Genomic DNA, 56,421 nt, shown 5'->3' with positions numbered 1-56,421 from the left:
TGGTAGAAACGGTTATCGCGCTCGTTGTAGCCGTGAGCGTAGGACGGATGCGCGCCGCCAGGGACGTGGCAGACCGCGCTCAACGCCCAGGTCGGCAGAACGCAGGCGTTCATCGGTGCATTAAGGTCGTCGACGATTTCTTCGACGGTAACGATGCAGCGCTTGGCGGCCAGTGCGGCTTCTTTCTGCACACCGAGAATGCCCCACAGCAGCACGTTGCCTTTGCGGTCGGCTTTCTGTGCGTGAATCACGGTGATGTCCGGGCGCACCGAAGGCACGGCCGCCAATACTTCACCGGTGAATGGGCAGGTGACGGTTTTGATCAGCGGGTTGACCTTTGGCAGGTCGGAACCGGCGTAGGCACGCAGCACCGCGAACGGTAGGCCGGAAGCGCCAGCGACGTAGGCGTTTGCCAGGTCAGCATGGCTGTGCTCTTCGATTTCCAGCGCGTGCGGCCACTGTTTCTCGACGGCGTCACGCAGTCGATGCAGCGAACCGACGCCCGGGTTGCCCCCCCAGGAGAAAATCAGCTTGCGAGCACAACCGGCGCCGATCAACTGGTCGTAGATCAGGTCAGGCGTCATCCGCACCAGGGTCAGGTCTTTCTTGCCCTGGCGAATGATTTCGTGACCCGCCGCTGTAGGGATCAGGTGAGTGAAGCCTTCGAGCGCGACGGTATCGCCGTCGTTGACGAATTGCTTCACCGCGTCGTGCAGCGAAAGGATTTCAGCCATGGGGCAGGCTCCCGTTTTGTTATGAACCGACAGTGGAAGAAAAAGGGCGCGATGCGCAGCGCCGGAGTGACTGAAGAGTAAGCCCCTGAAAAACGCCAAACAATCCGATAATCGACTGAGTGTTCGTTTATCGAACACATTGTTGTCTACCTACCGATCCTTAAAAGCATCGCTAGCAGGCTCACTCCCACAGTTGACCGCGTTCCCCTGTAGGAGCGAGCCTGCTCGCGATGAGGGCCGCAAGCTCAACGAAAAATCAGAAGCCTGCCCTCACGTCGCATCCGCATGGCTGACCATGCCCTTGATCACCACCGCCGTGGTCGCCAATGCCGCTGGAATCACCAGCGCTGTCAGTACCTGTTCGAAATTCCAGCCCAGGCCCAGCAGCGTTGCGCCCATCCACGCACCGAGAATCGCGCCGAAGCGGCCAATCCCGAGCATCCACGACACCCCGGTCGCCCGCCCCTGCGTCGGATAAAACCGCGCCGCCAGTGAAGGCATCGCCGATTGCGCGCCGTTGACGCACATCCCGGCCACGAGCACCAACGTCGCCAACAGCGTGATGTTGCCCAGGCTCTGCCCTACCGCGTAGGCAAACACCCCGGCGAACAGGTAGAAAATGCCGATAACCTTGTGCGGATTGAACCGATCCATCGCCCAGCCAACGCCCACCGCGCTCAATACCCCGCCAAACTGGAACAACGCGCCGATGAATGCCGACTGCTCCATGCTCGCGCCACTGTCACGCATCAGCGTCGGCAGCCAACTGGTCAGCAGATAAACAATCACCAGCCCCATGAAGTAGGTCAGCCACAGCAACAAGGTGCCCGTGCTGTAGGTGCCGGAGAAGATCACCGCGAACACGTTGCGAGCCTTCACGGTCTTCTGTTCCGGCACGCTGAAGCTGGAAGCCTGGGCGACGACGATTGGATCGATGGGCGCCAGGGTCTTGCGCACTTTGTCAGTGCCGCGATTGCGGACGACGAGGTAGCGCGCCGATTCCGGCAGCCAGAACAGCAATACGACGGCGAGGATCAGCGGCAAGATCCCGCCGATCAACAGCAGGCTGTGCCAGCCAAAGGCCGGAATCAGTTTCGCGGAAATGAAACCGCCGCCCGCCATGCCGAGGTTGAAGCCGCAGAACATGCTGGTCACCAGCAGGGATTTCTTGCGCTCCGGGGTGTATTCGGACAGCAGCGTCGTGGCGTTCGGCATGCCGGCACCCAGGCCCAGGCCGGTGAGGAATCGCAGCACCAGCAACTGATCGACGTTGGTGCTGTAAGCCGAAGCCAGGCTGAATGCGCCGAACAACAGCACCGCGCCCACCAGTACGATTTTTCGCCCGAAACGGTCAGCCAATGGGCCAGAACCCAGTGCGCCGAAGACCATGCCGATCAGCGCCGCGCTCATCACCGGGCCGAGACTGGCGCGGTCGATGCCCCAATCCTGAGACAGGGCTGGGGCGATGAAACCCATGGCCGCCGTGTCGAGGCCATCGAGGAAAACAATCAGGAAACACAGGATCACCACTCGCCATTGGTAGCGCGAAATGGGTTGAGCATTGATGAAGGACTGCACGTCGAGGCAGTTTCCTACAGCAGACTGGGGCTGGTTCATTATTTTTATTCCACGCAAAGAACGCAGTCGGATAGGAGCCAGCCAAGGCTGGCGCTGCCGCGACATTAGTGATCTTGGGGAAACAGCGTCAATTCGATAAACGCGACTCTGTGCGTTTATCGAACAGCTTAGGCAAATGGCTTACGCAAAGAGTTGCGCGCTGAGGTCGCGGCTCGCGCTCAGAAGGCCGGGCAGGAAACGTTGTTCCAGCTCATTGCGGCTGACTCGGCCGGCGTGAGTACTGACATTGAGCGCCGCGACCACTTGGCCGGAAGCGTCGTACACCGGAACGGCAATCGAGCGCAAACCTTGTTCCAGTTCCTGATCGACGATGCACCAACCTTGCTGCCGCACCTCTTGCAGGCATTCGAGCAACGCCTCGGGGGTGTGCAAGGTTCGGCTGGTCTTGGCTTGCAGCTCGGCATGGTCGAGGTACTCGCCCAGTGATGTATCGTCCAGCGCCGCGAGTAGAATCCGCCCCATCGAAGTGCAATAGGCGGGCAGACGTCCACCGACCGACAGATCGACGGAAATCAGTCGCTGGGTGGTGGCCGAACGAGCAATGTACAAGATGTCATCGCCTTCCAGAGTGGCCATGTTGCAGGCTTCATGAAGTTGCTCGCTCATGCGATCCAGGTAGGGCTGTGCGGAAACCGCCAGGGGCGTCGAGGACACGTAGGCATGGCCAAGGGTCAGCACTTTAGGCAGCAGCGAATAGGTTCGACCGTCGGTGGTGGCGTAGCCGAGTTTGATCAGCGTGTGCAGGCAACGTCGCACAGCGGCGCGGGGAATTTCCGTACGGTGGCTGATCTGGGCGATGGTGAGGTGACGTTTACGCTCCTGGAACGCTTGCACCACGGCCAGGCCTCGAGCCAGGGATGTCATGAAATCCGGGTCGCCGGTCATTGCCTGGATCCGCTTGGCGGGCGAGGCAACGATCGGCGGCGCCACTGAAGCGAAGGAATTGCGCATTTGATCGTTCATATAAGGTCCTTTTCCCACACGGTTCAGCGGCTATTACAAGCGGCAGCCGGTCCCTCACACAACCCCGAACAGGCAAGACTGTTCGATTATCGAACCGTCGACCGATAATCGCAATCGGATCAGCCCGAATAGTGAACGGGCTTGCACCTGTTTTTACACTGGCTGTGACGCTGACTAGAAGGCTCGATGTAATTGTCCTAACTTGTTCGACTTCATGGCGCCAGAAAAGACATCACTGTAACGCCGGGCGGCAGAGCCACCTAGTTAGCCGTATAAAGTTGTGAGTAACAAAACAATCACACATCAAGACCTACTTTTAACTCCTTGGCGATAGTGTTCTTCAGATCGACCGCTATAATGAAATTCAGTGGTAACCGGTTTTTACTTGCCGATTCCGCCACCCGGTAGCGCGATGTTCCATCGCCGTTGCCCTCAGCAACCACCTGATACTCATTTCAAATGCGTCGCCAGGTGTTCGCTGAAACAGGAAACTGATGCTACGTCAGCTGTTTATCTCTGGTGCCGTGGCCGCCTGCAACATGGAAGTAATTGATCGCAACGCCGTAAAAAAATGATGCCTTCACGGGCCTTGTTCCATTCGACGAGCGTGGTCAACTACATTTGATGCAGTCGTTTCACCAGAATTTATCTCAACTCAATCAGGTAGCACTGTGACGAAAGACGAACTGCGCGCGGAACTTGAGCGCCAGGAACAACGTTACAAGGAAGTTTACGGCGGGGAAGTCACCACCTACGCCGCTCAGCCCGAACCGGAACGCAAACCCTGGCGTAAACGCGCCACCGTTCAGGATCAGGCTTTCACTCAAGAATTGCAGAAAATGGAAAAGGAACTCAAAGCCGAGGAGCCATGAGCCCTCGGCCTGAATCCTTTCAAGGGTCTGCATCTGCACCCGTTAAAAGCGGGATGTATCGATGACGCCTTTCGCGCCCGCTACCAGCGGGCAGCGGCCACCTCACCCATCGGATGAGGTAAATGGCGCATGTCTGGCCCTCTTTTCAGAAATTTCACACAAGCGTTAAAACCTCGTGCTCTTACGAGAGAACGCCGTGTGGCTGCGGTCTTTTCAAAGAAATTCAATGACTTGCAAAACCCAGTAAAAACCTGGGGCTTGGGCTGTTGCCGCAAATTAATTCGTTGAAGAATGTTACCGATGAGCACCTAGTGCATCGATTAGCAGTCTTTTCTGGCATAATCGCGCCCCCTTACGACCGGGTCAGAAAACCTTCATGATCGATTTATTCAGCGGACTAGATGCTTGGGTGCTTGTGAGCCTCTTGCTCGCCCTGGCCTTTGTCCTCGCCTTCGAGTTCATCAACGGCTTTCATGACACCGCTAACGCGGTGGCCACTGTTATCTACACCAAAGCCATGCCGCCCCATCTGGCGGTGTTCTTTTCCGGTGTGTTCAACTTTCTCGGCGTGCTGCTGGGCGGTGTCGGCGTGGCGTATGCCATCGTCCACCTGCTGCCGGTAGAACTGCTGATCAATGTGAACACCGGTCACGGGCTGGCCATGGTGTTCTCGCTGCTCGCCGCCGCTATCACCTGGAACCTGGGCACCTGGTACTTCGGTATCCCGGCTTCCAGCTCCCATACGCTGATCGGGTCGATCCTCGGTGTCGGCCTTGCCAACGCCTTGATCAACGAGATTCCGTTGGCTGATGGCGTGAACTGGCAGAAGGCAATTGATATCGGAGCGTCCCTGGTATTCTCGCCAATGGCGGGCTTCCTGGTCGCAGCTCTGATATTGATCGGCCTTAAATGGTGGCGTCCGCTGTCGAAGATGCACAAGACACCGGAGCAGCGCCGCAAGATCGATGACAAGAAGCACCCGCCGTTCTGGAACCGCCTGGTACTGGTTATCTCGGCCATGGCCGTGAGCTTCGTGCACGGTTCCAATGATGGCCAGAAAGGTATCGGCCTGATCATGCTGGTGCTGATCGGTATCGTTCCGGCACAGTTCGTACTCGACCTGGGCAGCACGACTTACCAGATCGAACGGACTCGCGACGCGACCCTGCACCTGAGCCAGTTCTACAAGCGCAATGCCGATACGCTGGGTGAGTTCCTGGCCCTGGGCAAAAGCGTGGAAGGCGATCTGCCGGAGAAATTCCGTTGCAACCCGCAACAGACCGAACCGACCATCACCGCCCTGCTCGGCACCCTTAAAGGTGTAGCGGACTACCACTCGCTGCCGTCGGAAAGCCGCATCGAAGTGCGTCGCTACCTGCTCTGCCTGGACGACACAGCGAAGAAAGTCAGCAAGCTGCCTGGTCTCGCTGCCCGTGAAAAGGCCGACCTGGACAAGCTGCGCAAAGACCTGACCACTACCACCGAATACGCCCCGTTCTGGGTGATCCTGGCGGTCGCCCTGGCCCTCGGCCTGGGTACCATGGTGGGCTGGAAGCGCGTGGTTCTGACCATCGGCGAGAAGATCGGCAAGCAGGGCATGACTTACTCCCAAGGCATGTCGGCACAGATCACTACGGCGAGCCTGATCGGCATGGCGAACATCTTCAGCCTGCCGGTTTCCACCACCCACGTGCTGTCCTCGGGCGTGGCCGGCACCATGGTCGCCAATAAAAGCGGCCTGCAAGGTGGCACCGTCAAAACCATCCTGCTGGCCTGGGTCCTGACCCTGCCAGCCACAGTGGCGCTGTCGGCCGGCCTGTTCTGGATGGCGTCGAAGGCACTGGGCAGCTGATACATCGCGGCAACGAAAAAGGCGCGTTCCGTGAGGTTCGCGCCTTTTTATTGCCCGCCGAAAACTCAAAACACCACATAGATCGTTCCCACGCTCTGCGTGGGAATGCCTCAAGGGACGCTCCGCGTTCCAGCTCTCGAAAGGGACGCGGAGCGTCCCGGGCTGCATTCCCACGCAGAGCATGGGAACGATCAATAAATCGCAGACAAAAAAAAGGGCAACCGAAGTTGCCCAAAATGCCTTGCGTGCTCATTGCTTCCAGAAAGATCTACGGCTTGCGCTTATGCGAATCCTTCCAGATAAAAAATCCAAACCCTGCAAAAAACAGAACCATGAGGCCGACTGTCAGCACTCCGGCGATCACCACGTTGTCGAAAAACATGACTGGCCTCCTGCAATTGCCTTGTTGCGATGGGGCTAAGTTAACCAATCAGGCAGGAGAAGAAATTGACCGGGATCAATGTCGCCCGAGACTGGGCGTAAAGGAGGGGAAATAACTGACCTGCATCAATCAATGCAGGGTGTTTCAACGCTTTTTCGGTTTGTTCTTCGGCTTTTTCTTCGCTTTACCCAACGGCATGGCGTGCTCGAAGGCCTGGCGTACTTCGTTCAGGCGCTTTTCATTAAGGTCATGAACCCGCTTGGCGCGTTCGGCGTTGAGGTCGATCAGCTTGTCGTCTTGGCTCATGGTGTTCAGTGCATCGCTTGGAATGAAATTCAGTTGCCGTATGCGCAGGCAGGGATGTGCCAATAATGCGGCCTGATGGCAGCGCTGACCAGCCGTGAGCTCAAATCTGGATATCGACCCACAACCCCTGCCGTGGCTGATCTTCCATCAATGGCGCCACCGGCACGGTGTTGTCGGCGTTGAGTTCATCACCGGGAATCGCCAGGTGTTCTTCAGGATCTTCATCGGCTTCACGGCGACGCCTTTGTTGTTCCTGCTTGCGGCGCTGTTCCTCGCGCAGCTGAAACGCCGCCTCCTGCGGATCGCGCTGTTGCAGGTCGATGGTGCTTTCGTTGGAGCTTTCCTGCACCGGCACCACGGGTGGAATATCCGGCCGCTGGCGAATCGGATCCTGCTGTGAGGTGATTGGCACGGCACTCAAGGGGAGTATCGGTGGCAGCATAATTATTAGTCTCCTGTCAGCAGGCTGTCGGCTGCGGGGATGGCGACTTGAGCCATCGGTCGCAAACTGTGACCCGTTTGGCACGAATAGGTGCCCCGACCTGCAAGCGTTGCATCGTTGGACTAACGTAAGACTGCGAGTTTTTATGAGAGTCCTTTGGCCCTGAAGCCCTCATTCCGTTAAGATAGCCCGCTTTTTCAAGGTGGGAGTCAGGCAGCATGGCGCAGCAGTATCAACCGGGGCAACGCTGGATCAGTGACAGCGAAGCCGAGCTGGGTTTAGGCACCGTTCTGGCACAGGACGGCCGCTTGTTGACCGTGCTCTACCCGGCCACTGGCGAGACTCGCCAGTACGCGCTACGGAATGCGCCCCTCACCCGCGTGCGGTTTTCGCCGGGTGACTCGATCACTCACTTCGAAGGCTGGAAACTGACCGTACAAGAAGTCGACGACGTCGACGGCCTGCTGGTTTACCACGGCCTCAACGGGCACAACGAAGTGGTTACCCTGCCGGAAACCCAACTGTCGAACTTCATTCAGTTCCGTCTGGCCAGCGATCGTTTGTTCGCCGGGCAGATCGACCCGCTGGCCTGGTTTTCCCTGCGATACAACACCCTGGAACACACCAGCCGCCAATTGCAATCCGCACTTTGGGGCCTCGGTGGCGTGCGTGCGCAACCGATCGCGCACCAGCTGCACATCGCCCGTGAAGTCGCCGACCGCATTGCACCGCGGGTTTTGCTGGCAGACGAAGTGGGCCTGGGTAAAACCATCGAAGCCGGTCTGGTGATCCATCGCCAACTGCTCTCGGGCCGCGCCAACCGCGTGCTGATCCTGGTTCCGGAGAACTTGCAGCACCAGTGGCTGGTCGAGATGCGCCGCCGCTTCAACCTGCAAGTTGCGCTGTTCGACGAAGAACGCTTTATCGAAAGCGATGCCGCCAACCCGTTCGAAGACACCCAGCTCGCGCTGGTTGCACTCGAATGGCTGGTGGAAGACGAGAAGGCCCAGGACGCGCTGTTCGCCGCCGGTTGGGACCTGATGGTCGTCGACGAAGCGCACCACCTGGTATGGCATGAAGACAAGGCCAGCCCTGAATACTCGCTGGTCGAGCAATTGGCCGAAGTCATTCCCGGCGTCCTGCTGTTGACTGCGACCCCGGAACAACTGGGTCAGGACAGCCACTTCGCGCGTCTGCGCCTGCTCGATCCGAACCGTTTCCATGACTTGCACGCCTTCCGCGCCGAGAGCGAAAACTATCGCCCGGTGGCCGAAGCCGTCCAGGAGCTGCTGGACAAGGGCCGCCTGTCGCCTGAAGCGCACAAGACCATTCACGGTTTCCTCGGCAACGAAGGCGAAGCGCTGCTGACCGCCGTCAACGATGGCGACATCGAAGCCAGCGCCCGCCTGGTCCGCGAACTGCTCGATCGCCACGGCACTGGCCGCGTGCTGTTCCGCAACACCCGCGCCGCCGTGCAGGGATTCCCGGAGCGCAAGCTGCATCCGTATCCGCTGCCTTGCCCTGACGAATACCTCGAACTGCCGCTGGGCGATCACGCCGAGCTGTACCCGGAAGTCAGTTTCCAGGCCCAGCCGGACGCCAATGAAGAAGAACGCTGGTGGAAATTCGACCCGCGCGTCGAATGGCTGATCGACACACTGAAGATGCTCAAGCGCACCAAAGTGCTGGTGATCTGCGCCCACGCCGAAACCGCCATGGACCTGGAAGACGCCCTGCGCGTGCGCTCCGGCATCCCGGCCACGGTCTTCCACGAAGGCATGAACATCCTCGAGCGTGACCGCGCCGCCGCCTACTTCGCCGACGAAGAATTTGGCGCGCAAGTGCTGATCTGCTCGGAAATCGGCAGTGAAGGTCGTAACTTCCAGTTCTCGCACCACTTGGTGCTGTTCGACCTGCCGTCGCACCCGGACCTGCTGGAGCAGCGTATCGGTCGTCTGGACCGGATCGGCCAGAAGCACATCATCGAACTGCACGTGCCGTACCTGGAAACCAGCCCGCAAGAGCGCCTGTTCCAGTGGTACCACGAAGCGCTGAACGCGTTCCTCAACACCTGCCCGACCGGCAACGCCCTGCAGCATCAGTTCGGCCCGCGCCTGCTGCCGCTGCTGGAAAATGCCGACGACGGCGAGTGGCAAGCGCTGATCGACGAAGCCCGCGCCGAGCGCGAACGCCTGGAAGCCGAGCTGCACACCGGCCGTGACCGCTTGCTGGAACTCAATTCCGGCGGTGCTGGCGAAGGTGATGCACTGGTCGAGGACATCCTTGAGCAAGACGACCAGTTCGCCCTGCCGATCTACATGGAAACCCTGTTCGACGCCTTTGGCATCGACAGCGAAGACCATTCGGAAAACGCGCTGATCCTCAAGCCGAGCGAAAAAATGCTCGACGCCAGCTTCCCGCTGGGTGACGACGAAGGCGTGACCATCACGTACGACCGCAACCAGGCGCTGTCTCGCGAAGACATGCAGTTCATTACCTGGGAACACCCGATGGTTCAGGGCGGCATGGACCTGGTCTTGTCCGGCTCCATGGGTAACACCGCCGTGGCGCTGATCAAGAACAAGGCGCTGAAGCCTGGCACCGTATTGCTCGAACTGCTCTACGTCAGCGAAGTGGTTGCCCCGCGCTCGCTGCAACTGGGCCGTTACCTGCCGCCGGCCGCCCTGCGTTGCCTGCTCGATGCCAATGGCAACGACCTGTCGGCCCGGGTGTCGTTCGAAACCCTAAACGATCAGCTGGAAAGCGTGCCGCGCGCCAGTGCCAACAAGTTCATCCAGGCCCAGCGCGATCAGCTGACGCCACGGATCAACGCCGGCGAAGAGAAGATCTTCCCGCGTCACGCCGAGCGCGTGGCTGAGGCACAGCGTCGCCTGGCCGCCGACACCGACGAAGAACTGGCGCGCCTGACCGCGTTGCAAGCGGTCAACCCGACGGTGCGCGACAGCGAACTGGTCGCCTTGCGCAAGCAACGCGAGCAAGGCCTGGCCATGCTCGACAAGGCTGCGCTGCGACTGGAAGCGATTCGGGTGTTGGTGGCGGGCTAAGTCCCCTGCTCAGCCCCGCTAAAACAAAGAAGGCCCGCAGCGATGCGGGCCTTCTTTTGGTTCTTCTGATCGTTCCCACGCTCTGCGTGGGAATGCAGCCCGGGACGCTCTGCGTCCCTTTCGAGAGCTGGAACGCGGAGCGTCCCTTGAGGCATTCCCACGCGGAGCGTGGGAACGATCATTACGCCGTGACCGCAGACCCCGCTGGCTCAACCACCGCCACCAATCCTTCCTTCATCCGCTTGGCATCGCGCACAAAACACCGCGAAGCCAGGAACAGAAACACCATGGTGAAAAACAGTGCTACCGGGATCAAATACATCGCGTCATGCAAGCCGACAGCCTTGAACGCCTCGGTCATCTGCTCAGCACCGGCCGAGAGCATCGCCGTCTGCGCAAAGTGGTCGGACAATGCGCCCACCACCACCGGCCCCAAACCACCACCCAGCAAATACAACCCGGCAAAGAACAGCGCCATGGCCGTAGCCCGCAAGCGCGGCTCGACGACGTCCTGAATGGCGGTGTAAACGCAGGTGTAGAAGTTGTAGGCAAACAACCAGCCCACACTGAACACCGCCACAAACACGCCGATCTCGATTCGCCCGGAATGCAGTGCCCAAGCCGTGCACACCGTCGAGATGATCAAGCTGAACGCGGCAAACAGCAGTCGCCCATTGGCCACCCGCTGGTGAATCTTGTCCGCCACCCAACCACCCAGTGTCAGGCCGAACAACCCGGTCACGCCGACGATCACCCCGGTCGCCACCGCCGCTTCCTGTAACGGCATCAGGAAATAGCGCTGCAGCATCGGCACCAGAAACGAGTTGCAGGCATACGTGGCGAAGTTGAAGCACAGCCCCGCCATTACCAGCCACAGGAAAGTCGGCACCGCCAGCACCCGACGGATCGGCCGGTCTACGCGCTCCTGCGAGACTTTCACACTCTCTGCGGCGCCACGTTTCGGTTCTTTGATGTAGAACATGAAGATCGCCAGGATCAACCCCGGCACTGCCGCAATAAAGAACGGCGCGCGCCAGCTGTCGAAGGCCTTGACCATCGCGCCGATGGTGAAGAACGCCAGCAGCAACCCCAGCGGCAAGCCGAGCATGAAAATGCCCATCGCCCGTGCCCGACGGTGGGCCGGGAACAGGTCGCCGATCAAGGAATTGGCGGCCGGTGCATAACTGGCTTCGCCGATGCCGACGCCCATCCGCACGATCAGGAAAGCCCAGAAACTCCCCACCAGTCCGTTGACCGCCGTCAGCCCGCTCCACGCCGCCAGGCCCCAGCCCATCAATTTGCTGCGTGAACCGGTATCGGCCATCCGTCCCAGAGGCAGGCCGGCAATCGCATACACGAGAGTGAATGCCGTGCCGATGATCCCCAGCTGAAAGTCGCTGAGATGCCATTCCATACGGATCGGTTCGATGATGATGGCCGGAATGGTGCGATCGAAGAAGTTGAACAGGTTGGCCAGGAACAGCAGGAACAGAATGCGCCAGGCATTCGCCGCTTGGGTCGAGTTCTGCATGGGTCCGTCTCTTTATTGTTATTGGGGCTTCTGTCAGCGCATCCGAGCCCGGAACCTGCAATCTAGTCAGGCCCGCGAGAGCTGTCTGTCATTATTTGTAAAGCTGATATCCGCCCATGGAAGATGTCGCAGCTGATCCACCATTTATGTCCAAACGCTCTAACGCTCATTCCAAAATGGTTAGGGCCAATTTGCCACTATCGTTTGCACTCTAAACATGCCTTCTATACTCCAAAGCATTCGCCAGCGTTCATGGCGTAAGCCAGGATGACAACGACGGGGCATGCTATGGAGTGGCTTGGCTTGCATTTCATCACCGAGCTGACGGCGAGCGGCCAGGTAATACTCAACGGCACACTTGACCCTATTCTGGTACTGCTGGCCTATCTGGTCGCCTGTGTCGGCAGTTTTGCCACATTAAACATGGCCGAACGGGTCGGTCACGCGGAAAAACCCGCCTCGCAGCGGCTCTGGCGCTGGGTCGGCGCCGGTTGCCTGGCGGGCGGGACCTGGGCCATGCACTTTATCGGCATGCTGGCGTTTCAGGCGCCAATCGACATTCAATATGAATTACCCATCACTCTCCTTTCCCTGTTGATCGCCCTGCTCACCTCGTGGCTGGCGATACTCGCTTTCAGTCACCCGCGCCTGAGTTTTTGGCAATATCTCCAGGCTTCGATCTGCATTGGCCTGGGCATCGCCACCATGCATTACGTGGGCATGACTGCCATGCATTCGAGTGCGATGGCCTATTACCAACCCACGCTGTTCGCCCTCTCCATTGTGTTCGCCATCGGTGCCAGCCTTGCAGCCCTGCTGATATCAAGTCATCTGCGCGACAGCACCGGACTGTTCCATCAACTGCTCAAATACAGCGCCAGCCTGGTGCTCGGCGCAGGCATCATCAGCATGCACGTCACCGCCATGGCCGCCTTCAATCTGGTGCTGCCCGCCGACAGCCTCCAGCCGCTGCCCGGCGCAAACAATCATCTGCAACTGGGTCTGACGGTGGCGGTCATGACGCTGCTGATCATCGGCAGCAGCATCAGCGCGGCACTGGCGGACAAGAAGCTGCAAAACAAGGAGCGCGATCTGCAACGGGTCAACGCCCTGCTCAGTCAACTGGACCAGGCGCGGATGTCGTTACAACAGGTGGCGCACTATGACGCCCTGACCAACCTGATCAACCGCCGTGGTTTCAACCAGATCTTCGCCGAGAAGCTCATGGAGAAAACCAATGAAGGCGGCATGCTGGCGGTCATGTTTCTGGACATCGACCATTTCAAGCGAATCAATGACAGCCTGGGCCATGACGCCGGGGACGAATTGCTCAAAGTCCTGGCGAACCACATAAAGGTTTCAGTGCGCAGCCACGATGATGTAGTCGCGCGCTTCGGAGGCGACGAGTTTTGCATCCTCATCGGCCTGCATGATCGTGAAGAAGCACGGCACATGGCCCAGCGCATCATGGCGAAAATGAAGGAACCCATCGAGCTGTCCGGACGGCGCATGGTCATGACCACCAGTATCGGCATCAGCGTGTTTCCGGAAGATGGCAAGACTTGCGAAGAGTTGCTGAAAAACGCGGACCTGGCGCTGTATCAGTCCAAGGACAGCGGGCGCAATGGCCTGAATTTCTTCAGCGAAAACCTGAAGACCCGCGCGACGCTGGAACTGCAACTGGAAGAAGAGCTGCGCCACGCCCTGCGCGAAAACACCGGCCTGATGCTCTATTACCAACCGATCTACGACCTGAAAAATGCTCAGGTCAGCAAGCTTGAAGCGCTGATCCGCTGGCAACATCCGGTTCACGGACTGCTGACGCCGGACCGGTTCATTGCCATCGCCGAGGCCAACGGCCTGATCGCCGAACTGGACAACTGGGTCCTGCGCAAGGCCTGTGAGGATCTGGGCGAGTTGTCGCTTCAGGGCTGCGAAGCACTCCACATCGCCGTGAATTGCTCGCCCCTGAACCTGGCGCGCGAAGAATTGGCCAATGAAATCGAGCACGCGCTGCGGGTCTCCGGAGTGGCGCCGCAGCGGCTGGAACTGGAAGTGACGGAAAATGCGCTGATGGGCAACATCGCCAATACGCTCGTATTGCTACGCCAGATTCGTGCCCTCGGCGTGTCGCTGTCGATTGATGACTTCGGCACCGGTTATTCATCACTGGCCTATCTCAAACGGCTGCCACTCAATACGCTGAAGATCGACCGCTCGTTCATCCAGGACATTCCCAAGGCCACCCAGGACATGGAAATCGTGCAAGCGATCCTCGTCATGGCCCACACGCTGCATTTGCAGGTGGTGACCGAAGGCGTCGAAACCCTTGAGCAATACGAGTTCCTGGAACGTAACGGCTGCGATTTCGTGCAGGGCTACCTGCTCAGCCGCCCGGTACCGCTGGCGCAGTTGCGTCCCGTACTGAGCGAAATCAACCAGCGCAAGCACTCGCACACGGTCAGCCCTTTGAGTCTGGCTCGCGGTACAACTGCACAAGCGTCGACGGATCTTTTTCCAGGAATCCCTGGCCCCCATGCAGTCGCATCAATTGTGCGGCCAATCCACTGATCGGCGTGGCCGAGCCTTGCTCCCGGGAAAACTTCACCGCGGTATCGAGGTCCTTGAGCAGCGTGCGCACATGCCACTTCACCGGTTCGAAACGGCTTTCGGCCATTTGCGGACCGAGGATCTGCAAGGGCTTTGAATCGGCAAATCCGCCTGCCAGAGCTTCGGCGATCAGACCGGCCCGAACCCCGGAACGTTCGGCCAACGCCACGACTTCAGCAATCACCAGCGCGTTGCAGGCGACGATCATCTGATTGCACGCCTTGGTCACCTGCCCCGCTCCGACGGCGCCCATGTGGGTCACGCGCTGGCCAAGGCTCGACAGCACAGGCCTGACGCGCTCAAGGTCCGCCGTTTCACCGCCCACCATGATCGCCAGGCTGCCGGCCTCGGCACCGACCACTCCGCCGGACACGGGTGCATCCAGCCAGCTCATGCCGGTTTGGCCGACCAGCGCTGTCGCCATTTCCCGCGTCGCGGCAGGTTCCAGGCTGGAAAAATCCACCAGCAATTGACCGCTTTTCGCACCTTGCGCAATCCCTGCCGCGCCAAACACCACCTCACGAACCACCGACGTGTCCGCCAGGCACAACATCACCACGTCGGCGTGCTGACACAGTTCTGCCGGCGTGGCGACCTGTCGTGCACCGGCCTCGACCAGTGGCGCGCACTTGGCTGGATTGCGATTCCACACGGTCAATGGATAACCCGCTGCCAGAAGGCGCTGACACATCGGCAACCCCATCAAGCCGATCCCGGCAAACCCGAGCGAAGGTAACGTTGCCATCATTTGGCCTCCTTTTGATTAAAGATCATCGAATATTGGCCGATTCATCATGACTTAGGAAAGGATTCCCCCGAGCGATGCTCAGGCCAAGGCCCTGATGCTTGGGCCAAATACGCGCTGAAAAAAACGCGAGACCCCATCCGTGATGGTTCGACGACAGCTTGTCGCCCAACCAACCAGTCCAGGCACATGGCGCACAATGACTTCTAAAAACAATCCGGCCGCTGCGATATCCGATCTGACGCTGAGCCCGGCGGCAAACAGCCCCGCACCGTCAAAGCCATTGACGCCATCGCGCCCGTTGGCGACTCAGCAATACCTGTACTTCACCGAAACCAATACCGACCGCATCCTCGATAATCTCGATGGTCTGCGCGACATGGTGTTCCCGCGCCCGCCGCATCTGGAAGGCGACAGCGAACATCACAGCGATCAGGAATTCCCGTCGGTGTGCCTGATCGGCCTCGGTCGCTGTGGTTCGAACATCGCGCTGGACGTGGCGGAACTGGTGTACAACGCCCGCAAGTTCTACCTCAACGAATTCAACAACGAAGATCGCCTGTCCCCGGACAAACGCTTCGCCGAAAAAGGCTACAGCCCGGCGCAGTGGATTCGTAACAACCTGCGCCTGGGATCGAACAAGGCCAGCAAACCGGTGTTCCTGGTCGAACCGTTGGTGATGCTCGGCGATTTGGACAAGGACATCGCCGGCCGCATCCGTTTCTCGCGCAAGGGCGAAAAAAGCGGTTTCCTGCGCGACTACAGCAAAATGAAGATCATGGACTTGTCGGAAGTCCACGCCGGTGGCGCCGGTAACGCGCCGATCCTCGGTCAGTACCTGGCCAAGATCATCCTGAACAAGGACACCCAGCGTTTCTCCAGCCCTGACTGGAAGATGATCCACTCGTACCTGATCGACAGCTGCGGGATCAAGGCCAACCAGTCGCGCCTGTACTTCTCGATCTTCAGTGCCGGTGGCGGTACCGGTTCGGGCATGGCCTCGGAGTTCGGCCTGGCCCAGCAGCACTCGTACATGAACAAGACGTTCGACACCAAGCCGATGGACGAGCACGACAGCAAGAGCGGCCACTCCTTCGTCTTCGAGCCGATCTTCACCAGCGGCATTTGCGTACTGCCCAATATTTCCGATCACCGCAGCGAAATGTCCGAGGCGCTGCACATCAACGCCGGTCGCCTGCTGTGCAAATACCTGTCGGAAGAATGGGACTTCTCCTACAACTTCGCCAACGAAGACAGCAGCGAAGCCAGTGTCATGGGCCGTATCCGCCCATGGAACGCGATGATGTTGATCTCCAACGACATCATGCGTTATGCCGAAGAAAGCGATGACGGCAACATTCAGAACATCGACGTCAACGCGATGGAAAAACACGCAAATCAATACATCTCACAGCAGATCTTCAACATTCTGACGGCGCAGGCGGTTACTACCGACTACGACCAGAACTATTTCCGTCGGGCCGGCATCGACATTGGCGAAACCATTCGCCTCGACGCCAACGACCTGTTCATGAGCCTGGCCGGCCCTGTAGCCATTGCCTACGCCGAGTCCGTGGTGCCGGAAACTCCGCCGCCGAGCAACGACAAGTTCAAGGTGTTCGAGAAAGAACCGCAGCGCCTGAACATCGACGACCTGTTCTTCCGCTCCATCGACTTGCCGCACTTCAACAAAGTGACCCAGGCGATCGAAGGCATCAGCTTGTTGCCAATCGAATCCAAGCGCTATCGCGCCTCGCTGGAGCAGTACAAGAATTCGGGCTATGACGCGGCCGCGTTGCACGACCTGCACTTCTTCAAGAACTGCTCTTCGGTGGTCTCGATTGTTTCGCTGCCAAAAGACTACAAGCTGTCCTACATGGACCTGAACCGGTTGAAGACCCACCTCAACAGCCTGTTCCCGAACACCACGCTCAAGCGCTATGCATTGGTCATCGGCGCCTCGGCCAACCTGTCGCTGACCACGTTGATCGCCAAGAGCCCGTGCCTGTCGGACGACTTCCTGACGCTGATCGTGGCCTTCATCAAACGTTGCTTCGCGAAAAACCCGTACCGCTTTGACGAGACGCTGGATAACTCGATCCTCGACTTCATCATTAATGAAGAGTTCGACGAAGACCGGATCGATGAGCTGCTTAATGAGTTCGAGAACCCGGCGAAGATTCTCGACACCAACTGGTACGCGATCAAACCGATGTACGAGAAGAAGTACCGCGAGCTGATCAACGACAAAGACAAGTTCGTCTCGATCAATGACATTCGTCTGTCCCGGGACTGCGTGAAGAAGTCGATCAAGTACTTGCGCGAAATTTATCGTCACCGGATTGGCAAGACCAAGGTTATTTCGCTGAATAACCATACTGGCAAGACGGCTTAACTCACCTACTGTCGATCGTTCCCACGCTCTGCGTGGGAATGCCTCAATGGACACTCTGCGTCCGCTTTGGAACGCAGAGCGTCCCGGGCTACATTCCCACGCAGAGCGTGGGAACGATCACATCCAGAAACAATTAAGCAACCAATCGGCTGCTCGATAAACTGTTCCCGTTACGTTTACGTCACCGTGATGCTGGCCCGCCTGTGGCCTTTCTCTACGGCAACATGCCATCACGCTACTCGGCTACACACTTTTGCCCGACAAAGTCGCGCACCAATGAAGTGCGAATTCTCAGCTCGTCGCCCTTTCCTGGATCAGGATCCACGGCGAAACGACCACTGCCCACAGCTCCGGATCGCGTTCAAAAAGATCCAGCGCCCGCGTTTCAGACAGCTTGGCGACCTTGTCGGCGGCCAGCCAGGCAGCCACTTTCTGGCCTTCGTCGGTCGCGACTGCCTCCGCTGCAGCAATCAAATCCAGACCGGGATCGACCCACAATAGGGCACCCCTGGCGAAGAACGGCTCCAGCTCCTTCCAGGTAATAGATGCGGTTTCACCAAGCAGCTTGGCATAGAGGGTGCTAGGTTCTTGAGTCATGGGTCCTGTCCGGAAAAGAAATCGACGTAATCATAACGTTGGTGCTCTGGCAGAAAAACCCGGCTGCAATTGAGTTACCGATTGAAAACAGCAGGAAAGCCAAGGATTGCTGATATTTCAGCTATAACCCCCGCCGCCATTCTGTCTTTTTCTTTCAATAAAGCGACACCCTCTGGTTTTGCCCCCTGGCGCCAGCTTCCCAGGCTAACAATTGGCGCTCTACACTGTACCGGTACAGTTGCCGGGGGCATTTTCCGGAGGATATCGAAGATATCTGACCCGGTTCTGCTGCTACGGCGCCAGGACTATAAAAACTACAACAGTAAGAGTGGAGCACTATGACTAAGGCTACTAAGCAGATTTCCAAACTGTTTGCCGCTATGGTTCTGGCCGGGGTTGCCAGCCATTCGTTCGCAGCTGACACCATCAAGATCGGCATCGCCGGCCCTAAAACCGGCCCTGTAGCCCAATACGGCGACATGCAGTTCAGTGGCGCCAAAATGGCCATCGAACAGATCAACGCCAAAGGCGGCGTAGACGGCAAGAAACTCGAAGCCGTGGAATACGATGACGCCTGTGATCCAAAACAAGCGGTAGCGGTCGCGAACAAAGTCGTCAACGACGGCGTCAAGTTCGTGGTCGGTCACCTGTGCTCCAGCTCCACTCAACCGGCTTCGGACATTTACGAAGACGAAGGCGTGATCATGATTACCCCGGCTGCCACCAGCCCGGACATCACTTCCCGTGGTTACAAAATGGTGTTCCGCACCATCGGTCTGGACAGCGCCCAGGGCCCTGCCGCCGGTAACTACATTGCCGACTTCGTAAAACCGAAAATCGTTGCTGTCCTGCACGACAAACAGCAATACGGTGAAGGCATCGCCACCGCCGTGAAGAAAACCCTGGAAGGCAAAAACGTCAAGGTTGCCGTGTTCGAAGGCATCAACGCCGGCGACAAAGACTTCTCCTCGATGATCTCCAAGCTCAAGCAGGCCAACGTCGACTTCGTCTACTACGGCGGCTACCACCCGGAGCTGGGCCTGATCCTGCGTCAAGCCCAGGAAAAAGGCCTGAAAGCCAAGTTCATGGGTCCGGAAGGCGTGGGTAACGACTCCATTTCGCAGATCGCCAAAGACGCTTCCGAAGGTTTGCTGGTGACCCTGCCGAAATCCTTCGACCAGGATCCGGCCAACATCGCCCTGGCTGACGCGTTCAAAGCCAAGAAAGAAGACCCGAGCGGTCCGTTCGTGTTCCCGTCCTACTCGGCGGTGACCGTGATTGCCGACGGTATCAAGGCAGCCAAGAGCGAAGACACTGCCAAAGTGGCTGAAGCCATCCATGCAGGCACCTTCAAGACGCCGACTGGCGACCTGAGCTTCGACGATAAGGGCGACCTGAAAGACTTCAAATTTGTGGTTTACGAGTGGCACTTCGGCAAACCTAAAACTGAAGCCAAGCCTCAGTAAGGCGTTGCCTGACTGACTGCCAACAAAGCCCACGGCGTGCCGTGGGCTTTGTTTTACGAACGTATTGGGCCGCGCTGGCGTGATCCGCCAGTCTCCCCACCTGAAAATCTCAAAACCGTCATCAGCGGTTCGCTGGCAAACCTCGCGTTCGAAGTGGATGCAGATCCACGGGGCTCGAGCGGGAAAATGACTCCACCAGTGAAATGCGTATCAGGTTTTTAGGAGCGCTGTAATGCCTGACATCTATCACTTCTTCCAACAGCTGGTTAATGGTCTGACCATTGGCAGCACGTATGCCCTGATCGCCATCGGCTATACGATGGTTTACGGCATCATTGGAATGATCAACTTCGCCCACGGCGAGGTGTACATGATCGGCTCCTACGTGGCGTTTATCGCCATCGCCGGGCTGGCCATGCTGGGACTCGACAGTGTTCCACTGTTGATGACCGCCGCTTTCCTCGCGACCATTGTCGTGACCAGTGCCTACGGTTACAGCATCGAACGGATCGCCTACCGCCCCCTGCGCGGCAGCAACCGTCTGATCCCGCTGATTTCCGCCATCGGCATGTCGATCTTCCTGCAGAACACGGTTCTGCTGGCGCAAGACTCCAAGGACAAATCCATCCCCAACCTGATCCCCGGCAACTTCTCCATCGGGCCAGGTGGCGCACATGAAGTGCTGATTTCCTACATGCAAATCGTGGTGTTCGTGGTGACCCTGGTCGCCATGCTCGGCCTGACGCTGTTCATCTCCCGCTCTCGCCTGGGTCGCGCCTGCCGCGCCTGTGCCGAAGACATCAAGATGGCCAACCTCTTGGGTATCAACACCAACAACATCATCGCCCTGACCTTCGTCATCGGTGCCGCACTGGCCGCCATCGCGGCGGTGTTGCTGAGCATGCAATATGGCGTGATCAACCCGAACGCCGGTTTCCTCGTCGGCCTCAAGGCCTTCACCGCAGCGGTACTGGGCGGTATCGGCAGCATCCCCGGCGCCATGCTCGGCGGGATCGTGCTGGGGGTGGCGGAAGCCTTTGGTGCCGATATCTTCGGCGACCAGTACAAGGACGTCGTGGCGTTCGGTCTATTGGTTCTGGTGTTGTTGTTCCGGCCAACCGGCCTGTTGGGCCGTCCGGAGGTTGAGAAAGTATGACTAGGAATCTTAAACAGGCGTTGTTCAGCGCCTTGCTGGTGTGGGCGGTTGCCTACCCGGTACTCGGTCTGAAACTGACCATCGTCGGCATCAACCTCGAAGTCCATGGCACCAGCGATGCAATCCTGATCACCATCGCCGTGTGCTCGGTGCTGATGTTCCTGCGGGTGCTCTTCGACCAACAGATCAGCTCGGCCTGGCGGTCTTCGCCAAGCATGCCGCTGATTCCGGCCAAGGCCAGCAACTTCCTGACCCTGCCGACCACCCAGCGCTGGATCATCATTGCGTTGATCGCCGGCGCACTGGTGTGGCCGTTCTTCGGCTCTCGCGGGGCGGTGGATATCGCCACCCTGGTGCTGATCTACGTGATGCTGGGCCTGGGCCTGAACATCGTGGTCGGCCTGGCCGGTCTGCTTGACCTCGGGTATGTCGGCTTCTATGCCGTCGGTGCCTACAGTTATGCGTTGCTGTCGCATTACTACGGCTTGAGCTTCTGGATCTGCCTGCCGATCGCCGGCCTGATGGCGGCCACCTTCGGCTTCCTGCTGGGTTTCCCGGTCCTGCGTTTGCGTGGTGACTACCTGGCGATCGTGACCCTGGGCTTCGGTGAAATCATCCGACTGTTCCTGCGTAACCTGACGGGCCTCACCGGTGGCCCGAACGGCATCAGCAACATCGAGAAACCGACGTTCTTCGGCCTGACCTTCGAACGTAAAGCGGCAGAAGGCATGCAGACCTTCCACGAATACTTCGGCCTGGCCTACAACTCGATCAACAAGGTGATTTTCCTTTACCTGGTTGCATTGTTCCTGGCACTGGCTGCGCTGTTCGTCATCAACCGTTTGCTGCGCATGCCGCTGGGCCGCGCGTGGGAAGCGCTGCGTGAAGACGAAATTGCCTGCCGTGCGCTGGGTCTCAATCCTACAGTCATCAAGCTGTCGGCCTTCACCCTGGGCGCCAGCTTCGCCGGTTTTGCCGGCAGCTTCTTCGCTGCGCGTCAGGGCCTGGTGACGCCGGAGTCTTTCACCTTCATCGAGTCGGCGATCATTCTCGCCATCGTGGTACTGGGTGGCATGGGCTCGCAACTGGGCGTGATCCTGGCTGCCGTGGTGATGATCCTGTTGCCTGAAATGATGCGTGAGTTCAGTGAGTACCGCATGTTGATGTTCGGCGCCTTGATGGTGCTGATGATGATCTGGCGTCCTCAAGGCCTGCTGCCCATGCAACGTCCTCACATGGAGCTGCGCAAATGAGCCGCGAGATCCTTAAAGTCGAAAATCTGAGCATGCGCTTCGGCGGCTTGCTGGCGGTCAACGGCGTAGCCTTGAGCGTGAAGGAAAAACAGGTGGTGGCACTGATCGGCCCTAACGGCGCCGGCAAGACCACCGTGTTCAACTGCCTGACCGGTTTCTACCAGCCAAGTGGCGGCAGCATCTTGCTGGACGGCGAGCCGATCCAGGGCCTGCCCGGCCACAAGATCGCCCTCAAAGGCGTGGTGCGGACTTTCCAGAACGTGCGGTTGTTCAAGGACATGACCGCGGTCGAGAACCTCTTGATCGCCCAGCACCGTCACCTGAACACCAACTTCCTGGCCGGTCTGTTCAAGACCCCGGCGTTCCGCAAGAGCGAACGCGAGGCCATGGAGTTCGCCGAGTTCTGGCTGGACAAGGTCAACCTCAAGGCATTCGCCAACCGTCCGGCCGGCACCCTGGCCTACGGTCAGCAACGGCGTCTGGAAATCGCTCGCTGCATGATGACCCGCCCGCGGATCCTCATGCTCGACGAACCGGCCGCTGGCCTGAACCCGAAGGAAACCGAAGACCTGAAGGCACTGATCAGCATGTTGCGTGAAGAGCACAACGTCACCGTGCTGCTGATCGAACACGACATGAAACTGGTCATGAGCATTTCCGACCACATCGTCGTGATCAACCAGGGCACGCCTCTGGCCGACGGCACGCCGGAACAGATCCGCGACAATCCCGAAGTGATCAAAGCCTACCTGGGGGAAGCGTAAATGCTGCAATTCGAAAACGTTTCCACCTTCTACGGCAAGATCCAGGCCCTGCACAGCGTCAACGTCGAAGTCCGCCAGGGCGAGATCGTGACCCTGATCGGCGCCAACGGTGCCGGCAAATCGACCCTGCTGATGACGCTCTGCGGTTCGCCGCAAGCCCACAGCGGCAGCATCCGCTACATGGGTGAGGAATTGGTCGGTCAGAGTTCCTCGCAGATCATGCGCAAGAGCATCGCTGTCGTGCCGGAAGGTCGCCGGGTGTTTGCCCGTCTGACCGTGGAAGAAAACCTCGCCATGGGCGGGTTCTTCACCGACAAAGGCGATTATCAGGAACAGATGGACAAAGTCCTCGAACTTTTCCCACGCCTGAAAGAACGCTTCGCCCAACGCGGCGGCACCATGTCCGGCGGCGAGCAGCAAATGCTCGCCATCGGCCGTGCGCTGATGAGCAAACCCAAGCTGTTGCTGCTCGACGAACCTTCGTTGGGCCTGGCGCCGATCATCATCCAGCAGATCTTCGACATCATCGAACAGCTGCGCAAGGATGGCGTGACGGTGTTTCTGGTGGAGCAGAACGCCAACCAGGCGCTGAAAATCGCCGACCGTGCGTACGTTCTGGAGAACGGCCGGGTGGTGATGACAGGCACTGGGGAAGCACTACTGACTGATCCGAAAGTGCGCGAAGCGTACCTGGGTGGTTGAGTCTTTGCGGTAAACAAAAAACGGCCTTCGGGCCGTTTTTCGTTTTTACATTCAACGACGATGACCGATCGTTCCCACGCTCTGCGTGGGAACGATCATCGACTAGCGCAGTCGATCCAGCGCTTCGCCGCTGCGCTTGAACCAGCCAATCAAATAGTCCGCCAACACCTGCGTACGCTTTGGCAAACCGCCCTGATACGGATGCACCAGGTACATCGGCATACGGCGGGTCTGATAGTCACGAAGGAGCCAGCGCAAACGGCCGTCAGCCAATTCCGCTTGCAGCAGGTAGGACGGCAACCGCGCAATGCCGGCGCCGGCCAGTGCGGCTTTTTTCAGCAGGCTGTAATGGTTGCTGGCGAACGGTCCCGACACGCGCACCCGCAACAATTCATGTTGCTGGTGATAGAGCCACTCTTCGCGACCGCTGTAGTGACTGTTGAGCAGACAGCGATGGTCAGCGAGTGCCTGCGGTGTCATCGGTTCGCCGTATTGTTCAAGATAAGCCGGGCTGGCGCAGGTCATTTCGTGCCAGGCCAATAGTGGTCGGGCCACCAGGCGCTCGTCATTACCCACCTCGGAACGAACCGCCAGATCAAACCCGTCGCGAGTCAAATCGCGGTAGTTGTTGCTCAGGTCCAGCTCGATCTGCACCTCGGGGTACTTGCCAGAAAACTCCAGTAACAAGCCATCGAAGAAGGTTTCCCCCAGCGATACCGGAACCGTCATACGTACCGGCCCGGCCATGTCGTCCTTCAGCCGCGCCAATGCCTGACGCGCCCTCTCGACCTGGACGACGAGCGCCTGGGCTTGCGGCAACAGCGCCGCCCCGGCAGCGGTCAGGCTCAAACGGCGGGTGGTGCGTTGCAGCAGCACCACTGAAAACCGCGATTCCAGTTGGCTGATGCGCTTGGACAACTGACCTTTGCTGCACCCCAACTGCTGCGCCGCCAAGGTGAAACTCCCTGCTTCAATCAATATCGCGAACGCCGCCAGATCATCCATTTCGCTCATGGATTGTTTCCATTTGAAAACCAAAGGTTGCCTATTAGCGCGCTTATCGATGGAAAAAACCACTCTAGACTGAAGCCTCTTTCAATCCACTCAGGAACAGCAGCATGAAAATTCTTTTGATAGGCGCAGGCGGCACCATCGGTTCGGCGGTCGACAAGGAGCTGTCCGAGCGTCACAAGATCATCCGCATCGGCCGCAACAGCGGTGATTTCCATGTGGATATCAGCGACAGCGCTTCGATTCGCAAACTGTTCGAGCAAACCGGCAAATTCGATGCTCTGATCTGCGCCGCCGGCAACGTGACCTTCGCCCCCCTCGGTGAAATGACCGAAGAAAGCTTCGCGCTGGGCCTGAAAGACAAGTTGATGGGCCAGGTCAATCTGCTGTTGATTGGCCGCGAGTACGCCAATGACGGTGCCTCGTTCACCTTCACCACCGGCGTGCTCAGCCACGACCCGATTCGCAGCGGCGCCTCGGCAGCGCTGGTCAATGGCGCCCTGGACAGCTTCGTCCGCGCCGCTGCGATCGAACTGCCTCGCGGCCTGCGCGTCAATTCGGTGAGCCCGAACGTACTGGTCGAAGCCATGGGCAAATACGCGCCGTATTTCCGTGGTTACAAACCGGTTCTGGCGGCCGATGTGGCATTGGCCTACGCCAAAAGTGTGGAAGGCCTGCAAACAGGCCAGACCTTTCACGTGGGCTAAACCGCCACAACCGTGCTCCTACAAGTGATGAGCGAATCGAATTCAAAAGTAGCGGGGTTGTGATGAACGGTCAGGCTGAGTAACGTGGCGACACTTGTCTGGAGACTCAAAGATGCGCGTTGCCCGTTCCTTAGTCCTTGTTGCCCTGCTTCCGTTGTTCGCCGCTTGCCAGTTGCTCGACGGCCCGCGTGAGAGTGCCTCCCACGTGGGCCAGACCCGCATGCAGGGCCAGTTGCTGGCGGCCGACGGCAAGCTGCTGTTCCAGCCGTGCAACGAACAGCGCAGTTATGTGGTCAACGACACCGGCGGCACCAGCGTCCTGCAAGAGGCCGCGACACTGGCCGATGACCAGGGCAAGCTGTTTGCTGACGTACGCGGACAGGTCGTCCATAGTCGCCTCGATCTTGCGCAGCTGTACCGCGTCGAGCGCTCGGGCACCGCGTGCAACGATCCGAATTTCAAATTGCTTATCCTGCGCGCCGCCGGCCATGGGCCTGAGTGGAACGTGAAAGTCAGCGGCAAAGGCATGGTCATCGAGCGCGCCGGTCAGCCGCCATTGGCCGTGCCCTACGTTGAAGAACAATTGGGCGATGGCCGCTTCAACCTCAGTACCGAAGCCAATAACCAGCACATCGAATTGTGGGTCGCGCCGCAACGTTGCGTCGACAGCACCACCGGCAGCGTCCAGCACATGAGCGCCGAACTGCGCGTCGACGGCCAGGTTCAGCGTGGTTGCGGGTATTTCGGCGGATCGCGTAACGACTGATCGTTTTAGCCTCACGGGAATCATTCTTTGAGGCTTATAATCGCGGGCTTCAAACGCCTTGGCGCAGTTGTGCGCCCCGCGAACCGGATCCTGTCATGTTACGAATCACCGAACTCAAGCTGCCGATCGACCATCCCGAAGAAGACCTGCGCCCTGCCATCGTGCAGCGCCTGGGCATCACCAGTGATGACCTGCTCGATTTCACCTTGTTCAAGCGCAGCTACGATGCGCGCAAAAAGTCCTCCGAACTGTGCTTCATCTACACCATCGACCTCAACGTTCGCGATGAGGCAACGGTGCTGCACACGTTCGCCGATGACCGTAACGTCAACGTGGCGCCGGATGTCAGCTACAAAGTGGTCGGCCAGGCGCCGGCTGATCTTGAGCAACGTCCCGTCGTCGTGGGCTTCGGTCCGTGCGGGATTTTCGCCGGGCTGCTGCTGGCGCAAATGGGCTTCAAGCCGATCATCCTCGAGCGCGGCACCGAAGTGCGTCAGCGCACCAAGGACACTTGGGGTCTGTGGCGTAAAAGCGTGCTTAACCCGGAATCCAACGTGCAATTCGGCGAAGGTGGTGCGGGGACGTTCTCTGACGGCAAGCTTTACAGCCAGATCAAGGACCCGAAATTCATCGGTCGCAAGGTCCTGCACGAGTTCGTAAAAGCAGGCGCGCCGGAAGAAATCCTCTACGTCAGCAAACCGCACATTGGTACGTTCCGTCTGACCGGTGTTGTGGAAAACATGCGTGAGCAAATTCGCGCGTTGGGCGGCGAAGTGCGCTTCCAGCAGCGCGTTACCGACGTCTTGATCGAGGACGGCCAACTGGTCGGCGTCGAGCTCAATGGCGGCGAGCAGATCCACTCGAAACACGTGATCCTGGCCCTCGGCCACAGTGCCCGCGATACCTTCCGCATGCTGCATGGCCGTGGCGTGTTCATGGAAGCCAAGCCGTTTTCGGTAGGTTTCCGCATCGAGCATCCGCAATCGCTGATCGACCGCGCCCGCTTGGGTAAATACGCCGGGCACCCGAAACTCGGCGCTGCGGACTACAAACTGGTGCACCACGCCAGCAACGGCCGTTCGGTCTACAGCTTCTGCATGTGCCCGGGCGGCACCGTGGTGGCGGCGACGTCCGAGCCGGGCCGCGTGGTCACCAACGGCATGAGCCAATACTCGCGTAACGAGCGCAACGCCAACTCCGGGATCGTCGTCGGGATCACCCCGGAAGTCGATTACCCGGGCGGCCCGCTGGCGGGTATCGAGTTGCAGGAACGCCTGGAATCCCACGCCTTTGTGCTGGGCGGCAGCAACTACGAAGCGCCGGCGCAACTGGTCGGCGACTTCATTGCCGGCAAGCCGTCCACCGAACTGGGCAGCGTTGAACCGTCCTACAAACCAGGCGTTGCCTTGGGTGATCTGGCGTTGGCCTTGCCGGCGTTCGCCATCGAAGCCATTCGCGAAGCATTGCCGGCGTTCGAGAAGCAGATTCGCGGTTACTCGCTGCACGACGCGGTGTTGACCGGGATCGAGACCCGTACGTCGTCGCCGCTGCGGATTACCCGTGACGAGTCGATGCAGAGCCTGAACGTGAAAGGCTTGTTCCCGGCGGGTGAAGGCGCGGGTTATGCGGGCGGGATTCTGTCGGCCGGTGTCGACGGGATTCGGATTGCAGAAGCCGTGGCCCGCGACATCCTCGGCCTCGAGGCCTGACACAAATCCTCTGTGGGAGCGAGCCTGCTCGCGATGGCGGCATAACATTCAATAGAGATGTTGACTGATCTACCGCTATCGCGAGCAGGCTTGCTCCCACATTGGTTTCAGCCTGTCAGATATTGGCGCGCAGCACGCTGGCCGGCAGCGGCTCGCCGCGCTCAACACTCCCCGCCACCGCATCCATCAAACCGCTCAACTCATACCCCTGGGCCTTGAGCCAGGCCTGATCGTAATAAGTGGTGGCATAGCGCTCGCCGCCATCACACAGAATCGCCACGATCGACCCCGACTCCCCCGCCGCCGCCATCTGCTGGGCTGCCATCAACGCGCCGATCAAATTGGTCCCGCTCGATCCGCCGACTCGACGTCCCAAACGCTGCGCCAGGTAATGCATGGCCGCCAGGGACAACGCGTCCGGCACCTTGACCATCGCATCAATTACCTTGGGCAGGAACGACGCTTCTACCCGAGGCCGGCCAATGCCTTCAATCCGCGAACCACAATCCAGGCGCAGACTGGCGTCGCCGGTCTGGTAGTAATCGAAGAACACCGAACGTTCGGCATCGGCGCAGAGCACGCGAGTGCAATGCTGGCGGTAACGCACGTACCGGCCCAGCGTCGCGGTGGTGCCGCCGGTGCCGGGGCTGGAGATCAGCCAGCTCGGCTCGGGGTGCAGTTCGAAGCGCATTTGCTGGAAGATCGACTCGGCGATGTTGTTGTTCGCCCGCCAGTCAGTAGCGCGCTCGGCATAGGTGAACTGGTCGATGAAATGCCCATCATGTTCGCGGGCCAGGCGTTCGGATTCGGCATAGATCTGCGTCGGGTCGTCGACCAAATGACTCTTGCCACCGTAGAAAGCGATCTGCGCAATCTTCTCTTTGGAGGTGCTCGCCGGCATCACCGCAATAAATGGCAAGCCCAGCAAACTGGCGAAGTACGCCTCGGAAATCGCCGTCGAACCGCTGGACGCTTCAATCACCGGTGCTCCGGGTTTGAGCCAGCCATTACACAGCGCATACAGAAACAGCGAGCGCGCCAACCGGTGCTTCAGGCTGCCGGTGGGATGGCTGGACTCATCCTTGAAATACAACTCGATGCCCGGAAAACCTGGCAGCGGCAAGGGAATCAGATGGGTGTCGGCGCTGCGTTGGAAGTCGGCTTCGATGATCCGGATGGCTTCGCGGGCCCACTGTCGATTGTCGCTCATGGTGGTTTTCTCGTTGAGTCGGCCTTGTTGCAAGGCTCAGCTAACAAGCTTAGGAAAAAACCTACAGCGCGCACAGGTACAGCTGACGTTCAATACGCCCGGCAACTGCTAGGCTCAGGTCCCTGCTGATCGTTCACGTTGTAACGGCATATAACAAAAAAGAATATAACTTTTGTTTTAACAACTAACGGTACGGGTTAGGGTGTGCCACCTTTTGAATTCATCGATGGAGAGCGACCTTGCCTCTGCGTAGCACTTTCACGCGTTTCTTCCAGTTGGAAGCTGCCAGCGGACTGTTATTGATCGCCGCTGCGGCCCTGGCCTTGATCATCAACAATTCCCCGCTGTCGTGGCTTTACAGCAGTTTTCTCGACACTCCGGTCGTGGCGCAAATAGGCGCGTTGCAAATCGCCAAACCGGCGCTGTTGTGGATCAACGACGGCCTGATGGCCCTGTTCTTCCTGCTGATCGGCCTGGAAGTGAAGCGCGAAGTCCTTGACGGTCAACTGTCGAAACCGTCGCAAATCGTCCTGCCCGGCGCAGCGGCGATTGGCGGCATGGTGGTGCCGGCGCTGCTCTACTGGTTTCTGAACCGAGATGACCCGACAGCCCTTGGTGGCTGGGCCATCCCGATGGCCACCGATATTGCCTTCGCCCTCGGTGTACTGGCCCTGCTGGGTAAGCGGGTACCGGTGTCGCTCAAACTTTTCCTGATGACGTTGGCGATCATTGACGACCTCGGCGCAATCATCGTCATTGCGATCTTCTACTCGGGCACGCTCTCGACCCTTTCGCTGTCTCTGGCCGCGACGTGCATCGTGGCACTGATCGCAATGAACCGGCTCGGAGTGGTCAAGCTCGGGCCGTACATGATCATCGGCCTGATCCTTTGGGTTTGCGTGCTCAAGAGCGGTGTCCACGCGACACTGGCCGGTGTGACCCTGGCTTTCTGCATCCCCCTGCGCACGAAAAACGCCGAACCTTCTCCGCTGCTGACCCTCGAACACGCCCTCCATCCATGGGTGGCCTACGGCATCCTGCCGCTGTTCGCCTTCGCCAACGCCGGCCTGTCCCTGAGTGGCGTGACCGTCGAAAGCTTCACCCACCACGTGCCGATGGGCATCGCGGTCGGTTTGCTGCTGGGCAAGACCCTCGGCGTCTTCGGCCTAACCTGGCTGGCGGTGAAAATCGGCATCGCCGCCCTGCCCCAAGGCGCTAACTGGGGCCAGGTATTGGGTGTGGCAATCCTCTGCGGCATCGGCTTCACCATGAGCCTGTTTGTCGGCTCCCTGGCGTTTGTGCCGGGTGCCAGTGAATACGCAGGGATGGACCGGATGGGAATTTTGACCGGTTCGATACTGGCGGCATTGATTGGTTATGCGGTGACGGCAGCGGCAAGTCGCAAGAGCGCCGCGCTGCAATACTGATAAACAGAGACAACTCCTAGAGTCATTCGAGACTCGTCCTACAGCCACGATCAGCCTCGTTCGTTAACGTCGCACAGCCCCTTTTTTGGGGGTTGTCGACGTACGAACGCAAGGACGATCAGTGGCTGGTAACAAGGACATTCCCCGGGTCAAGAACCCTCCGTCAGGCGACGGTCATCACATCACTTACCGCTTTATGACGGCTACCGAACTGGCCGCGCGGGAGGCCCGACAAAACGCTTACGACGCCATGCTCGCGAGACAAGACGCCTTCGAACGGAGTCGTGAGGTCGTGGCGAAAAAGCAGGAAACCGTTCGTGCGGGGTGTGTCTTCGCCAAGTCCTGCAATCTGCCGGACGCCATCATCGACTACTCGAATCCTTCGGGAATGGTGCCCACCGACAGCCTCAAGGACTACGGAGAAGTAGCCTGGCTCGGGGCTCGCGAGGCAGACGATGCCGGGCTGCTGAATCTTCAGACCATCAGCGGTAGCACCGTCTCGCTCGGTATCGGCCGAATGGCTCTTCGCGCCCCGGCTATCGCTGTTCCCACCGCAGCACTCGGTACTGCTGGAACCGCCCTATTGGCCGGCCTGGTCGCGTTCTTCTGGACACCGAGCCTCGGCGACAGCGCGCTCTATACCGAAGATCAGTTACGCGCCCTGAAACAGGCTCGAACTCGTGTTCGGCTAAGGGTCGAGCAACAGGCTGACGGCAGTCTCAAGGGATACGGTTTCTACACCGGCAAGAACCGTGATTGGGAAATGGTCGATGTCGTGCAGTTCAGCTTGCACGGCAGTCAGCAGGTGGCGGATCTGGGGGATGGTGTTGAGCTGATATGGACACCGGCTGTGGATGGTTCCGACATCCTCGGTATTCCCGCGCTGGAGGCTGCGCCGCAAGCGCCGCATATTTGGGTTTATCCGCCGACGAAAGCGGCGGATAGCATCATCGTGAACCCGGTTTATCCGCCTGAGTACAAGGATTTCATTCTTGTGTTTCCGGCGAACTCTGGTGTGCAGCCGTTATACGTGGTGGTGGCAAGACCTATCAGTGGTGACCACAGCTATCATCCTCCGCCAAAATTTCTGCCAGCGTTCCCCGATGCCTTCCCTGTTCAGACTAAAGGGAATCGAAAACGCTGGGAAAGTAAGAAGCGCATTTATGAATGGGATTACCAACATGGCGCCGTCGAAGTGTACAACTGGGCGGGAGATCACTTAGGAGAGTTTGATGCAAAAACAGGTGAACAGACCGGAAAAGTAAGGCCTGAAAGACGTACTACAACAAAATAGCGATCGAGAATTCAAGAATGATATTTATAGCTCTCTCTGGTTTTTTCCCCGAGCCAAATCCTGACAATTCATTGCAGTATGAAATGGATGTCCCGCAAGCCTTAGAGGCGGCAGTGCTTAATGTCATGGGCTGGAAAACTTTGAAGGATGTGCCCATGGGCGAGCATGTGTTATCTCCCAATCAAGCCAGTGCGATTATGGAACTTGTTGGCAACCCCTTCAGAGCCAACTTGGTGTACTACATGGGGCTCTGCCAAGACTAACGTTTCGGATCAGACAAAACTGAAAGCCACAGACACAAAAAACCCCGACCAGTCACCTGATCGGGGTTTTCTTTTACCCGTATTCCCGCTTAGTGGGAAACGCGGCTAGTCCCATCTACAGTAGCAATCCGCACCCGCTCGCCAACACGGAACACTTCATTTTCCTGAACCTGTTGCACGTAGGCGCGCATGCTGCCGTCGTCTTCGCGAACGGTGATTTCCACGCCTTGGGCCCGAGTCAGGCCTTCTTCTGTGGCCGAGCCGATCAGGCCGCCAGCGACGGCACCGATAACCGCAGCAACGATGCTGCCACGACCGCCACCGATAGCGCTGCCGCCGACACCGCCCACGACGGCACCAGCCGCGCCGCCGATCGGGGTTTTGGTGCCTTCGATTTTGACCGGCCGCAGGGATTCGATGGTGCCCATGCGAACGGTCTGCACGCGACGCGCTTCGTCACGGGAGTAGGAGTCACCGGTCAGGCTCGATTGGCAGCCAGTGAGCAACATCGCCATCGTGGAAAAGGAAGCAACCAGCAGAACAGACTTACGCATAGCATCAACTCCAAAGGACAGGTATTCATTAAACTCCGCAGCTTGACGCCTGTCACGGCCTCGCCCGGATAATTTTGGTTTGATTCAGGCCCGGTACAGGCACTTCCACGAACTCACCACACAGTAGCGGCAAATTCCGGTAGCTGCGCCGCTGCCCCAAGGATTGTCATGGATTACTTCATCATTGTCGTCACTACCGTTGCCGGTTTGTATTTCCACTGGTGGCTATACGTGCGGATCAAACGCTGGATGGACCGCGATCTGGCGTTGGCACTGGCGGGTAAGGACGAGCAGAAAAAGGCGTTCATGCTCCAGCAACTGGCGAACGCTCAAGCGCAGAAGATCAAGCGCCGAGACCTGCCACAGTGGCTTGAAGCCGCTGCGGCAGGGTATCCCGATCGGTAGACGGCTTAAGGTGCCAGACGTTCAAGAGTCCAGTCGGCGCCCTGAAAGCGGTAGTTGAGGCGATCGTGCAGGCGGCTCGGACGGCCTTGCCAGAACTCGATGCGCTCCGGTAACAAACGGTAACCACCCCAGTGCTCAGGGCAATGAGGTTGCGTGTCGCTGAAACGTTGCTCGGTGTTCTTGAGCAGCGCTTCCAGCTCGGCACGGTCGGCGATCACCCGGCTCTGGGGCGAAGCCCAGGCGCCGAGACGACTGCCCAGCGGCCGAACCTGAAAGTAGGCGTCGGACTCTTCAGGCGTAACCTTCACCACCCGCCCTTCGATGCGCACCTGACGCTCCAGGGCCGGCCAGAAGAAGGTCATGGCCGCGTACGGGTTCGCGGCCAGGTGCTGGCCCTTGGCGCTGTCGTAGTTGGTGAAGAAGGTGAAACCCTGCTCGTCCAGCCCCTTGAGCAGCAGAATACGGCAATGCGGCCGACCGTCCTGATCGACGGTGGCCAGGGTCATGGCGTTGGCTTCCACCGGCGCCTGTTCGGTTTTCACCGCGTCGGCAAACCACTGATGGAACAGCGCGAATGGCTCGGCCGGGGCTTGTGCCTCGGTCAGGCCATCACGGGTGTAATCGCGACGCATATCAGCCAGGCCCTGGGTCATGGCGCATTCCTTTTGGTTAACGAATCACTTTTTAACAGTATCGGTGGCGTCGGCGACTTTTTTCGTGTCGGCAGCGGCTTTGGCCGGGGCAGTCTTCTTCGCCGGCGTTGCAGTTTTAGCCGGTGCCTTCTTGGCGGCGGCTTTCTTGGCCGGGGCTTTTTTTGCAGCAGGCACAGCGGCTTTCTTCGCGGCTGGCGCAGGGGTGACCGGTTTGACCACTGGCTTGACGTCCTGGGCAGCGACCAGCTTCACTGGCGCCGGGGCCGGCATGTTGTACTTGCTCAGCAACGCGACCATGGTGTTTTGCGGGGTCACCAGCAGTTCGACGCGACGGTTCAAGGCACGACCTTCATTGCTGTCGTTAGCAGCACGCGGGGCTTCGCCACCCATGCCGCGCAGCATCAGGCGATCACGCTGCAGACCGCTGAGGCGGAAAATCGCTGCCACGGACTGGGCACGCTCCTGACTCAGTTTCACGTTGGCCGGTGCGGCGCCCGACGTATCACTGTGGCCGAGTACCAGCACGGCAGTCTTTGGATCGACTTCGAGGATTTTCGCGACGCGAGTGAACGGGCCGAGGGTCACCGGCAGCAGCATGGCCGGACGGTCAGGGTTGAACGAGCCGTCTACCGGCGCGGAGACTACCAGCACGTTTTCACGGCGCTCAAGTTGCAGGTGGCTGCCCTTGATCGCTTCGCGCAGGCGCGGTTCATAGTCGTCGAGCCAGGCCTGGGTGACTTTAGGATCAGGCATCGGCACGACTTTGGCAGTAGTGCTTTGCTCTTTACCACCGAACGGCCACCACCAGTTGCCACCGGCTTCGGCCTCAGCCTTAGTCTTGGCCACCTCGACTGGTTTAACTTCAGGTTTGGCTTCAGCTTTCACCTCTGGCTTCTTGTCGAGAACCTCATCGGAACCGAACGGCCAGTACCAAGGGCTGGAGCTTTCAGCCTTGGCAACCGGAGCGGTCGCTGCAGGCTTCAAAGGTGCCGGGGCTGGGGTCGGAGCCGGGCCTTTAGCCGCGACTTTGTCGGAAGAACCGAACGGCCACCAGCTGCTGCCATCCGAGTCATTTTGTGGAGTTTGTGCGCAACCGGTAATTGCGAAGCACAGGGCCAAAGCGAGAGTTTTATTGGATGACATTGGATATCCACAAAATGAAGTAATGAAAAATCAGGCCGGGTTGACCCGGATAAACAGACGCTTGGAAACCATAAAGGCCTTGGGGTTCCGGCCCTGGAACCCCTGAGCGCGTTTTACAGACAAGTGGCCAGGGCCCGCACGAGCGTTTGCGCGCGCGGATCCATCAAGACGTACGGTCCCAGGGTATTTGTCACAAAGCCGAAGGCCACATCGTGTTCCGGGTCGGCAAAACCGGTGGAACCGCCCGCCCCCGGATGACCGAACGCACGAGGGCCGAGGCCGTAGGTGGCGTTGGGGACGTCCGGTTGATCGAGCATGCAACCCAGGCCGAAACGGGTCCGGGTCAGTAAAGTCTTGTCCTCGCCGCGGCTGTGCTCGCGCGTCAGTTCCTCGAGCATTTCGCTTTCCAGCAAACTGCCATCGAGCAGACCGGCATAGAACCCGGCCAGGCTGCGGGCATTGCCGTGGCCATTGGCGGCCGGTTGCTGCATGCGTCGCCACTCGGGTTTGTTGGTGCTGGTCATGATCGATGGCGGGTTAGTGAACGCCCTCGTGGTCATGGCCGTCGGCTCGCGCATGGTCACTTGGAGCAAGCGCTGGGCGGCGGCATCGCCGACATTGCCTTTGCCTCGAGCAATGTGCGCCACGCGGTGGAACTCCTGGTCCGCCAGGCCGACGTGGAAATCCAGGCCCAAAGGCTTTGCAACCCGCGCCACGATGGCCTCACCCGGCCCACGACCGTCGGCACGACGCAGCAACTCACCGACCAGCCAGCCGTAGGTGATCGCGGCGTAACCGTGACCGCTCCCTGGCGTCCACCACGGTTCTTCAGCGGCCAGAGCGTCAACCATGGTCTGCCAGTCGTAAAGGGCTTCCGGGGCCAACAGATCACGCAACGCCGGCAGACCGGCCTGATGGCAGAGCAATTGACGCAGGGTCACGGACTCTTTGCCGGCGGCGGCGAACTCGGGCCAGTAACGGGCAACCGGGGTATCCAGTTGCAGCTTGCCTTCGGCCACCAGTTGCAGGGCGGTGACCGCGGTAAAGGTCTTGGTGCAGGAGAACAGATTGGCGATGGTGTCGCTGTGCCAGGCTTCGGTGCCATCCTTGTCAGCGCTACCGGCCCAAAGGTCGACCACGGTTTCACCGCCGATCTTGATGCACAACGCTGCACCGCGTTCCTGAGAATCGTCGAACAGCGCCGCGAAAGCCTCACGCACCGCTTCGAACTTCAGCTCGTAAAAACCCTGAATCTGCACCCGCAACTCCCCGGATATAAAGCTCTACAAAGTGCCCGCATTGTTCCAGCCCTGGAGGGTTTTGGGAACAGTTGCGGGCCGGGCGGTCGGTTGCCCATGGATTGGATCAGAAATTTATGGTGCCTTGGCGGGCGCCATCGCGAGCAGGCTCACTCCCACAGGGTTCACGCTGGACCATTGTGGGAGCGAGCCTGCTCGCGAAGAACGATAACGCGGTCTAACAGGACTCAGTGGCCATTGCCGGAATGCCCACCCACATGGCCAGCGCCCTGCCCTGCACCTTTGCCAGCATCGCCTTTTCTGCCGCCCTCAGCTTCTTGATCGGCTTTATCCGCCTCAGCCTTGGCCTTCTCGGCTTCTTTACCGAGCTGATCGACGGTCTGCCAATTGCTCTTGCGCACGCTATCGACGAAGCCCTGGAACGGCAGATCGGTGATGCCCACCAGCCCGAAGTGACCGTTCTCGCCATCCAGCAGACGACCGGTAACCGGTTGATCAAGGTATTGGAACCAGTGCACGCCGACGATCGACGGCTCGCTCATCGCCTGTTTGAGGAAATTGGCGTAAGCCGGCCCACGATCTTCTTCCTTGGCCAATTGCGTCACGCCGCCCCAGAACGGGCCGCGATCCGCGGAGCCGAAGTTGAACTCTGTGATCAGCACCGGTTTGTCCAGGCTGCGCAGTATGGCGAAGTCGTAACTGTCCTGCGGTTGCAGGGTGTACATGTTGAAGCTCAATACGTCGCAATACTTCGCACAGGACTCAACCGCTTCCGGGGTGCTGTTGGCGAAGCGGCCGCCCAGCAATAGCTGGTTCGGCGCGTGCCACTTGAGCGAATCGGAGAGGGTCTTGAAGTACGTGTCGGCGAAGACCTTCTGGAAGTATTTGAAGTCTGCCTCGATTTCCGGAAATTCGGCGCTTGGCAGCGGCGGCACGAAGCCCGGGTCTTCCATCAATTCCCAGGCCGGCAAATCAATGCCCCAGGCTTTGGAAAGGCCCGCCTGATTGCGGTACTTATCCCGCAACTGCTTGAGGAACGCGCGTTTGGCCGGCACGTCGGTGGTCATTTTCAAGGTGCCGTAGACCAAGGCGTAACGGGCTTTCGGGTCATCGCCGGGACCGGCCCAGGCCAGTTCGTTATCGGCGAAATAGCCGATCAGCCAAGGATCGTCGCGATGGTCCCGCGCGGCGATGGCCACGGCACGTTCGGTAGCCATGGCGAAACGCGGGTCAAACGGGTCGGGCATGCCGCCCCACCAGTCAGTGCCGGTGCTGATGCTGGCGTAATCGCCGACGATCGACAGCGGCAAGGTGTACGGCACGCGATCAGCATTGGCCAGCACCGGGGCGCTCCAGTTGCCGATAGTGTTGAAGCCCCAGGCTTGCAGGCGATCCAGGGTGTGGCTGGCCCAGCGCTGTTCATCAACCACCGCTTTGCAGGGTTCGGCAGGTGTTTGCTCAGCGGCTTTCGCCGCAGTCGCGTCAGCGGCGCCGGTTTTGGCGGCTTCGGCAACACCAGCTTCGGCCGTCGCAGGAACGACCGGTTGCTCGGCAGCCTTCTCTACCGTAGCCGCAACCGCGTCAGCCTTGGCTGCTTCGGCGACACCGGCCTTGGTGTCGCTGGTCACCACACATGGCGAGCCATACAAACGCTGCAAGTTGGCGCCATAGAAGTCGTACCAGCGACCGGCATTGTAGCCACGGCCCTTATCGACGCCGTTGCCACCGCGGTTATCGCCTTCGCCATAGTGGCTGGCCAGCGGCTCGTCGGGTTTGGGCAGCGATTCAAACATCCACTCGCGGCCGGCGACGTAGGTCTGGTTGACATCCGGGGTGACGGTGTTGACGCCGAGCGAATAGAACGGATGGCCTTCCGGGGTCACCAGGTACCAGCGACCGTCGCGTTTTTCGGTACGGAAAAAACCGCTGGCCTTAAATGCCGGGCCTTTGGTCCAGCCGCCAAACTTGTCCAGGGACGACTTCTCGCGCTCGGCCAGCCAGGTTTTCAGTTGCTGCTGTTCCTTGGCCGCGGCGCTTTTCAGTTGCTCGTCGCTGCTGACTTTCTCTGGCCATTTGGCTCGGGTCGACTGGCCGTAAGCGTCTACCAGGCCGCCAAAAGCCGCTTGGGTAACCGCATCGCCGTCCTGCACGCCAAAGCGTTCCAGCAAGATGCTCTGGGCGACTTTCGGCTGATCCATCGACAAGGTCACCGACACCACCTGGCTGCGCTCCAGCTCACCGGCGCTGCTGGCCAGCAATACACGTTGGCCATTGAACATCATCGGCATCGGCGGGCCGGCTTTCAGGCCCAGGCTCAATGGCGTAAAGGGCGTTAGCGGCACCAATAGGGTTTGCGCAGGGCCGGCCGGCAAATCGACGCGGCTGATCAGCGTCTTGCCGTCGTTGCTCTGGATTTTCACATACAGGGTCACAGCCCAATTCATTGCGCTCTGAATCCGCAAACTCATGAAGCCCGACTGCGACCAGTCCCAGGCGCCCGTCTGTGGGGTCAGACGCAAGGTCGGTTGTGCCGCAGGGTTGAACGTCACCCGACGCAGCACTTCGCCTTCGGCCGTTTGCTCGGCGTTGGATTGCGGCAGGCTGGCGTCCTGAGTCGCCACCTGGACCACATCGGCGGGGCGCACAAAGTTGAACAGCGTCTGTTGGCCGGCAGGAGCCGCCAGCAATGGGGCCGCGAACATCAGAGCGAAAACGGCAGGTAACGAACGGCGCAGCGAACGGCGAATCATGAGAACGAAATTCTCCCTAACGACCCGAATGGGCCAGTGGAAAAGCGATGGCAGAGAGATAGACAACGCGGTGGGCAAATTTGCCCACCGGTGTATCAGGAAATTTCACGCCGGAAGGGAGGCAACGCATTGAGGATTGCCTTGCCATAACGCTGGGTGACCAGGCGTCGATCGAGCAAGGTGATGGTGCCGCGGTCTTCTTCGGTGCGCAGCAAGCGACCGCAGGCCTGGACCAGCTTCAGCGAAGCATCCGGCACGGAGATTTCCATGAACGGATTGCCACCCCGAGCCTCGATCCACTCAGCCAGGGCCGCTTCGACCGGATCATCGGGCACCGAAAATGGAATCTTCGCGATCACCACGTGCTCGCAGTACGCACCCGGCAAGTCGACCCCTTCGGCGAAACTCGCCAGGCCGAACAACACACTGGAATCGCCGCCATCGACCCGCGCCTTGTGCTTGTTCAGGGTTTCCTGTTTCGACAGGTTGCCTTGAATGAACACTTGCTTGCGCCAGTCGCGGTCGAGGCCGTCGAACACGTCCTGCATCTGTTTGCGCGAGGAGAACAGCACCAGGGTGCCGCGCGAACCTTCCACCAAGGCCGGCAAGTCGCGGATGATCGCTGCGGTATGGGCCGGCGCATCACGCGGATCGGCCTTCAGGTCCGGCACCCGCAGCACGCCAGCGTCGGCGTGATGAAACGGGCTTGGAACCACTGCGGTCACGGCTTTTTTCGGCAGGCCGGCGCGCATGCGGAAGCGATCGAAGGTGCCGAGTGCGGTCAATGTCGCGGAGGTCACCAGAGCGCCGTAAGCCACGTTCCACAAATTGCGACGGAGCATTTCCGCCGCGAGGATCGGGCTGGCGTTGACCTCGATGTCGAACAGCGAGCCGCTTTCGGCCAGGGTCAGCCAGCGGGCCATCGGCGGGTTGTCTTCCGGGTCTTCAGCGGTGAACGCGACCCACAACTCCCAGTTGCCCGAAGAACGCGACAACAGGCTGCCGAACAGCGGGTACCACTCTTCGGCCTGGTTGCTGGCGATGCCGATGTTGACCTCGCCATCCATGCCTTCCTTGAGCAGTTCGGTGAGACGGGTAAACAGATCGGTCAGACGGGCGAAACCCTTCTTCAGCTCGACGCCCATTTCGCGCATGTGCTCGGGAATCACCCCGCCGACGAAGCGATGACGCGGCCGCTCACGGCCTTCGACGTCTTCGCCCGGTTTGAAATCGGCGACCTGCTCGCAGGCGCTGAACATGAATTGCTGCTGGGTCTTGATCTCCCGCGCGAGTTCCGGCACTTGTTCGATCAACTTCCCCAGGTCGCCCGGCAGCGGATGCTGGGCCAGCAATTTGGTGAGGTTCTTGGCGGTGGTTTCCAACCAGTCGGCGGTGGAACGCAGGCGCGTGTAATGGGCGAAATGGCCGATGGCCTTGTCCGGCAGGTGATGGCCTTCGTCGAACACGTAGATGGTGTCGCGCGGGTCCGGCAACACGGCGCCGCCGCCCAGTGCCAGGTCGGCCAGGACCATGTCGTGGTTGGTGACGATCACATCGACCTTGCCCATGCCTTCGCGGGCCTTGTAGAAGGCGCACTGGCCGAAGTTCGGGCAATGGCGATTGGTGCACTGGCTGTGATCGGTGGTCAGGCGCGCCCAGTCGGCGTCTTCCAGGGCGGTGGACCAACTGTCGCGGTCGCCGTCCCACTTATTGCCGGCGAGTTTCTCGATCATGCTGGTGAACAGCTTCTGACTGGCTTCGTCGACCTCGATCTTGAAGCCTTCTTCTTCAAACAGCTGCGCCGTGGCGGTTTGTGCGTGACCTTCCTGGAGCAACATGTCGAGCTTGGACAGGCACATGTAGCGCCCGCGTCCCTTGGCCAGGGCGAAGCTGAAACTCAGCCCGCTGTTGCGCATCAGGTCGGGCAAATCCTTGTAGACGATCTGCTCTTGCAGGGCCACGGTGGCCGTGGCGATCACCAGGCGTTTGCCCGCAGCCTTGGCCGTGGGGATGGCGGCCAGGCTGTAGGCCACGGTTTTGCCGGTGCCGGTGCCGGCTTCCACCGCGACAATCGCAGGGTCGCCACTGCGCCGGCCTTCGTCATCGGTGTCGATGTCACCGAGGACCTTGGCAATTTCGGCGATCATCAGGCGTTGGCCGTAGCGCGGCTTGAGGCTCTTGGCTTCGAGAAAACGCGAGTAGGCGCCCTGGATCGTGGTTTTGAGTTCAGTGCTGATCATGGATTGTCGGGCGCAAAAAACGCTGGATAAATTTTCAGTGGTTCGGTTCGGCGGCTATCATACCGCGCTAATTAATCCCGCGCAGAACGGAGTACCTCAATGACACCTTTTGGCATCGTTTACACCCTGCATGTCCTGTCAGCCCTGGTCTGGGTCGGCGGCATGTTTTTCGCGTGGATGGTCTTGCGGCCCGCGGCGATGAAGGCACTGGAAGGCCCTGCCCGACTGAAGCTGTGGGTAGAAGTGTTTCAAGGCTTTTTCCGCTGGGTCTGGGTTGCGGTGGTGCTTTTGCCGATCAGCGGTGTGGGCATGATTCATTTGCAGTACAGCGGTTTTGAAGCGGCGCCGCGGTATGTGCAGGTGATGATGGGGTTGTACGTGGTGATGACGGCGCTGTTTATCCGGATTCAGGCCTTGTTATTGCCAGAGTTGCGCACGGCCGTGGCGGCGCAGGACTGGCCGACCGGCGCTGCGACGCTTGGGAAAATTCGCAAGTTGGTGGGGATTAATCTGATTGTCGGGTTGGTGCTGGTGGCGATTGCTGCGGCACGGCCGTGATCGTTCCCACGCTCTGCGTGGGAATGCCTCAAGGGACGCTCCGCGTCCAGTGACGCGGAGCGTCACGGGCTGTATTCCCACGCAGAGCGTGGGAACAATCAAAACTCGGTCGCTTTTACAACCGCTGCACGGTCACCGCCCCCTCCGCTCCGGCAGGCCCCGGCTGACCATCAGCGCCAGGACGACCATTTTTTCCGCCATCGGCCTTGTAAACAAAGCAGCCCTTGGCCTTGCCACCCGCACCCGGCTTACCGCCAGGCCCGGCCACGCCACCGTCGCCGCCGGCCACCTGGACCTTGATCAGTTCCGCCGGGTAATCGCGCGGCACTTCCAGGCGAACCAGTGCACCCGGCGCGCCTGGCTGGCCGTCACTCCCGTCACTGCCATCGGCACCACGACCGGCCTGACCCCAGGTACAACCCGGCGCCTGGCCGTTGGCCCCATCGAGACCGACGAAACCCGGCGCGCCCGCGCCGCCGCGAGCGTCCACCAACAGTTGCGGCGCACTCAGTGACTTGATCTGCAAGTTCAGGTTACGCCCGGAGCGGGCGGCCTTGAGGTAATTCCCCGGCGCGCCGCGAGCCGTGATCTGGCTGCCTTCCGACAACTGCGCTCGACTGACCTTCAGCTCAAGCGGCTGTTCGCCGGGGACGATGGCGATCCGCGCTTCACGACCCAGACGCAATTCACCGACGGATACCTCGGTCACATTCGAGGGAATCAACAACGTGCCGTAGTCGGCCACTTCCAGGCGTTCCAGTTGCAAGGTGCTGGCGGTGTTGGGCAAACGCATCAGCGAGTTGGTTTCGACGCTCACCACCTGGGCGCAGGCCAACGGGCTGATGAGTGCAGCGAGCAAACAGAGTTTACGCATGGGAAGCCTTAGACGCGGTCGGAGCCGGGATGGTTTGCAGGTGGAAAACGCCGAAAAACAGGATCTTCAGGCGGTCTCGCCAAGGATGAGCACGACCTCTGAGGCTACGGAAACAGAACACCGCCTCAAGAAGATGAAGGCAGGCCAGCAGGCCGCCAGCCAGATTGACCAGCAGATGCAGAGGATTGACAAACGGCATGAGCTGATTGGTCAACACCACCAGCCAGAAAAGCAGGGTCAACAACTTCCCCAGCCCCCAAAACACGTTCATACGCTCCCCCGTTGAGAATTATTCTTTGACGCACAGTACCGGCTTCCACGCGGGATAAGCCAGAGGGCAACGGAAAATTCTTCATGAAGGCTGCCGAATGGCCGCCGGAGCGACCTTATTTGTCACCCGACGGCTCTATCACGGGGCTCAGCGATTGACGTGCAGTTCCACCCGACGGTTTTTCGCTCGCCCTTCTTCTGTTTCGTTATCGGCCACCGGCTGACTTTGGCCCTTGCCCTCGCTGGTGAGCTTGTTCGGCGTCAGGCCCTGGCTCAACAGGTAGGCCGCCACGCTACTGGCGCGACGTTCCGAGAGCGCCTGGTTATAGGTGTCCGAGCCGACGCTGTCGGTATGTCCGATCACCTTGATGCTCACCACTTCGGCGCTTTGCAGTTTGGGCATCAACGAATCCAGCTTGCTCTGCGCGGCAGGCGTCAGTTCGGATTGGTTGAAGGCAAACAGTACGTCGTCCGCGTCGCTCAGGGTGATGACCTCCGATTGCACAGGTTCAGGTGTCACGCTGACCGGGTACTGCGGCAATGGGCAACCATGATGTTCCACGGGGGTATTGGCCGGCGTATCAGGACAGCGATCGCGTCGATCGAAAACCCCATCGTCGTCTTCGTCGCCGTCCTGGGCGTAACAGATCAAGCCACCGGTCAAGATACCAAGCGCCGCCCCACCGGCCGCCCAAGCGCTACTTTGCAGAGCGCCCAGACCGCCGCCAGCCAGACCGCCGATAACGCTGCAGATTGGCCAGGTTCGTTGATTGAGGGGGGCGGTGCCATCGCTGTGAGTAGCGCAACCGGTCAACAGGCTGCCCAGCAGCACAACCGGCAAGACGGTCCGTGTAAGAACACTCATGGTGAAAGCTCCTGTGTTACCGGCCAATGCCGGTCACACAGGAGTAAAGACCCGCATCCGCGACTGCACAAGCCGCGGAGCATAAGGGGTTTAGCGGTTGATTTGGATTTCCGTGCGACGGTTCATCGAGCGGCCGTCAGCGGTTTTGTTATCGGCAACCGGCTGGCTTTCCCCGGCACCGGTGACAGAGACGAAGCTGCTGCGTGGCACACCTTGGGTAATCAGGTATTCAACGACCGAGTGCGCGCGACGATCCGACAGTTTCTGGTTATAGGCATCGCTGCCCACGCTGTCGGTGTGACCGGTTACAGTCAGTCGAGCGTCAGGCGCTTCCGCTTTCAAGCGAGTGGCGATTTTATCGAGGACCACTTTGTCGGCAGAGGTCAGTTTGGCCTTGTCAAACTCGAAGTGAACATCGCGAATGACGATGACTTCTTCTTTAACCACGGCGGTTTCTTCGACCACTGGCGCAGGCACCGGTGGAGGGCAACCGTCGGCATCGACCCGCACGCCTTTAGGTGTTCCCGGGCACTTGTCGCGGCTGTCCGGTACGCCGTCGCCGTCTTCGTCGCCATCACCGTGAACCCAGCAATAGGCCGCAGCCGTGCCGCCGACGAGCAGCGCGCCATACCCCGCCCATGCCGAGCTCTCGGTCGCGCCGAGACCGGCACCCACGACACCACCGACCGCCGCACAGGTCGGCCAGTCGGTTTTCTGCAAACCTGCGCAACCAGTCAACACACTGGTTAGCAGAACCAAGGGTAATGCTGTGCGAACTATGCTCATCTAGTTTTCTCCTGAGGGGATCGGCTTAGAACCGATTCAGGTAGTAAAGACCCGAGTTTTAATCTCCGCCAGCAATAGGCCATTCCCGTTTTGCCCCGTGTTCACGGTAGATCGACGCTTTTACGCCAAACCAGCTCTAGGCCCGGCTCTTTGAGCAGGCTAGTCTTGGCAGCTCTGATTGAGGATTTTCGATGATTGCAGGTATTTCTTCGCGCACGCCCCAGCAGGCGTTGGCCGCTTTGCTTGATCGTTACGCCCCCGCGCGCCTGTTGCTGATTGGCGCCAGCGAATTCCCCGCACTAGAGGCCTTCAAACTGGCACACCCGGACAGTTGTGTGGCCCATGCGGCACCTGGCCCGTTGCCTGCTGAACTGGCGGCGCGCCGGTTTGACCTGGCGCTGGTGGTCGATTGTCTCGAACACTTGCCCAAACGCGATGGCCTGAACCTGCTTGGCGGGATCCGCAACCTCAACGCCAGCCGCATCGCGGTGCTGGCGGACTTGCCGGCCAGCGGCTGGCAGGAGACCGATTTTTTCTCCCTGGCGCTGCAAGCCAGCGAACGCTTCCAGCGCGACGAGCAAGTGCTGACCCTGTTTACCTATGATCTGCTTGACTATAAACAAGTCCCCGACTGGCTTAACTCACGGTTCTGGGCCAATCCGGAAAACTTCGGGAAATATTGGTGGTAACGCAATGAGTACATCCATTTGCCCCTGCGGTAGCGGCACCCCGCTCGATGCCTGCTGCGGTCATTACCATGCCGGTCATCCGGCGCCGTGTGCCGAAGCCTTGATGCGTTCGCGCTACAGCGCCTACGTACTGGGGCTGATCGATTATCTGGTGGCGACCACCCTGCCCGCACAACAGGCAGGCCTGGATCGACAATCCATCAGCGACTGGAGCGCCCAAAGCACCTGGCTGGGTCTTGAAGTGGAAAGCTCCGAGGTCTTGGGCGGTCAGCCGGAACATGCCTTCGTGACCTTTACCGCGCGCTGGCACGACGGCAGCGGTGAGCACAGCCACCGCGAACGCTCGTCGTTCGTACAGAACGCCGGCCGCTGGTATTTCATCGATCCCACCGTGCAACTCAAGGCCGGACGCAATGATGCGTGCCCTTGCGCCAGCGGACAGAAATTCAAGAAGTGTTGTGCGGGTTTTTTCAGCAGTTGAGTTGAGGTAACGATCAAAAGCTAGACTGGGGTTCAAGGGAGAAGAATTACCATGACCACCCAGCGGCGCGTCCTACAGATGCTCACCCTTCTCCTGTTTCTGGGGCTCGGCGGCTGTGCGTCCTGGTTCGGTAACGATGAACCCGAACCGCAGGTGCATCTGGCCAAGGTCGAAGTCATCCAGGCGAAATTGATGCAGCAAAAATTCTTGCTGCACTTTCGTGTCGACAACCCCAACGACAGCGATCTGACGGTGCGGGGCATCGAGTACCGCATTCACTTGGGCGACATGCTGCTGACCGAAGGCGAGCACGAACACTGGTTCACTGTCGGCCCCAAACGCAGTGCCTACTTTAAAGTACCGATCCGCACCAACCTGTGGCCCAAGGTGCGGGACCTGGTGAAACTGCTGAAAAAACCCGACCAGCCCATTCCCTATCGTCTGGAAGGTGAACTGGAAACCGGTTTATTCATCGCGCACTACGTGCACCTGGCGCGCAATGGCGTGATAATCCCCGCCGATTTAATTCCGGAGCAAAACCGATGACCCAGCAACCCCATGTCCATGGCCCTGACTGCAACCACGATCATGACCATCACGACCACCATGATCACGACCATGGCCATGTCCACGGCCCGAACTGCGGCCACGCTCACCAGGAACCGGTGCGCAATGCCCTGAAAGACGTCGGCCGCAACGACCCATGCCCTTGCGGCAACGGCAAGAAATTCAAGAAGTGCCACGGCGCTTGATGCTTCGGGCGAAGATTTTCTTCGCCTGTTGAATCGCCTTCGCGAGCAAGCCCGCTCCCCCAAGGATCTACGTCGTTCATAGAACCCATGTGGGAGCGAGCCTGCTCGCGATGACTGCGGCACATCCACCATCAATGTGTCAGTTACACCGCTTTCGCGAGCAGGCTCGCTCCCACAGGGATTTCAGCCAGGCTGCAAAATATGTGCGGTACTCACGACCGTCGCATATTCCCCGTGCAAATTGCCCAACGACATCGCATGCACTTCCTCGGCTGAATGGGCGTTGCCAAAGTAGTCAGCCTTGTCGAAGGTAAAACACGCATCCTCCGCCACCCACGTATCAAACCCCAGATTCCCGGCCGTTCGCGCCGTGGACTCCACCGAGTTGTTGGTCGCCACGCCGACAATGACCAACTGATCGATCCCCGCCGTTCGCAAACTCGTCTCGAGCCCCGTCGCACAAAACGCATCCGGCACCTGCTTTTGAATAAGCTGCTCACCGGTCTGTGGCTGGAACCGTTCCTGAAATTCCACCCCCGATTGCTGCGGCCAGAACACTGATTCCGGCGACCGGGACACGTGCTGCACATGAATCACCGGTCGCCCGGTTCGACGCCAATGCCCTAGCAAATCGAGGATTCGCTGCTCCGCCTGAAGATTGTTTCGGCGACCGAGCCTGGGATGCAGGATGCCTTTTTGTTGATCGATGATGATCAGCGCCGCGTTGGTTTTGAGCTCCATGCCGGTTTTTCTCATGCGGGGTCATTGAATTTCCCGCACTTCAGCATCACCTGTTGCTACAGGCAAGCTATCGAACGCAAACGGGACGACCTGATGCCGGCGTTTGCTGTGCGCAAGTAACGACATCTTTTGGTTTGGAGTACTCCATGATCGACCTGTATTACTGGACCACCCCCAACGGTCACAAAATCTCGATATTCCTGGAAGAAGCCGGCCTGCCCTACAACGTGCACCCGATCAACATCAGCCAGAACGACCAGTTCAAACCCCAATTCCTGAAAATTTCCCCGAACAACAAGATTCCAGCCATCGTCGATCCCGAACCGGCCGATGGCGGTGAGCCGTTGGCATTGTTCGAGTCCGGGGCGATTCTGCTGTACCTGGCAGAGAAAACCGGCAAGTTCCTGCCCAAAGACTTGCGCGGGCGCCAGCAAGCGCTGCAATGGTTGTTCTGGCAAATGGGCGGCCTGGGGCCGATGGCCGGGCAGAATCATCACTTCAGCCAATTCGCGCCGGAGAAAATCCCCTACGCCATCAAGCGCTACATCGACGAAACCGCCCGCCTCTACGGGGTACTCGACAAGCAACTGGCCGATAAAGACTTCGTCGCCGGCAGCGAATACAGCATTGCCGACATGGCGATCTACCCGTGGATCGTTTCCCACAAGTGGCAGAGCCAGAACCTGGAAGACTTCCCCAACGTGCTGCGCTGGTTCAACCACATCCAGAGCCGTCCGGCGACGGTGAAGGCGTATGCCCTGGTGGCCAAAATCAACCCACCTAAATCCTGACCTTCATTGAAGATCGTTCCCACGCTCTGCGTGGGAATGCAGCCCGGGACGCTCCGCGTCCCATCAAGAGCCGAACGCGGAGCGTCCGTTGAGGCATTCCCACGCAGAGCGTGGGAACGATCACCGAAGAAATAACCCCGCCGCCGCTTGCGCGGGCACCTCCTGCTCACTAACGTAGCGCCTTTACTGACGCTACCCCCCGCAGGAGCTTTGCCATGGCCTCGCCAGCCCTTACACATTTTCTTCCCCGGTTCGGCGTTGCCGCAGCAGTGGCCGGTGTTTTGAGCCTGACCGGTTGTCAGACCTGGAACACCCAGAACACCCTCCCGCCGACCATCGGCGTGCAACCGCTCAAGGGCCTGGCGCAGAACGTTTCGGTACGCCGCAATGCCATGGGCATGCCGCTGATCGAAAGCAACACCTTCCACGACGCGCTGTTCGCCCTCGGTTACGTCCACGCCACCGACCGCATCACGCAAATGGTCACGTTGCGCCTGTTGGCTCAGGGTCGTTTGTCGGAGATGTCCGGCTCGGACCTGCTCGACGCTGACCGCTACATGCGTGCCGTCAATCTGAAGAAAAGCGCCGGCGAGCTGTACAAGGCGTCTTCGCCGCGCCTCAAACGCTTCTTCGAAGTCTATGCTCGCGGCGTCAACGCCTACCTGTTCCGTTATCGCGACAAGCTGCCGGCGGACCTCGCGGCCACCGGCTACAAGCCTGAATACTGGAAGCCGGAAGACTCGGCGCTGATTTTCTGCCTGCTGAATTTCAGTCAATCGGCCAACCTGCCGGAAGAAATCTCCTCGCTGATGCTGGCCCAGACCGTCAGCAACGACAAACTCCCGTGGCTGACCCCGTCCGCTCCCGATGAAAAACTGCCGCTGGCCGAAGCTGAAAAACTTCAGGGCATCAAGCTCAACGGGCAAATCCCGGGGCTGGCCGAGATCAGCAAAGCCACGAGCCAACTGTCCGATCTGAATCTGCTGGGCGCCACCTCATCGAACAACTGGGCGATCGGCCCGCAACGCAGCCGCAGCGGCAAAAGCCTGCTGGCCAGCGATAGCCATGGCCCCTTGGGCGTACCGTCGTTGTTCAGTTACGTGCAGATCCGCGCGCCGAAGTACCAGGCGTCTGGCGTAACCATTGCCGGTTTGCCGATGGTGCTCGGCGGTTTCAACGGCAAAGTGGCGTGGAGCATGACCACTGTCATGGGCGACAACCAGGACCTGTTCCTGGAAAAAATCAAACGCCAGGGCAACGGACTTTCCTACGAGGTGGGTGGCAAATGGCAGCCAGCGATCGTGCGCAACGAAACCTACTTCGTCAAAGGCCAGCGGCCGATTCGCGAAGTGGTGTACGAAACCCGCCATGGCCCGCTGCTCAACAGTGCCCAAGGCACGACGCTGGCCAACGGTTTCGGCCTGGCCTTGCAGACGCCGAACTTCACCGATGACAAGACCCTGGACGCGTTTTTCGACCTGTCCCGCGCCCAGACCGTCGAGAAAGCCTCGGACGCCAGCCGCGAAATCCGCGCCATCGCGCTGAACCTGGTATTTGCCGACGCCAGCAACATCGGTTGGCAAGTCACCGGGCGCTTCCCGAACCGTCGCGAAGGCGAAGGCCTGCTGCCGTCGCCGGGCTGGGAAGGTCGTTACGATTGGGATGGTTACGCCGACCCGATGCTCCATCCCTATGACCAGGATCCGGCCCAAGGCTGGCTCGGCACCGCCAACCAGCGAGTCATTCCGCATGGCTACGGCATGCAACTGTCCAACTCCTGGTCGGCGCCGGAGCGTGGCGAACGCCTGGCCGAACTGGCGGGCGTGGGCAAACATGACACACGCAGCCTGATCGCCATGCAGTACGACCAGACCACCACTTTCGCTGCCAAGCTGAAGAAAATGTTCGAAGCACCGGGCATGGCCAAACCACTCAAGCAGGCCATTGAAGCGTTGCCTGAGGCGGACCGTGGCAAGGCTCGCGAGGCGTACACCCGCCTGATGGCCTTCGACGGCAAACTCAGCCCGACCTCCGCCGATGCAGCGATTTACGAACTGTTCCTGCAGCAAAGCACCCGGCAAATCTTCCTCGACGAACTCGGCCCGGAAAGCAGCCCGGCGTGGAAAGCCTTTATCGCCAACGGCAAGTTGTCCTATGCGGCCCAGGCCGATCACCTGCTGGGGCGTGAGGACAGTCCGTTCTGGGATGACGCTCGCACACCGCAAAAAGAAGACAAACCGGCGATCCTCGCCCGCAGCCTGGCGGCCGCGATCAGCGCGGGCGACAGTCAGTTGGGCGGCGACCACAAAACCTGGCAATGGGGCAAACTGCACCGCTACGAATGGAAAAACGCCAGCGGCCAGACGGTGCGCGGGCCACTGGCGGCCGGTGGCGACCACACCACACTGAATACCGCAGCATTCGCCTGGGGCCAGGATTTCACCACCACCCTGGCGCCCGCCATGCGCTTTATCGTCGACTTCGGCCAGGCGGAACCGCTGATGGGGCAGAACGGAACCGGGCAATCCGGTAATCCGGCGAGCCACAACTACCTCGACAGCATTGATCCGTGGCTGAAAGGGCAATACATGAGCTTGCCGATGCAGCCGCAGAACTTTGACAAGGTGTACGGCAACAAGCGGTTGACCCTGACACCTGGCAAGTAACCCCGCCTCTACCTGACCGCTTGATCGTTCCCACGCTCCGCGTGGGAATGCAGCCAGGGACGCTCCGCGTCACTGGACGCGGAGCGTCCCTTGAGGCGTTCCCACGCAGAGCGTGGGAACGATCTTGAATTCCCGAAAAAAAAAATAGAACTTCTCGTCTCGCGCAAACCTCCTAGCTAACAGGCCTATTCATTCTGGTAACAACATGGATCTTGTTATCGCGCGTCCTGAAGGTTTGTACTGCCCGGTCGGGGATTTCTACATCGACCCGTGGCGTCCGGTCGAACGTTCAGTCATCACCCACGCTCACGGCGACCATGCCCGCATCGGCAACCGGCATTATCTGGCGGCCGCTCCCGGCGAAGGGATTTTGCGGGCGCGACTGGGCCAGGGCATCAACCTGCAAACCCTGCCTTACGGTCAACCCCTGACCCACCATGGCGTCACTTTGAGTTTTCACCCCGCCGGGCATGTCCTCGGCTCGGCACAGGTGCGCCTGGAATATCGCGGCGAAGTCTGGGTCGCCTCGGGCGACTACAAGGTCGAACCCGACGGCACTTGCGCGCCGTTCGAGCCCGTGCGCTGCAATACCTTCATCACTGAATCGACCTTCGGTCTGCCGATTTATCGCTGGCAACCCCAGGCGCAGGTTTTTGCCGAGATCAATCAGTGGTGGCAAGCCAACGCCGCCGACGACAAAACCAGCGTGCTGTTCTGCTATGCGTTCGGCAAGGCGCAGCGAATTCTCCACGGCATCGATGCCAGTCTCGGTCCCATTCTGGTGCATGGGGCCGTGGAACCGCTCAATCAGGTTTATCGCGAAGGTGGTATTTATTTACCGCCCACGATCTATGCCGGCGAAGTACAAAAGAGCGACCCCATGATGCGCAAGGCGCTGGTCCTGGCCCCGCCTTCGGCTGGCGGCAGCAGCTGGATGCGGCGCTTCGGTGACTACAGCGATGGTTTCGCCAGCGGCTGGATGCGTTTGCGCGGCACTCGGCGGCGACGTGGTGTGGATCGTGGCTTCGTATTGTCTGACCACGCCGACTGGCCGGGCCTGCTCTGGGCCATCGAACAAACCGGTGCCGAGCGCGTGAGAGTGACCCACGGTTCGGTTGGGGTACTGGTGCGCTATCTGCGCGAACAAGGTCTTGATGCCATGAGCTTCAGCACCGAGTACGGCGACGATGAGGACGAAAACGCAGCCTTCGAACCCGAGAGCGCCGAGGTGCTGCCATGAAGGCCTTCGCCGATTTGTATGCCGAACTCGATGCCACCACCTCGAGCAACGCCAAACTGGCGGCGATGCAACACTACTTCGCCGAGGCCGCGCCGGAAGATGCCGCATGGGCTGTTTACTTTTTGTCCGGCGGGCGTCCTCGGCAACTGGTGCCGGTACGCATCCTGCGAGAGCTGGCGGTGGAAATCTCCGGCCTTTCGCCGTGGCTGTTCGAAGAAAGTTATCAAGCGGTCGGCGATCTGGCGGAAACCATTTCGCTGGTAATGCCCGAAGCGCTTCACAGTTCCAACGATGGATTAGCGGTCTGGATTGAACACAAACTGCTGCCGCTACGCGGTGAAACCCCGCAAGTCCTCGCCGAGCGACTGCCGGCCTTGTGGTCGCAACTGGACCGCCAGAGCCTGATGCTCTGCATCAAACTGATCACCGGCAGTTTCCGTGTCGGCGTTTCCAAGTTACTGGTCACCCGCGCCTTGGCGGCCATGGCCGGGCTCGACAGCAAACGCGTCGCCCAACGTCTGGTGGGTTACACCGACCTGTCCAACCGCCCGAGCGCGTCCGGTTATTTGAAGTTGATCGCTGCCGAATCGTCTGCCGAACATGCCCAACGGGGCGGTCAGCCCTACCCGTTTTTCCTCGCTCACGCGCTATCACAACCCGTTGAACAATTCGAAGCCCTGCTCGGCCCGGCCAGCCATTGGCAAGTGGAATGGAAATGGGACGGCATTCGCGCCCAGGTGGTCAAACGCGACGGTCAACTGTGGGTCTGGTCGCGGGGTGAAGAGCTGGTCACCGAGCGCTTCCCCGAATTCGATAGCCTGGTTCACTGCTTGCCCGACGGCACGGTGATCGACGGTGAAATCGTCGCCTGGAAAACCGACCAAATCACCACCGAGGACGCCTTCAACCCTCATGCCCCAGCGGCCCCCGCGGTAAAGCCTTTCGCGCTGCTGCAACAGCGGATCGGTCGTAAAACCCTGGACAAAAAAATCCTCGAAGAAGTGCCGGTGGTGATCCTCGCCTACGACTTGCTGGAGTGGCAGGGTGAAGACTGGCGCAACCAGCCTCAGGCCAAGCGTCGCACTCAACTGGAGCATGTCGTCGCCAGCGGCAACAACCCGGTGTTACTCGCCTCACCGATACTCACCGGCGAAGACTGGCTCGACCTCGCCCGACAGCGGCAAGCCTCCCGCAAGCTTGGTGTCGAAGGCATGATGCTCAAGGCCCGGGATGCGCTGTATGGCGTCGGGCGGACCAAGGACATGGGCGTCTGGTGGAAATGGAAAGTCGACCCCTTCAGCGTCGACGCGGTGCTGATTTATGCGCAACGCGGCCATGGTCGCCGCGCCAGTCTCTACAGCGATTACACCTTCGCCGTGTGGGACGGGCCGCCTGGCGCGAGCCAACGCGCACTGGTGCCGTTCGCCAAGGCGTATTCGGGGCTGACCGACGAAGAAATGCGCCAGGTCGACAGTATCGTGCGCAAGACCACCGTAGAGAAATTCGGGCCGGTGAGCAGTGTCACACCGAGCCTGGTGTTTGAACTGGGTTTCGAGGGCATCGCCCTGTCCAGGCGACACAAGAGCGGGATTGCGGTGCGGTTCCCGAGGATGTTGCGTTGGCGGCAGGATAAGTCGGTCGAGGAAGCGGACAATTTGGGAACGTTGCAGGATTTACTCAGCTGATCCGACCCCTTGTGGGAGCGAGCCTGCTCGCGATAGCGGTGTGTCAGTTAACAATTTTTCGACTGACACTCCCTCATCGCGAGCAGGCTCGCTCCCACAGGGTTTTGTGGTGATCCTATCGATGTTGGTGCATCAAATTCTCACCGCCCGTTTTCGTGCACAAATCCCTCCTTGCCATTTCTTGAATCACCTTTTAAAACACTTGTTCGGGACTCTGGTTCGGAAATTGCTACTTTCATAGGGTCTTACGCTTTCCAGTAACAATAATTCTGCGCCACAAGCGCTCATATTGGTTTTTAGGGATTGAATAATGAAAAAAGCATTGCTGACCCTTTCTGCACTGGCGTTGTGCATGGCAGCCGGTTCCGCGCTGGCCAAGGAATACAAGGAATTGCGTTTTGGCGTTGATCCTTCCTACGCTCCGTTTGAGTCAAAAGCGGCTGACGGTAGCCTGGTAGGTTTCGACATCGACCTGGGTAACGCGATCTGCGCCGAGCTGAAGGTCAAGTGCAAATGGGTCGAAAGTGATTTCGATGGCATGATTCCGGGCTTAAAGGCCAATAAATTCGACGGTGTGATCTCTTCGATGACCGTCACCCCGGCCCGCGAAAAAGTCATCGACTTCTCCGACGAGCTGTTCTCCGGCCCAACCGCCTACGTGTTCAAGAAAGGTTCCGGCCTGACCGCAGACGTCGCTTCGCTGAAGGGCAAGACCGTCGGCTATGAGCAAGGCACCATTCAGGAAGCCTACGCTAAAGCCGTGCTGGACAAGGCCGGGGTGAAAACCCAGGCCTATCAGAACCAGGATCAGGTGTATTCGGACCTGACTTCCGGTCGCCTCGACGCGGCGATCCAGGACATGCTGCAAGCTGAACTGGGCTTTTTGAAGTCGCCAAAAGGCGAAGGCTACGAAGTCAGCAAGCCGGTCGACAGCGAATTGCTGCCGTCCAAAACAGCTATCGGTATCTCTAAAGGTAACAAAGACCTCAAAGACCTTTTGAATAAAGGTATCAAAGCGTTACACGAAGATGGCACCTACGCCACCATTCAGAAGAAACACTTTGGCGATCTGAATCTGTACAGCGGCAAATGATGCCCGGCGCCCATCTTGCGATGGGCGCTTTTTTCTTCCGATCAGGTTGCTGATTTATGTTCGAAAACCTATTACAAAACCTGGGGCTCTCCGCCTTCAGCCTCCACGGCTTCGGCCCGTTGCTGATGGAAGGCACCTGGATGACCATCAAATTGTCGGTGTTGTCGCTGTTGGTGGCCGTTTTGCTCGGCTTGCTCGGCGCCAGCGCCAAGCTGTCAAAAGTCAAACTGGTGCGCATACCGGCCCAGCTCTACACCACACTGATTCGCGGTGTGCCGGACCTGGTGCTGATGCTGTTGATCTTCTACAGCCTGCAAACCTGGCTGACGTCGTTTACCGATTTCATGGAATGGGAATACATCGAGATCAACCCGTTCAGCGCTGGGGTTATCACCCTGGGCTTCATTTATGGCGCGTATTTCACCGAAACCTTCCGTGGCGCGATTCTCGCGGTCCCACGGGGCCAGGTCGAAGCGGCAACCGCGTATGGCCTCAAGCGCGGCCAGCGTTTCTGGATCGTGGTGTTCCCGCAGATGATGCGTTTTGCCCTGCCGGGTATCGGTAACAACTGGATGGTGATGCTCAAGGCCACAGCCCTGGTCTCTATCATCGGCCTGGCCGATCTGGTCAAGGCGGCGCAGGATGCCGGCAAAAGCACTTATCAACTGTTCTACTTCCTGGTGCTTGCAGCACTGATTTATCTGGTGATCACCAGTGCCTCCAACTTCGTCCTGCGCTGGCTCGAACGCCGCTACGCCGCCGGTTCCCGGGAGGCCGTACGATGATCGAGCTCTTGCAGGAATACTGGAAACCTTTCCTTTATACCGACGGCTACAACATCACCGGCCTGGCCATGACCATGTGGCTGCTCAGCGCGTCGATCTTCATCGGTTTCGTGGTGTCGGTCCCGCTGTCCATCGCCCGGGTTTCGCCGCACTTCTACATCCGCTGGCCGGTTCAGTTCTTCACCTATCTGTTCCGGGGTACGCCGCTCTATATTCAGCTGCTGATCTGCTACACCGGGATTTACAGTTTGGCCGCCGTGCGCGCCCAACCTGTGCTGGATGCGTTCTTTCGCGATGCGATGAACTGCACGATCCTGGCCTTCGCCCTGAACACCTGTGCCTACACCACGGAGATTTTCGCCGGGGCGATTCGCAGCATGGCGCATGGTGAAGTGGAAGCGGCCAAGGCTTACGGTCTGACAGGCTGGAAGCTTTATGCCTACGTGATCATGCCTTCGGCCCTGCGTCGTTCGTTGCCTTATTACAGCAACGAAGTGATTTTGATGCTGCACTCGACCACCGTGGCATTCACCGCGACCATCCCGGACGTATTGAAAGTCGCGCGGGACGCCAACTCGGCGACCTTCCTGACCTTCCAGTCGTTCGGCATCGCCGCGCTGATCTACCTGACCGTTACCTTTGCGCTGGTCGGCCTGTTCCGCCTCGCCGAACGCCGATGGCTGGCCTTCCTCGGGCCGACCCACTAGGACCCGCTTTAGGGATAAAGAGACATGCGCCACCAGATTCATGACTTGCTGGCCCCGCTGCCGGGGACCGCTCGACAGATTCACAGCTTTCACTTCGGCCCCTCATCGGCCAAAGGCAAGATTTACATCCAGTCATCCCTGCATGCCGACGAAATGCCCGGCATGCTGGTTGCCTGGCACCTCAAGCAACGTCTGGCGGAACTCGAAGCCGCCGGCCGTCTGCGCAGCGAAATCGTGCTGGTGCCGGTGGCCAATCCGGTTGGCCTCGAACAAATACTGATGGATGTACCGCTGGGCCGTTACGACCTCGAAAGCGGGCAGAACTTCAATCGCTGGTTCGTCGATCTGAGCGAAGCCGTCGGCAACGAGATCGAAGGCCGGCTCGGCGACGATCCGCAGCGCAACCTCGAACTGATTCGCAGCAGCCTGCGCAATGCCCTCGCCCGACAGACCGCCAGCACGCAACTGCAATCCCAGCGCCTGGTTCTGCAACGGCTAGCCTGCGATGCCGACATGGTGCTGGACCTGCATTGCGATTTCGAAGCGGTCGCGCACCTTTACACCACGCCCGAGG

The 56,421-nt window shown here is 59.5% G+C and carries 53 protein-coding genes (2 of these 53 cut by a window edge); 30 read left to right on the top strand and 23 right to left on the bottom strand.

Annotation, left to right across the window (positions count from 1 at the left end):
* The 4 genes from BLW70_RS11605 to BLW70_RS30670 all read right to left on the bottom strand — a co-directional run.
* A protein-coding gene (locus BLW70_RS11605; RefSeq protein ID WP_074874180.1) for a CoA transferase subunit A crosses the window boundary here: on the bottom strand, window positions 1-734 show its 5' portion. 124 nt of this gene lie to the left of the window's left edge; only the first 734 of its 858 coding nucleotides appear in the window; the start codon lies at window positions 732-734; the stop codon falls past the left edge of the window.
* A gap of 270 nt (window positions 735-1,004) precedes the next feature.
* The gene (locus BLW70_RS11600; RefSeq protein WP_074874177.1) at window positions 1,005-2,351 is read right to left on the bottom strand and encodes a 4-hydroxybenzoate transporter PcaK; all 1,347 of its coding nucleotides are present in this window, start codon (window positions 2,349-2,351) and stop codon (window positions 1,005-1,007) included.
* A gap of 141 nt (window positions 2,352-2,492) precedes the next feature.
* The gene (gene pcaR / locus BLW70_RS11595) at window positions 2,493-3,335 is read right to left on the bottom strand and encodes a pca regulon transcriptional regulator PcaR (protein ID WP_074874175.1); all 843 of its coding nucleotides are present in this window, start codon (window positions 3,333-3,335) and stop codon (window positions 2,493-2,495) included.
* Between the two features lie 296 nt (window positions 3,336-3,631).
* Window positions 3,632-3,778, bottom strand: coding sequence for a hypothetical protein (locus BLW70_RS30670; protein WP_156886730.1), 147 nt, complete (start codon window positions 3,776-3,778; stop codon window positions 3,632-3,634).
* Between the two features lie 228 nt (window positions 3,779-4,006).
* On the opposite strand from BLW70_RS30670, the gene BLW70_RS11590 reads away from it, so the two are divergent.
* Together BLW70_RS11590 and BLW70_RS11585 are read left to right on the top strand one after the other, a co-directional pair.
* Window positions 4,007-4,207 (top strand): hypothetical protein, encoded by a 201-nt coding sequence (locus BLW70_RS11590; RefSeq protein ID WP_007935837.1) that lies wholly within the window; start codon window positions 4,007-4,009, stop codon window positions 4,205-4,207.
* Window positions 4,208-4,583: 376 nt separating this feature from the next.
* Window positions 4,584-6,059: an inorganic phosphate transporter gene (locus BLW70_RS11585; RefSeq protein WP_074874173.1), complete on the top strand. Its 1,476-nt coding sequence runs from the start codon at window positions 4,584-4,586 to the stop codon at window positions 6,057-6,059.
* 268 nt (window positions 6,060-6,327) lie between these two features.
* Here BLW70_RS11585 and ccoM read toward each other — a convergent pair whose 3' ends face one another.
* From ccoM to BLW70_RS11580, 3 genes are all read right to left on the bottom strand, one after another.
* Window positions 6,328-6,441, bottom strand: a complete 114-nt coding sequence (gene ccoM / locus BLW70_RS31340) for a cytochrome c oxidase subunit CcoM (RefSeq protein WP_010462558.1) — start codon at window positions 6,439-6,441, stop codon at window positions 6,328-6,330.
* A gap of 144 nt (window positions 6,442-6,585) precedes the next feature.
* Window positions 6,586-6,747 (bottom strand): hypothetical protein, encoded by a 162-nt coding sequence (locus tag BLW70_RS30785; protein ID WP_095128014.1) that lies wholly within the window; start codon window positions 6,745-6,747, stop codon window positions 6,586-6,588.
* A gap of 100 nt (window positions 6,748-6,847) precedes the next feature.
* Window positions 6,848-7,189, bottom strand: a complete 342-nt coding sequence (locus tag BLW70_RS11580) for an aspartate-semialdehyde dehydrogenase (RefSeq protein WP_074874171.1) — start codon at window positions 7,187-7,189, stop codon at window positions 6,848-6,850.
* 218 nt (window positions 7,190-7,407) lie between these two features.
* On the opposite strand from BLW70_RS11580, the gene rapA reads away from it, so the two are divergent.
* Window positions 7,408-10,254 (top strand): RNA polymerase-associated protein RapA, encoded by a 2,847-nt coding sequence (rapA, locus tag BLW70_RS11575; protein WP_074874169.1) that lies wholly within the window; start codon window positions 7,408-7,410, stop codon window positions 10,252-10,254.
* Between the two features lie 181 nt (window positions 10,255-10,435).
* On the opposite strand, the gene BLW70_RS11565 is transcribed toward rapA, so the two are convergent.
* Window positions 10,436-11,785 (bottom strand): spinster family MFS transporter, encoded by a 1,350-nt coding sequence (locus BLW70_RS11565; RefSeq protein WP_074874166.1) that lies wholly within the window; start codon window positions 11,783-11,785, stop codon window positions 10,436-10,438.
* A 288-nt stretch (window positions 11,786-12,073) separates the two neighbouring features.
* Here BLW70_RS11565 and BLW70_RS11560 point away from each other — a divergent pair, with 288 nt between their 5' ends.
* On the top strand, window positions 12,074-14,356 hold the full coding sequence (locus tag BLW70_RS11560; RefSeq protein ID WP_074874164.1) for a putative bifunctional diguanylate cyclase/phosphodiesterase: 2,283 nt from the start codon (window positions 12,074-12,076) through the stop codon (window positions 14,354-14,356).
* On the opposite strand, the gene BLW70_RS11555 is transcribed toward BLW70_RS11560, so the two are convergent.
* On the bottom strand, window positions 14,247-15,143 hold the full coding sequence (locus tag BLW70_RS11555; RefSeq protein ID WP_074874162.1) for an NAD(P)-dependent oxidoreductase: 897 nt from the start codon (window positions 15,141-15,143) through the stop codon (window positions 14,247-14,249). The genes BLW70_RS11560 and BLW70_RS11555 overlap by 110 nt on opposite strands.
* 196 nt (window positions 15,144-15,339) lie before the next feature.
* Here BLW70_RS11555 and BLW70_RS11550 point away from each other — a divergent pair, with 196 nt between their 5' ends.
* Entirely contained in the window at window positions 15,340-17,535 is a 2,196-nt protein-coding gene (locus tag BLW70_RS11550) for a hypothetical protein (RefSeq protein ID WP_074874160.1), read from the top strand.
* A gap of 291 nt (window positions 17,536-17,826) precedes the next feature.
* Here BLW70_RS11550 and BLW70_RS11545 read toward each other — a convergent pair whose 3' ends face one another.
* Complete coding sequence (locus tag BLW70_RS11545) at window positions 17,827-18,132, bottom strand: DUF2288 domain-containing protein (RefSeq protein ID WP_074874158.1); 306 nt, start codon at window positions 18,130-18,132, stop codon at window positions 17,827-17,829.
* 338 nt (window positions 18,133-18,470) lie between these two features.
* Here BLW70_RS11545 and BLW70_RS11540 point away from each other — a divergent pair, with 338 nt between their 5' ends.
* The 5 genes from BLW70_RS11540 to BLW70_RS11520 all read left to right on the top strand — a co-directional run bounded on the left by BLW70_RS11540 (window position 18,471) and on the right by BLW70_RS11520 (window position 23,473).
* Window positions 18,471-19,598, top strand: a complete 1,128-nt coding sequence (locus BLW70_RS11540; protein WP_074874154.1) for a branched-chain amino acid ABC transporter substrate-binding protein — start codon at window positions 18,471-18,473, stop codon at window positions 19,596-19,598.
* A gap of 232 nt (window positions 19,599-19,830) precedes the next feature.
* Window positions 19,831-20,754, top strand: a complete 924-nt coding sequence (gene livH / locus BLW70_RS11535; protein ID WP_074874152.1) for a high-affinity branched-chain amino acid ABC transporter permease LivH — start codon at window positions 19,831-19,833, stop codon at window positions 20,752-20,754.
* The gene (locus BLW70_RS11530) at window positions 20,751-22,007 is read left to right on the top strand and encodes a high-affinity branched-chain amino acid ABC transporter permease LivM (protein WP_074874150.1); all 1,257 of its coding nucleotides are present in this window, start codon (window positions 20,751-20,753) and stop codon (window positions 22,005-22,007) included. Before livH ends, BLW70_RS11530 begins: the two co-directional genes overlap by 4 nt.
* Window positions 22,004-22,771, top strand: coding sequence for a high-affinity branched-chain amino acid ABC transporter ATP-binding protein LivG (gene livG, locus BLW70_RS11525; protein WP_046046222.1), 768 nt, complete (start codon window positions 22,004-22,006; stop codon window positions 22,769-22,771). The genes BLW70_RS11530 and livG overlap by 4 nt, the downstream gene beginning before the upstream one ends.
* Window positions 22,772-23,473 (top strand): ABC transporter ATP-binding protein, encoded by a 702-nt coding sequence (locus tag BLW70_RS11520; protein ID WP_074874148.1) that lies wholly within the window; start codon window positions 22,772-22,774, stop codon window positions 23,471-23,473.
* A 102-nt stretch (window positions 23,474-23,575) separates the two neighbouring features.
* Here BLW70_RS11520 and BLW70_RS11515 read toward each other — a convergent pair whose 3' ends face one another.
* Window positions 23,576-24,487, bottom strand: coding sequence for a LysR family transcriptional regulator (locus tag BLW70_RS11515; RefSeq protein WP_074874146.1), 912 nt, complete (start codon window positions 24,485-24,487; stop codon window positions 23,576-23,578).
* 104 nt (window positions 24,488-24,591) lie between these two features.
* Here BLW70_RS11515 and BLW70_RS11510 point away from each other — a divergent pair, with 104 nt between their 5' ends.
* The 3 genes from BLW70_RS11510 (at window position 24,592) to BLW70_RS11500 (ending at window position 27,666) form a co-directional block, all read left to right on the top strand.
* Window positions 24,592-25,191 carry a short chain dehydrogenase gene (locus tag BLW70_RS11510; protein ID WP_074874144.1) on the top strand — a complete coding sequence of 200 codons (600 nt, stop codon included), beginning with the start codon at window positions 24,592-24,594 and terminating at the stop codon, window positions 25,189-25,191.
* 112 nt (window positions 25,192-25,303) lie between these two features.
* Window positions 25,304-25,957, top strand: coding sequence for a COG3650 family protein (locus tag BLW70_RS11505; protein WP_074874142.1), 654 nt, complete (start codon window positions 25,304-25,306; stop codon window positions 25,955-25,957).
* Between the two features lie 95 nt (window positions 25,958-26,052).
* Entirely contained in the window at window positions 26,053-27,666 is a 1,614-nt protein-coding gene (locus BLW70_RS11500; protein WP_074874140.1) for an NAD(P)/FAD-dependent oxidoreductase, read from the top strand.
* A 115-nt stretch (window positions 27,667-27,781) separates the two neighbouring features.
* On the opposite strand, the gene BLW70_RS11495 is transcribed toward BLW70_RS11500, so the two are convergent.
* Window positions 27,782-28,876: a PLP-dependent cysteine synthase family protein gene (locus BLW70_RS11495; protein WP_074874138.1), complete on the bottom strand. Its 1,095-nt coding sequence runs from the start codon at window positions 28,874-28,876 to the stop codon at window positions 27,782-27,784.
* Between the two features lie 239 nt (window positions 28,877-29,115).
* On the opposite strand from BLW70_RS11495, the gene nhaA reads away from it, so the two are divergent.
* The 3 genes from nhaA to BLW70_RS11480 all read left to right on the top strand — a co-directional run bounded on the left by nhaA (window position 29,116) and on the right by BLW70_RS11480 (window position 31,860).
* Window positions 29,116-30,303, top strand: a complete 1,188-nt coding sequence (gene nhaA, locus BLW70_RS11490) for a Na+/H+ antiporter NhaA (protein WP_074874137.1) — start codon at window positions 29,116-29,118, stop codon at window positions 30,301-30,303.
* Between the two features lie 121 nt (window positions 30,304-30,424).
* Window positions 30,425-31,597 (top strand): S-type pyocin domain-containing protein, encoded by a 1,173-nt coding sequence (locus BLW70_RS11485; RefSeq protein WP_074874135.1) that lies wholly within the window; start codon window positions 30,425-30,427, stop codon window positions 31,595-31,597.
* A 17-nt stretch (window positions 31,598-31,614) separates the two neighbouring features.
* The gene (locus BLW70_RS11480; protein ID WP_074874133.1) at window positions 31,615-31,860 is read left to right on the top strand and encodes a pyocin S6 family toxin immunity protein; all 246 of its coding nucleotides are present in this window, start codon (window positions 31,615-31,617) and stop codon (window positions 31,858-31,860) included.
* Between the two features lie 89 nt (window positions 31,861-31,949).
* Here BLW70_RS11480 and BLW70_RS11475 read toward each other — a convergent pair whose 3' ends face one another.
* Entirely contained in the window at window positions 31,950-32,414 is a 465-nt protein-coding gene (locus tag BLW70_RS11475; protein ID WP_074874131.1) for an outer membrane lipoprotein, read from the bottom strand.
* Window positions 32,415-32,582: 168 nt separating this feature from the next.
* On the opposite strand from BLW70_RS11475, the gene BLW70_RS11470 reads away from it, so the two are divergent.
* Window positions 32,583-32,819, top strand: coding sequence for a hypothetical protein (locus tag BLW70_RS11470; protein ID WP_033059010.1), 237 nt, complete (start codon window positions 32,583-32,585; stop codon window positions 32,817-32,819).
* A gap of 5 nt (window positions 32,820-32,824) precedes the next feature.
* Here BLW70_RS11470 and pdxH read toward each other — a convergent pair whose 3' ends face one another.
* From pdxH to dinG, 5 genes are all read right to left on the bottom strand, one after another.
* A complete protein-coding gene (gene pdxH, locus BLW70_RS11465) occupies window positions 32,825-33,472 on the bottom strand; it encodes a pyridoxamine 5'-phosphate oxidase (RefSeq protein WP_074874129.1) in 648 nt (215 codons plus the stop codon).
* A gap of 24 nt (window positions 33,473-33,496) precedes the next feature.
* The gene (locus BLW70_RS11460; RefSeq protein WP_074874127.1) at window positions 33,497-34,615 is read right to left on the bottom strand and encodes an OmpA family protein; all 1,119 of its coding nucleotides are present in this window, start codon (window positions 34,613-34,615) and stop codon (window positions 33,497-33,499) included.
* A gap of 113 nt (window positions 34,616-34,728) precedes the next feature.
* Window positions 34,729-35,874 carry a serine hydrolase domain-containing protein gene (locus BLW70_RS11455; RefSeq protein WP_074874125.1) on the bottom strand — a complete coding sequence of 382 codons (1,146 nt, stop codon included), beginning with the start codon at window positions 35,872-35,874 and terminating at the stop codon, window positions 34,729-34,731.
* Window positions 35,875-36,101: 227 nt separating this feature from the next.
* Window positions 36,102-38,624, bottom strand: a complete 2,523-nt coding sequence (locus tag BLW70_RS11450) for a beta-galactosidase (RefSeq protein ID WP_074874123.1) — start codon at window positions 38,622-38,624, stop codon at window positions 36,102-36,104.
* A gap of 95 nt (window positions 38,625-38,719) precedes the next feature.
* Entirely contained in the window at window positions 38,720-40,864 is a 2,145-nt protein-coding gene (gene dinG / locus BLW70_RS11445) for an ATP-dependent DNA helicase DinG (protein ID WP_074874121.1), read from the bottom strand.
* Between the two features lie 99 nt (window positions 40,865-40,963).
* On the opposite strand from dinG, the gene BLW70_RS11440 reads away from it, so the two are divergent.
* Entirely contained in the window at window positions 40,964-41,422 is a 459-nt protein-coding gene (locus tag BLW70_RS11440; protein WP_074874119.1) for a CopD family protein, read from the top strand.
* A gap of 115 nt (window positions 41,423-41,537) precedes the next feature.
* Here BLW70_RS11440 and BLW70_RS11435 read toward each other — a convergent pair whose 3' ends face one another.
* From BLW70_RS11435 to BLW70_RS11420, 4 genes are all read right to left on the bottom strand, one after another.
* On the bottom strand, window positions 41,538-42,296 hold the full coding sequence (locus BLW70_RS11435) for a collagen-like triple helix repeat-containing protein (protein WP_074874117.1): 759 nt from the start codon (window positions 42,294-42,296) through the stop codon (window positions 41,538-41,540).
* Window positions 42,289-42,567: a DUF1145 domain-containing protein gene (locus BLW70_RS11430; protein WP_074874116.1), complete on the bottom strand. Its 279-nt coding sequence runs from the start codon at window positions 42,565-42,567 to the stop codon at window positions 42,289-42,291. Before BLW70_RS11430 ends, BLW70_RS11435 begins: the two co-directional genes overlap by 8 nt.
* A 147-nt stretch (window positions 42,568-42,714) precedes the next feature.
* Window positions 42,715-43,431, bottom strand: coding sequence for a PA1041 family peptidoglycan-binding anchor lipoprotein (locus BLW70_RS11425; protein ID WP_074874114.1), 717 nt, complete (start codon window positions 43,429-43,431; stop codon window positions 42,715-42,717).
* 90 nt (window positions 43,432-43,521) lie between these two features.
* Window positions 43,522-44,217: a PA1041 family peptidoglycan-binding anchor lipoprotein gene (locus tag BLW70_RS11420; RefSeq protein ID WP_074874112.1), complete on the bottom strand. Its 696-nt coding sequence runs from the start codon at window positions 44,215-44,217 to the stop codon at window positions 43,522-43,524.
* Between the two features lie 191 nt (window positions 44,218-44,408).
* Here BLW70_RS11420 and BLW70_RS11415 point away from each other — a divergent pair, with 191 nt between their 5' ends.
* From BLW70_RS11415 to BLW70_RS11400, 4 genes are read left to right on the top strand one after another with little or no spacing between them, the layout of a single operon-like run.
* On the top strand, window positions 44,409-44,906 hold the full coding sequence (locus tag BLW70_RS11415) for a DUF6231 family protein (RefSeq protein WP_074874110.1): 498 nt from the start codon (window positions 44,409-44,411) through the stop codon (window positions 44,904-44,906).
* Between the two features lie 4 nt (window positions 44,907-44,910).
* Window positions 44,911-45,387, top strand: coding sequence for a YchJ family protein (locus BLW70_RS11410; protein WP_074874108.1), 477 nt, complete (start codon window positions 44,911-44,913; stop codon window positions 45,385-45,387).
* A 51-nt stretch (window positions 45,388-45,438) separates the two neighbouring features.
* Window positions 45,439-45,933 (top strand): LEA/WHy family protein, encoded by a 495-nt coding sequence (locus tag BLW70_RS11405; RefSeq protein ID WP_074874107.1) that lies wholly within the window; start codon window positions 45,439-45,441, stop codon window positions 45,931-45,933.
* A complete protein-coding gene (locus BLW70_RS11400; protein WP_007906737.1) occupies window positions 45,930-46,139 on the top strand; it encodes an SEC-C metal-binding domain-containing protein in 210 nt (69 codons plus the stop codon). Before BLW70_RS11405 ends, BLW70_RS11400 begins: the two co-directional genes overlap by 4 nt.
* A 183-nt stretch (window positions 46,140-46,322) precedes the next feature.
* Here the strand turns inward: BLW70_RS11400 and BLW70_RS11395 are convergent, their stop codons facing one another.
* Window positions 46,323-46,880, bottom strand: coding sequence for a cysteine hydrolase family protein (locus BLW70_RS11395; RefSeq protein WP_074874105.1), 558 nt, complete (start codon window positions 46,878-46,880; stop codon window positions 46,323-46,325).
* 146 nt (window positions 46,881-47,026) lie between these two features.
* On the opposite strand from BLW70_RS11395, the gene BLW70_RS11390 reads away from it, so the two are divergent.
* From BLW70_RS11390 to BLW70_RS11355, 8 genes are all read left to right on the top strand, one after another.
* Window positions 47,027-47,671, top strand: coding sequence for a glutathione S-transferase N-terminal domain-containing protein (locus tag BLW70_RS11390; RefSeq protein ID WP_074874103.1), 645 nt, complete (start codon window positions 47,027-47,029; stop codon window positions 47,669-47,671).
* A gap of 215 nt (window positions 47,672-47,886) precedes the next feature.
* A complete protein-coding gene (locus BLW70_RS11385) occupies window positions 47,887-50,337 on the top strand; it encodes a penicillin acylase family protein (protein WP_074874101.1) in 2,451 nt (816 codons plus the stop codon).
* A 205-nt stretch (window positions 50,338-50,542) separates the two neighbouring features.
* Window positions 50,543-51,577 (top strand): ligase-associated DNA damage response exonuclease, encoded by a 1,035-nt coding sequence (locus tag BLW70_RS11380; RefSeq protein ID WP_074874099.1) that lies wholly within the window; start codon window positions 50,543-50,545, stop codon window positions 51,575-51,577.
* Entirely contained in the window at window positions 51,574-53,262 is a 1,689-nt protein-coding gene (locus tag BLW70_RS11375; protein ID WP_074874097.1) for an ATP-dependent DNA ligase, read from the top strand. The genes BLW70_RS11380 and BLW70_RS11375 overlap by 4 nt, the downstream gene beginning before the upstream one ends.
* 310 nt (window positions 53,263-53,572) lie before the next feature.
* A complete protein-coding gene (locus BLW70_RS11370) occupies window positions 53,573-54,355 on the top strand; it encodes a transporter substrate-binding domain-containing protein (RefSeq protein ID WP_074874096.1) in 783 nt (260 codons plus the stop codon).
* 56 nt (window positions 54,356-54,411) lie between these two features.
* The gene (locus tag BLW70_RS11365; RefSeq protein WP_074874094.1) at window positions 54,412-55,140 is read left to right on the top strand and encodes an ABC transporter permease; all 729 of its coding nucleotides are present in this window, start codon (window positions 54,412-54,414) and stop codon (window positions 55,138-55,140) included.
* Window positions 55,137-55,847: an ABC transporter permease gene (locus BLW70_RS11360; RefSeq protein ID WP_074874093.1), complete on the top strand. Its 711-nt coding sequence runs from the start codon at window positions 55,137-55,139 to the stop codon at window positions 55,845-55,847. Before BLW70_RS11365 ends, BLW70_RS11360 begins: the two co-directional genes overlap by 4 nt.
* Window positions 55,848-55,871: 24 nt before the next feature.
* Window positions 55,872-56,421: the beginning of a succinylglutamate desuccinylase/aspartoacylase family protein gene (locus BLW70_RS11355; RefSeq protein ID WP_074874092.1), read on the top strand. 569 nt of this gene lie beyond the right edge of the window; the window shows 550 of its 1,119 coding nt (coding positions 1-550); the start codon lies at window positions 55,872-55,874; its stop codon lies beyond the right edge, outside the window.

The organism is Pseudomonas frederiksbergensis (genome assembly GCF_900105495.1).
Classification (GTDB): domain Bacteria; phylum Pseudomonadota; class Gammaproteobacteria; order Pseudomonadales; family Pseudomonadaceae; genus Aquipseudomonas; species Aquipseudomonas frederiksbergensis.
This window is presented reverse-complemented; position numbering and strand designations above follow the sequence as displayed.

What these genes read in the sequence shown, in the direction of transcription:
- BLW70_RS11600 (WP_074874177.1), bottom strand. Translation starts at nt 2,351, where the DNA reads ATGAACCAGCCCCAGTCTGCTGTAGGAAACTGCCTCGACGTGCAGTCC.
- pcaR (WP_074874175.1), bottom strand. Translation starts at nt 3,335, where the DNA reads ATGAACGATCAAATGCGCAATTCCTTCGCTTCAGTGGCGCCGCCGATC.
- BLW70_RS11585 (WP_074874173.1), top strand. Translation starts at nt 4,584, where the DNA reads ATGATCGATTTATTCAGCGGACTAGATGCTTGGGTGCTTGTGAGCCTC.
- ccoM (WP_010462558.1), bottom strand. Translation starts at nt 6,441, where the DNA reads ATGTTTTTCGACAACGTGGTGATCGCCGGAGTGCTGACAGTCGGCCTC.
- BLW70_RS30785 (WP_095128014.1), bottom strand. Translation starts at nt 6,747, where the DNA reads ATGAGCCAAGACGACAAGCTGATCGACCTCAACGCCGAACGCGCCAAG.
- BLW70_RS11580 (WP_074874171.1), bottom strand. Translation starts at nt 7,189, where the DNA reads ATGCTGCCACCGATACTCCCCTTGAGTGCCGTGCCAATCACCTCACAG.
- rapA (WP_074874169.1), top strand. Translation starts at nt 7,408, where the DNA reads ATGGCGCAGCAGTATCAACCGGGGCAACGCTGGATCAGTGACAGCGAA.
- BLW70_RS11565 (WP_074874166.1), bottom strand. Translation starts at nt 11,785, where the DNA reads ATGCAGAACTCGACCCAAGCGGCGAATGCCTGGCGCATTCTGTTCCTG.
- BLW70_RS11560 (WP_074874164.1), top strand. Translation starts at nt 12,074, where the DNA reads ATGGAGTGGCTTGGCTTGCATTTCATCACCGAGCTGACGGCGAGCGGC.
- BLW70_RS11555 (WP_074874162.1), bottom strand. Translation starts at nt 15,143, where the DNA reads ATGATGGCAACGTTACCTTCGCTCGGGTTTGCCGGGATCGGCTTGATG.
- BLW70_RS11550 (WP_074874160.1), top strand. Translation starts at nt 15,340, where the DNA reads ATGACTTCTAAAAACAATCCGGCCGCTGCGATATCCGATCTGACGCTG.
- BLW70_RS11545 (WP_074874158.1), bottom strand. Translation starts at nt 18,132, where the DNA reads ATGACTCAAGAACCTAGCACCCTCTATGCCAAGCTGCTTGGTGAAACC.
- BLW70_RS11540 (WP_074874154.1), top strand. Translation starts at nt 18,471, where the DNA reads ATGACTAAGGCTACTAAGCAGATTTCCAAACTGTTTGCCGCTATGGTT.
- livH (WP_074874152.1), top strand. Translation starts at nt 19,831, where the DNA reads ATGCCTGACATCTATCACTTCTTCCAACAGCTGGTTAATGGTCTGACC.
- BLW70_RS11530 (WP_074874150.1), top strand. Translation starts at nt 20,751, where the DNA reads ATGACTAGGAATCTTAAACAGGCGTTGTTCAGCGCCTTGCTGGTGTGG.
- livG (WP_046046222.1), top strand. Translation starts at nt 22,004, where the DNA reads ATGAGCCGCGAGATCCTTAAAGTCGAAAATCTGAGCATGCGCTTCGGC.
- BLW70_RS11520 (WP_074874148.1), top strand. Translation starts at nt 22,772, where the DNA reads ATGCTGCAATTCGAAAACGTTTCCACCTTCTACGGCAAGATCCAGGCC.
- BLW70_RS11515 (WP_074874146.1), bottom strand. Translation starts at nt 24,487, where the DNA reads ATGAGCGAAATGGATGATCTGGCGGCGTTCGCGATATTGATTGAAGCA.
- BLW70_RS11510 (WP_074874144.1), top strand. Translation starts at nt 24,592, where the DNA reads ATGAAAATTCTTTTGATAGGCGCAGGCGGCACCATCGGTTCGGCGGTC.
- BLW70_RS11505 (WP_074874142.1), top strand. Translation starts at nt 25,304, where the DNA reads ATGCGCGTTGCCCGTTCCTTAGTCCTTGTTGCCCTGCTTCCGTTGTTC.
- BLW70_RS11500 (WP_074874140.1), top strand. Translation starts at nt 26,053, where the DNA reads ATGTTACGAATCACCGAACTCAAGCTGCCGATCGACCATCCCGAAGAA.
- BLW70_RS11495 (WP_074874138.1), bottom strand. Translation starts at nt 28,876, where the DNA reads ATGAGCGACAATCGACAGTGGGCCCGCGAAGCCATCCGGATCATCGAA.
- BLW70_RS11480 (WP_074874133.1), top strand. Translation starts at nt 31,615, where the DNA reads ATGATATTTATAGCTCTCTCTGGTTTTTTCCCCGAGCCAAATCCTGAC.
- BLW70_RS11475 (WP_074874131.1), bottom strand. Translation starts at nt 32,414, where the DNA reads ATGCGTAAGTCTGTTCTGCTGGTTGCTTCCTTTTCCACGATGGCGATG.
- BLW70_RS11470 (WP_033059010.1), top strand. Translation starts at nt 32,583, where the DNA reads ATGGATTACTTCATCATTGTCGTCACTACCGTTGCCGGTTTGTATTTC.
- pdxH (WP_074874129.1), bottom strand. Translation starts at nt 33,472, where the DNA reads ATGACCCAGGGCCTGGCTGATATGCGTCGCGATTACACCCGTGATGGC.
- BLW70_RS11460 (WP_074874127.1), bottom strand. Translation starts at nt 34,615, where the DNA reads ATGTCATCCAATAAAACTCTCGCTTTGGCCCTGTGCTTCGCAATTACC.
- BLW70_RS11450 (WP_074874123.1), bottom strand. Translation starts at nt 38,624, where the DNA reads ATGATTCGCCGTTCGCTGCGCCGTTCGTTACCTGCCGTTTTCGCTCTG.
- dinG (WP_074874121.1), bottom strand. Translation starts at nt 40,864, where the DNA reads ATGATCAGCACTGAACTCAAAACCACGATCCAGGGCGCCTACTCGCGT.
- BLW70_RS11440 (WP_074874119.1), top strand. Translation starts at nt 40,964, where the DNA reads ATGACACCTTTTGGCATCGTTTACACCCTGCATGTCCTGTCAGCCCTG.
- BLW70_RS11435 (WP_074874117.1), bottom strand. Translation starts at nt 42,296, where the DNA reads ATGCGTAAACTCTGTTTGCTCGCTGCACTCATCAGCCCGTTGGCCTGC.
- BLW70_RS11430 (WP_074874116.1), bottom strand. Translation starts at nt 42,567, where the DNA reads ATGAACGTGTTTTGGGGGCTGGGGAAGTTGTTGACCCTGCTTTTCTGG.
- BLW70_RS11425 (WP_074874114.1), bottom strand. Translation starts at nt 43,431, where the DNA reads ATGAGTGTTCTTACACGGACCGTCTTGCCGGTTGTGCTGCTGGGCAGC.
- BLW70_RS11420 (WP_074874112.1), bottom strand. Translation starts at nt 44,217, where the DNA reads ATGAGCATAGTTCGCACAGCATTACCCTTGGTTCTGCTAACCAGTGTG.
- BLW70_RS11415 (WP_074874110.1), top strand. Translation starts at nt 44,409, where the DNA reads ATGATTGCAGGTATTTCTTCGCGCACGCCCCAGCAGGCGTTGGCCGCT.
- BLW70_RS11410 (WP_074874108.1), top strand. Translation starts at nt 44,911, where the DNA reads ATGAGTACATCCATTTGCCCCTGCGGTAGCGGCACCCCGCTCGATGCC.
- BLW70_RS11405 (WP_074874107.1), top strand. Translation starts at nt 45,439, where the DNA reads ATGACCACCCAGCGGCGCGTCCTACAGATGCTCACCCTTCTCCTGTTT.
- BLW70_RS11400 (WP_007906737.1), top strand. Translation starts at nt 45,930, where the DNA reads ATGACCCAGCAACCCCATGTCCATGGCCCTGACTGCAACCACGATCAT.
- BLW70_RS11395 (WP_074874105.1), bottom strand. Translation starts at nt 46,880, where the DNA reads ATGGAGCTCAAAACCAACGCGGCGCTGATCATCATCGATCAACAAAAA.
- BLW70_RS11390 (WP_074874103.1), top strand. Translation starts at nt 47,027, where the DNA reads ATGATCGACCTGTATTACTGGACCACCCCCAACGGTCACAAAATCTCG.
- BLW70_RS11385 (WP_074874101.1), top strand. Translation starts at nt 47,887, where the DNA reads ATGGCCTCGCCAGCCCTTACACATTTTCTTCCCCGGTTCGGCGTTGCC.
- BLW70_RS11380 (WP_074874099.1), top strand. Translation starts at nt 50,543, where the DNA reads ATGGATCTTGTTATCGCGCGTCCTGAAGGTTTGTACTGCCCGGTCGGG.
- BLW70_RS11375 (WP_074874097.1), top strand. Translation starts at nt 51,574, where the DNA reads ATGAAGGCCTTCGCCGATTTGTATGCCGAACTCGATGCCACCACCTCG.
- BLW70_RS11370 (WP_074874096.1), top strand. Translation starts at nt 53,573, where the DNA reads ATGAAAAAAGCATTGCTGACCCTTTCTGCACTGGCGTTGTGCATGGCA.
- BLW70_RS11365 (WP_074874094.1), top strand. Translation starts at nt 54,412, where the DNA reads ATGTTCGAAAACCTATTACAAAACCTGGGGCTCTCCGCCTTCAGCCTC.
- BLW70_RS11360 (WP_074874093.1), top strand. Translation starts at nt 55,137, where the DNA reads ATGATCGAGCTCTTGCAGGAATACTGGAAACCTTTCCTTTATACCGAC.